Here is a 57,671-nt window from a genome sequence, read left to right on the forward strand (position 1 = left end):
AAATACTGGCTATCGCTTCCGGAAACCCTTTTAATCCGTCAACACAAGCGATTAAAATATCTTGTATACCACGGTTATGTAAGTCAGTCAGAACGCTCAGCCAATGATGTGCTCCTTCTGTTTTCAGACATATAGAGTCCTAACAATTCCTTATGCCCATCGGTGGTTAGTCCAAGTGCTGTGTAGATTGCCTTATTGATATAGTGACCATTGTAGTGGTCAACTAAAATTGGTCACCCTACCTGACTGTTCACGGAACAGTCGCTCTGATTCGTTTGGCGTTAATCCACCGTTATACCAGTGAGGGTCTTATATCGCTATAGTAGTGGGTTATGTAGCGAATAATGGCTGACTGAGCAGTACTAAAGCTTTGGTAGCCAGTCGTTGGCACCCATTCGGTCTTCAGACTACGGAAGAATCGTTCCATCGGACTATTATAGCTAGGCGACTTAATTTTGATTACAAGGTGTGTTATGAGTTATACAATTGATTTTCGACGTAAAGTAATATCTGTAAGGAAAGCCGAAGGTTTAACAATTCGAGAAACTGCGAAACAATTCCGTATAGGAAAAGCGTCTTTAGTACGTTGGCTTAAACGACCAGAGCCAAAAAATTCAACGCCACGTAAGAGGAAGCTCGATAAAAATGCTTTATCAAAAGATGTGGAACAGTATCCAGATGCTTACCAAAAGGAACGGGCAGAGCGATTCGGTGTTTGTAAAAAGACTATTTGGCAATCCCTTAAAAAGCTGGGATTAACCTATAAAAAAAACTCTATTCCATCCAAAAACCAACGAAAGCGACAGGCTGGCACATCAGCAAAAAAGACAACAGTATGAAAAAAAAGATAAATCTGTTGTTTTTATTGATGAAAGTGGTTTTTCACATGACACTCCACGAACTCACGGCTATTCCCCAAAAGGTCACCGTTGTTTTGGCCTGAAAAACTGGGGTGCTAAGGGAAGAACAAATGTTATTGGCGCTTTATTGGGAACAACCCTTTTTGCTATCGGATTATTTGATTGCAATATTAATCGTGATGTTTTTTATGTTTGGATCACAAAAATATTGCTCCCAGAACTTCCTGAAAATTCTGTTATTTTTATGGACAACGCTAGCTTTCACAAAGGTAAGAATATTGAACAGGCAATTATAAACGCAGGACACCAGATAGAATATTTGCCTGTGTATTCACCAGATTTAAATCCTATAGAACATAAATGGTCTCAAGCTAAACGTAAAAAGATGGAAACAGGATGCACTATCGATGACCTGTTTTTAATACATATGCTGCAATCAAAATTAAGTCGCCTAGCTATATCTCAACAATTCCCTCTGCGACTGATACTTTGGGTCATCTGATAACGCCACAATGCCTGCCTATACTGACGACTGGTATAATGACTTCCCTGATCACTATGGAACATCACCTGTTTGGGATGCCCACGTAGTTCCCAAGCCATTTGTAGTGCTTTGGCGGTTAATTCTGAGTCTGGTGCAAATGACATTGCCTAGCCCACCGGTTTTCGGGCAAACAAATCCAATACCACAGCCAGATAGGCCCATCGTGAGCCTGTCCAAATATAGGTTACATCGCCGCACCAAACCTGGTCAGGCTTTGTAACAGCGAACTGCCTATTGAGCAGATTTGGAATATCAATACGTTCATTTCCACCGCGGTTGTATTTATGTTTTCGCTCTTGGCAACTGACGATGATTAATTCTTTCATCAACTTACCCGCTAACCACCGCCCAAGTTTCACGTTGTGTGTATTGGTAACCATCGTGGCGATAGTCCTTGCGCCAGCAGAGCCGCCACTAACGTTCCACGCTTCGCTGACTAGGCTACGTTTTATCGTCCGCTCAATATCTGGCTCCTTAGGCCGACACCAATAGCGATATAGCTAGGCGACTTAATTTTGATTACAGCATATGTATTAAAAACAGGTCATCGATAGTGCATCCTGTTTCCATCTTTTTACGTTTAGCTTGAGACCATTTATGTTCTATAGGATTTAAATCTGGTGAATACACAGGCAAATATTCTATCTGGTGTCCTGCGTTTATAATTGCCTGTTCAATATTCTTACCTTTGTGAAAGTTAGCGTTGTCCATAAAAATAACAGAATTTTCAGGAAGTTCTGGGAGCAATATTTTTGTGATCCAAACATAAAAAACATCACGATTAATATTGCAATCAAATAATCCGATAGCAAAAAGGGTTGTTCCCAATAAAGCGCCAATAACATTTGTTCTTCCCTTAGCACCCCAGTTTTTCAGGCCAAAACAACGGTGACCTTTTGGGGAATAGCCGTGAGTTCGTGGAGTGTCATGTGAAAAACCACTTTCATCAATAAAAACAACAGATTTATCTTTTTTTTCATACTGTTGTCTTTTTTGCTGATGTGCCAGCCTGTCGCTTTCGTTGGTTTTTGGATGGAATAGAGTTTTTTTTATAGGTTAATCCCAGCTTTTTAAGGGATTGCCAAATAGTCTTTTTACAAACACCGAATCGCTCTGCCCGTTCCTTTTGGTAAGCATCTGGATACTGTTCCACATCTTTTGCTAAAGTATTTTTATCGAGCTTCCTCTTACGTGGCGTTGAATTTTTTGGCTCTGGTCGTTTAAGCCAACGTACTAAAGACGCTTTTCCAATACGGAATTGTTTCGCAGTTTCTCGAATTGTTAAACCTTCGGCTTTCCTTACAGATATTACTTTACGTCGAAAATCAATTGTATAACTCATAACACACCTTGTAATCAAAATTAAGTCGCCTAGCTATAACTGCTTCGGTGAACATTAAAAATACGACACAAAGTTTTCACCGGATAAAGCACTCTTAGCTTTTCAACTACCGAAAATTTTTCAGTGAGTCGGACATTAAGAGCGCAGTAGCCTTTTTTAAGATGTCATTCTCCATTTCCAGCCGGTGGATTTTTTTCTTCATTTCTCTGAACTCAATTTGTTCAGGTGTTAATGGCAGACCAGGCGATGTTTTCCCTTGACGTTCTAAACGAAGGGCTCTTACCCACCGGCTAATCGCTGAAAGACTGACGTTCATGCCTTTCGCGGCTTCCTGGTAGGTGTAATTTTGGTCAAGGACTAATTTGGCGGTTTCACATTTAAATTCAGCAGTAATTATTTTACTCATTTCGGCACCTATAAAAATTATGAGGTAAGCATATCACCTCAACTTAGGTGGCCAAATTTAGTATGCCACTACACATCATGTTTTATCTTGTAATGAATGGCATCGAGCCAGACAAAAGGATAGAGCGCCTCCAGAGGGTGTTGTTGCCAGGCTTTTAATTTGTATTAGTCTTAACTTAATCTGACAATTCTGATTTAAAAAAAAGAGTTACCAATTTTAGTTAACATCATTAGATAATAAAATAAAAGGTAATTCTATGTATCAAACAAATAATCCTATCATCAAACATAAAGTCGGGTTACTTAACCTTGCTGAAGAGCCTAATAACGTCTCAAAAGCCTGTAAGATTATGGGGGTATCCCGAGATACGTTTTATCGCTACCAGGAACTTGTTAACGATGGTGGGATAGACGCTTTAATTAATCAAAATCGACGGGTGCCTAACGTAAAAATAGAGTAGATGAACAGATTGAAAACGCTGTAGTTGAGTATGCGATTGAATACCCTGCACACGGTCAACACCGCAGTAGTAATGAACTAAGAAAAAAAGGCATTTTTGTTTCGGGGAGTGGCGTTCGCTCTATTTGGCTGCGCCATAATCTCGAAAATTTTACAAAACGCCTAAAAGCGCTTGAAGATAAAATCGCAACAGAAGGAATTATCCTGTCAGAATCACAAATCAGTGCTCTAGAAAAGAAAGCGCAAGATGATGAAGCCTGTGGTGAGATTGAAACAGCGCATCCAGGTTATCTGGGTTCACAAGATACTTTTTATGTCGGTCATTTAAAAGGCGTTGGTCGTGTTTATCAACAAACTTACATTGATACTTACAGTAAAGTCGTTCATTGTAAGCTTTACACAACAAAAAGCGCGATAACGGCGGCAGATTTATTAAATGACAAGGTTCTCCCTTTTTATTCCCAGCATGGGTTACCGGTGTTACGTATACTGACGGACAGAGGCAGTGAGTATTGTGGTAAAGTTGAACATCACGATTATCAACTTTATCTGGCTATCAATGATATTGATCATACAAAAACTAAAGCTCGTTCACCTCAAACTAATGGGATTTGTGAACGCTTTCATAAAACTGTATTACAAGAGTTCTATCAGGTGGCTTTTCGTAAGAAAATCTATAGGGCTTTAGATGAATTACAAGCTGATTTAGATAAATGGTTAGCGGAATATAATAACCAACGCACTCATCAAGGAAAAATGTGTTGCGGTCGAAAACGCCTATGGCAATTTTACACGAGGGAAAACAACTTTGGAGAGAGAAAGATTTAAATCAAATTTAACCTGACAGGTACTGTATAAATAACTGGTAACTGTCAGATCAAATCTGAGCTACTACATAAGTATCGGGTTATACCAGTACTAACAAGCAATGACAGGTCGTCGCCATAGGCGACCATCTTGAGCATCATCAACATACCTTCAATCATCCCTTCTTGCTTTTTGTAATTTTTTTCCAATGTGTCCATCTGAGCAATGGTGTTCATAGGCTAATTAAGTAAACCACGAGTTTCGCACCAATAAAAAACGCTCTATTTTTAAGTTTAATTCAGCATAATATATGAATAGACAAAATCTTATAAATTAAAAGCAACTTATTGTAATTTAAACAAATTTATACGTTTTAGTAACTTGCAAATTAACCATTGCTTTTAAGCCATTTCTGGAATTTTATATGCCTGTGCGAAACTAGTGTGATATTTAATCTGTTAATTCACGTTCTTTATCCCGCAGTATCACTCTTTAAATGTATATCAAAGTGGGACAAAATACAGCGAGAGCTTAAAGGCTCTCGAAGTCGAAAGCGACAATATCAGACTTCATCATTGTCTCAATTTAAATTTGGTTAGCGCTTATGGGTTCGAACCCTGCATAAGCCCACCACTATTTGTTATTCAAATTTATTCGCTTGTTATTTCTTTCATCTTTTTTCCTTGTTTCATCTCGGTAACAAGGAAGATTTTCAAATTTTCCAAATGTTTTCTCACGGATTACAGTTCAAATTGAATAAGAATATCTAATGTATTTTATTATTAATCTTCATAAATATAATTACGAGCAAATCATTATAATAAAGTATTTTGGTTAGATAAAATTTGTTGGATAAGTTGTGTTTTTTATCATTTTTTAACGGGATTTTTCCCCCATTTTTCCCCTAATAAATTTCAGGCACAAGAAAACTAATCATAACTGATTGGTTTTCTTGGTAAATCATGGTCGGCATGAGAGGATTTGAACCTCCGACCCCCGACACCCCATGACGGTACGCTACCAGACTGCGCTACATGCCGATATAGGCTCGCTATACTACCGTTTTTTTGGTTAAAATCAATAGCAAGTACTACGACTGCTTGATTTTTAAGCATTAATTAGTATTAAAACGGGTAGATTCAGCAAAAACTCTTAGCAGTTGAGTTAAATTAGGTTTTTCATCTGTTATTTTATTGCCTTTATCATCAAAGATATAAACCTCTCCATTTTGATTAAGGTAAAGCGTTTTATTAGTAAAGTTAATAATTAGTACTTGTTCATCACCTGATAAAACCCAGGGTTGGTTACGTTTAGGGGTAAAAAGATCTTCGCCTTGTTGAGAATAGTCTTCTGGTGAATTATCAACATAAAGTAAACGCTGCATTAAGGTGGTCATAATATCTTGATGACTGGTTAGCTTATTAATTTGCTGTGGTGGGGTATTAGGCCAATATACCCATAAAGGCACCTTCATTTGTTTAAAATTAAATTTACCGTTAGTGAGCCATTTTGTTGTTTCATGAGTTTCGGTATTGCTACTATGGTTTGCCGTAATGACGACAACGGTATTGTTTAACATATTTTTTTGTTTTAACGCATCAAGTATGCGTTTAATCTCATGATCTAATTGTAACTTTTTGTCACTTTCCGACTTATGATTATCAAAACCATTAAGATTAAGAAAAGAAAACCACCGAATATGGTTTTCTATGCTATCTAACCATTTTACCCATTCATTGGTAGTTTGATAATCATTACCGGCAGTATTTTCGGGTAACGAATAATCTGCCAGAATTGCATGACGGAATAATGGTGAGCTAAAACCATTCGATGAAAACAAACCAAATTGGTAGTTTTGATGTTTTAATGCTTCAATTAGGGCGGAAGGTTTTCTGCTATTAAGTATACTATCTAAATAACTAGGCGATAAACCGTAGAATAGGCTAAATAGCGCGCGTTGATTTTGGATACCTGTACTGAGATGTTGATTAAATTGCGTACTGATTGATTTAACAGTATTTAATGCTGGCATACCTTCAGTGGTATCTTGATAGTTAAGATTATTAACGACCAGCAGTAATAAATTATACTTTGGTGCTTGTTTTTGGTAGCTAAGTGGTTTAAGTGGATATTCAATAGACAGTGCTGAAGGATTGCCTTCTTGTTGTATTTTGCGTTGATATTCCACTTGATCGAGATAACCATAGCGTTCGAGAAATTTTCTCGCTGTCATTGGATGAGATAGGGGATAATTAGCTCGTTGCATAGTTATTGGGCGATAAAAATTTGCATCAGCCCAAATATACATTAAATGTGAAGCAACAAATGCTGTGATGAAGATACCTGCCAAGGGTTTAGTGAATCGTTGACGGTTTAGGCTGCGTAATTTTTGCCAACTCCAGGTAGCAAATAACATCTCAATTAAAAAAATGATTGGCACACAAATAAACATCAACTGCCATTCTCTCGCCATTTCGCCGTTTTTAGGATTTATTAATAACTCCCATAGTAGTGGTGTTAAATGGAGGTTATAGCGCGAAAAAAACGCAATATCAAAAATGAGAAAAGTCAGTATGGTTGTGGTAAGGATGGTGTATAGAAATCTTAGCAGTCGCTGTGAAACAATAATGAAAGTAATAGGAAAGATGATTAAAAGATAGCAGGCAAAAATAACAAAGCTAAAATGCCCAAGCCAGCTAACAATAGCATAAATACGGCCGAATAGCGTACCCGGCCAATCAAAAACAAACAGATATCGGCTACTTAATACTAAACTGAGTACTATATTGAATAACGTAAACCAGTGTCCCCAGCTTATCATTTGGGAGACTTTTTCACGATAGTTTCGAGAGTTGGTCACCATGTAATATTTTATCTGCTAAATTAGTGAATTTTTTCTTCATTAACAGAAGCAAGTAACGCCTGAGCGAAAGATTCTGCAATAGTTTTACGCTGAGTCAGTGTAACAGTTGTATTAATTAAGTTTGTCACCATGTTACCTAATACTATCAATGATAGATCAGTTGGGACTTTATATTTTTCTAATACCTTGACTAATTCTAGGAGTAGATGTTCAATTTGCTCATCACTATAACGGGATGATTGTGGCATAATAAAAATCCTGAATGAATAAAGCTTTATATTTTAGCGTATTATTGTGTTTTTTGCTGTAGCTGTTTTGTCTAATTTAACTGGATAATTTCATTTAGTAATATTTTAAATTAACCGGTTTCCATAAGTTACAAATCTTATTATATGCCCATAATACAAAAATGTTATATCAATAGATATCAATTTAGCCGCCGGAAAAAGTTATCGATGTTTGAATACCATTGATCTTTATGCCATAAAGAAAATAAGGAGTAAATGATGAGTCTGGATATTTGCCAGATTGCTTTACATCAGTTGATCAAACGTGATGAACAAATACTAGAGGTTGTGCTGCGTGATTCTTTATTAGGCGCGGATAATATAGTGCAAGAAGTGATGGCAGAATTGCATCGAATTTATGGAGCTAAAAGTAAAGCCTTTGCCACTTTTAATCAAGCGAGCGAATTAGCTGAAGCCTTAGTGGCTTTGAAAAAAGGACACGAGTTTCGCACAGACATATAAAATTCCAGAAATGGCTTAAAAGCAATGGTTAATTTGCAAGTTGCTAAAACGTATAAATTTTTTAAATTACAATAAGTTGCTTTTAATTTATAAGATTTTGTCTATTTATATTAATATGCTGAATTGAACTTAAAAATAGAGCGTTTTTTTATTGGTGCGAAACTGGTGTTGAAGTTTATCATCGAGAAGTTAAACAAAATTGTGGTATTGAACGCTGTCAGGCTCGCACGAAGCCGAGCGCAAAGAAATCATATTTTTCTCGCTATTTCTGCGTGGTTTGAACAAGATAAACGTCGTATATCTGAAAAAATAACCCTTTATCAACAAAATTGGGACGTAATCAAAAATGCTATTACTGAGCACATCCGTGTTTTATTAGCGTACCCAAATTAGTTTTGTGCGAAACTCGTGTTATTGTGATTCGTCTGAGTTAAACCAGGCAGCCACACAAGAATATCGCCAGCAAGTTTATCGCTATGTAATTAGCAACAACAGGCCGGAGAAGAAATTGAATTAAAGTGTTTATCAAAAGAAGTTACCCGCTTTAGGAGAGCTGAATTTACGCAACAAAATGGTTATCAATTGGCAGAAAGTTTTCCACCAGATCGTACGACTTTCAAACAATTAACCAAATATTCAGGTAGTGGTGGTGGCTTGACTATTAATTTTGATGCTTTGTTGCTTGATGAGCGTGTTTTTTGGGATCCGGCAACAGATACTTTAACAATTAAAGGTACACCACCAAACTTACGTGAGCAATTATAGCGTGGCAGGAAAAGCCGTTGATGATGGTAAAAACAAATAACGCCGTAAAAGCGGCGTTATTGATAATTGGCTTGGTAAAAAAAGCGCAATTTTGCGTAATTAAACCCGCAAGAAATCGATATGGGTTAGTTTAGGCTTAAACGGATGACGTTGAACCGTTTGTACTTTAACTTTGGTTTTTTTCCCATCAACCACCAGTGTTAATACTTCATAAAACTCTGGCTTGCTTTCTTGGTTGATCATTTCATCATGGCTGAGTTCAATAGAAACGGGTTCCTGAGCACCACCATAGACGATAGCCGGTAATTTGTTATCTTTACGCAGGCGGCGGCTCGCACCCTTACCCTGCTCTTTGCGGATTTTTGCATTAATCGTTAGCATGATTTATTCTCATAATATAAAAAGACTCTGCGACAGGCGACCCAGTGGCAGATCCGATAATAAAAACTTGTTAGTGATTGCTAATCAAGAGGGCGGCATTTTAGCGAAAAAAATGCTCTACAGCAATGAAAAAGATATCCTAATTTTAGGGCATTGATATTCATTTTAGCAAAAACAGCGATATAGTAAATACAAATGGAAATCATGTTGTTAATAGAGGTCGTCAGCCAGACGATACTTTCCTTGGTAGTTAAAAACTTTTTCTCTTAGTTTGCCAAAACTGGCTTTTTTTACGCGCGATAACAAAGTTAGGTGTATTAGTCTTAACTTAATCTGATAATTCTGATTTAAAAAAGAGAATTACCGGTTTTAATTAAAATCATTAGATAATAAAATAAAAGGTAATTCTATGTATAGCTAGGCGACTTAATTTTGATTACAAGGTGTGTTATGAGTTATACAATTGATTTTCGACGTAAAGTAATATCTGTAAGGAAAGCCGAAGGTTTAACAATTCGAGAAACTGCGAAACAATTCCGTATTGGAAAAGCGTCTTTAGTACGTTGGCTTAAACGACCAGAGCCAAAAAATTCAACGCCACGTAAGAGGAAGCTCGATAAAAATGCTTTAGCAAAAGATGTGGAACAGTATCCAGATGCTTACCAAAAGGAACGGGCAGAGCGATTCGGTGTTTGTAAAAAGACTATTTGGCAATCCCTTAAAAAGCTGGGATTAACCTATAAAAAAAACTCTATTCCATCCAAAAACCAACGAAAGCGACAGGCTGGCACATCAGCAAAAAAGACAACAGTATGAAAAAAAAAGATAAATCTGTTGTTTTTATTGATGAAAGTGGTTTTTCACATGACACTCCACGAACTCACGGCTATTCCCCAAAAGGTCACCGTTGTTTTGGCCTGAAAAACTGGGGTGCTAAGGGAAGAACAAATGTTATTGGCGCTTTATTGGGAACAACCCTTTTTGCTATCGGATTATTTGATTGCAATATTAATCGTGATGTTTTTTATGTTTGGATCACAAAAATATTGCTCCCAGAACTTCCTGAAAATTCTGTTATTTTTATGGACAACGCTAGCTTTCACAAAGGTAAGAATATTGAACAGGCAATTATAAACGCAGGACACCAGATAGAATATTTGCCTGTGTATTCACCAGATTTAAATCCTATAGAACATAAATGGTCTCAAGCTAAACGTAAAAAGATGGAAACAGGATGCACTATCGATGACCTGTTTTTAATACATATGCTGTAATCAAAATTAAGTCGCCTAGCTATATCAAACATAAAGTCGGGTTACTTAACCTTGCTGAAGAGCTTCATAACGTATCAAAAGCCTGTAAGATTATTGGTGTATCCCGAGATACTTTCTATCACTATCAAGAACTTGTTAACGATGGTGGGATCGATGCCTGAATTAATCAAAATCGACGGGTACCTAACGTAAAAAATAGAGTAGATGAACAGATTGAAAGCGCTGTAGTTGAGTATGCGATTGAATACCCTGCACACGGACAACACCGCGGTAGTAATGAACTAAGAAAAAAAGGAATTTTTGTTTCGGGAAGTGGTGTTCGTTCTATTTGGCTACGTCATCATCTTGATGTATAAGAAATTAATACCCGAAATGGTTACTCATTAACCTGCGCCATGATGAAATCCTTTTTATTTTCTTCTAAATTTTGCCAAAATTATGTTGAAGGTTGAGATAAGGAACGGAATAGATGGTTAAAAAACGATTAATTATTAATCAATTTTGAACAAAAGGATAGATCTACCCTGTCGTGAGTTTTTATCGCCACCGCAAACAAGCCAGATCATGGTGACGTGCCATAAGTTCTTTACGATTCAATCCAAAATTCATTCCTGCGAAAAGTAATTTTTTCCCACATAAGAGACAAGCAAGTGGATCGACTTTAAAGACGTGTTGATACATGTTTCGTCGGGTGACTTTTTTAGCGGGTTTTTTATCTTGCTGGGCTAAAGGATAAACAACCTCCGTTAACATTTTTCGCATCCGTGCTGATGGACTTAAAAAGCCGTAATAGCGGATCATGTGAAACCATTTTTCTGGCACATGAGACGCAAACCGTGTAATAAATTCATCGGATGTCATGACCAGGTCTTCCTGTTTTTTCGTGCGGTGGCTCTTATAGCGTAACGTGTGTTATCTTCGCCGGAATAATATTTTAAGCGACTGAGCGAGACAGGGGGTTTCTTTAGATAAAATCCGAGATAAAGAGTGACATGGGTAATATTGGAAAGAATATCAGAAAGATTAATATTCCACCCGCGCTTGTCGTGAGTGTTAATTAATTGATTTCATGATGCTTTACTTCTTCCTTCAGCTTTAAGCTCATCGGGAATGGTGAGCGTGTAATAATGTTTTCTCAATAATGCCGTTATCCGATATCGCCACATTGTCATATAGCTAGGCGACTTAATTTTGATTACAAGGTGTGTTATGAGTTATACAATTGATTTTCGACGTAAAGTAATATCTATAAGGAAAGCCGAAGGTTTAACAATTCGAGAAACTGCGAAACAATTCCGTATTGGAAAAGCGTCTTTAGTACGTTGGCTTAAACGACCAGAGCCAAAAAATTCAACGCCACGTAAGAGGAAGCTCGATAAAAATGCTTTAGCAAAAGATGTGGAACAGTATCCAGATGCTTACCAAAAGGAACGGGCAGAGCGATTCGGTGTTTGTAAAAAGACTATTTGGCAATCCCTTAAAAAGCTGGGATTAACCTATAAAAAAAACTCTATTCCATCCAAAAACCAACGAAAGCGACAGGCTGGCACATCAGCAAAAAAGACAACAGTATGAAAAAAAAGATAAATCTGTTGTTTTTATTGATGAAAGTGGTTTTTCACATGACACTCCACGAACTCACGGCTATTCCCCAAAAGGTCACCGTTGTTTTGGCCTGAAAAACTGGGGTGCTAAGGGAAGAACAAATGTTATTGGCGCTTTATTGGGAACAACCCTTTTTGCTATCGGATTATTTGATTGCAATATTAATCGTGATGTTTTTTATGTTTGGATCACAAAAATATTGCTCCCAGAACTTCCTGAAAATTCTGTTATTTTTATGGACAACGCTAGCTTTCACAAAGGTAAGAATATTGAACAGGCAATTATAAACGCAGGACACCAGATAGAATATTTGCCTGTGTATTCACCAGATTTAAATCCTATAGAACATAAATGGTCTCAAGCTAAACGTAAAAAGATGGAAACAGGATGCACTATCGATGACCTGTTTTTAATACATATGCTGTAATCAAAATTAAGTCGCCTAGCTATACAAACACCGAATCGCTCTGCCCGTTCCTTTTGGTAAGCATCTGGATACTGTTCCACATCTTTTGCTAAAGCATTTTTATCGAGCTTCCTCTTACGTGGCGTTGAATTTTTTGGCTCTGGTCGTTTAAGCCAACGTACTAAAGACGCTTTTCCAATACGGAATTGTTTCGCAGTTTCTCGAATTGTTAAACCTTCGGCTTTCCTTACAGATATTACTTTACGTCGAAAATCAATTGTATAACTCATAACACACCTTGTAATCAAAATTAAGTCGCCTAGCTATACTGACGGACAGAGGCAGTGAGTATTGTGCACGAGTTTCGCAATCTCCAAAAAAGAAGTATAAATTTAAAAACAAGAAAAAATTAGGGTGTTCATATTTTGTCCGGTTATCCATGCATTAAAAATATCTATAAAACATTCTTACAAGTAAGCAGTGTAAGATACTCTGGTTTGGCGTTATCAGAAGTAAGCCCATCGCCTTTATCTCATGACACTGTTAGTCGATGGCTAAAAAGTAGATGTTTTCGACCTAAAGACCTATGGCGATTAGTTCAACCTTCTATAGACAAAAAAAGCCCTTGCGTACTAATTGCCGATGATACATTGATTGCCAAAACACGTAGTAAAAAAATAGAGATGGTTCATTATCAATATTTAGGTAACGAACATGATGCTATTGCTGGCATAGGTTTAGTTAATTTACTTTGGCATAATCTAACAACTGTTGGATCAATTCCTATTGATTATCTTATTTATGATAAAGATTCTGATGGAAAAACAAAAAACACGCACTTTTCCGAAATGCTCGCTCTTGTTAACACGAGTTTCGCACAGGCATATAAAATTCCAGAAATGGCTTAAAAGCAATAGTTAATTTGCAAGTTACTAAAACATATAAATTTGTTTAAATTACAATAAGTTGCTTTTAATTTATGAAATTTTGTCTATTTATATATTATGCTGAATTAAACTTAAAAATAGAGCGTTTTTTTATTGGTGCGAAACTCGTGTTAACAAGAGCGAGCATTTCGGAAAAGTGCGTGTTTTTTGTTTTTCCATCAGAATCTTTATCATAAATAAGATAATCAATAGGAATTGATCCAACAGTTGTTAGATTATGCCAAAGTAAATTAACTAAACCTATGCCAGCAATAGCATCATGTTCGTTACCTAAATATTGATAATGAACCATCTCTATTTTTTTACTACGTGTTTTGGCAATCAATGTATCATCGGCAATTAGTACGCAAGGGCTTTTTTTGTCTATAGAAGGTTGAACTAATCGCCATAGGTCTTTAGGTCGAAAACATCTACTTTTTAGCCATCGACTAACAGTGTCATGAGATAAAGGCGATGGGCTTACTTCTGATAACGCCAAACCAGAGTATCTTACACTGCTTACTTGTAAGAATGTTTTATAGATATTTTTAATGCATGGATAACCGGACAAAATATGAACACCCTAATTTTTTCTTGTTTTTAAATTTATACTTCTTTTTTGGAGATTGCGAAACTCGTGTTGAATTGTCTGAATCGGAGTTGATGAAACAAAACAACCAGTGTCATCATTTCAGCCAATAAGCGTGTTGCTTAATAGTGAAATAAGGGTATTTCGGTGATTGAAGTAAATTTTAGGCTGTTCTGAGATGGAAATTCCAAAGACCGGCACTAAGGAGTAAAAAGGTATCATCAATAAAGGGTCTACGATTCCGTAAAATTTGGGTCATACAACCGAGGCGCTTGATACCCGCGATGGCGTGTTCAACCGTAATACGGATGCCCGAGATTATTTTATTTTCTTGTTTTTGTTCAGGCGATAAAGGTCTTTTTCGAGTTCCTTTTTTTGGGATTTGTGTATTAGGATGCTGTTTATCTATACCTTGAAAACCGGTATCGGCCCAGATGGTTACCTCAGGGGGAATATGGCGAATTATATCGACTTTATCGAGTAAGCGTTTATCGTGACGGCGCCCATTTTTGATCATGGGGATAAATCCAATTTTCCTCGTTTCGTCAGTCATAATAAGCCCTTTTCGAGTGGTCTGTCTTTTCTTTCCCGAATACATTTTTTTTCGCCGACGCAGATTCTTAGGCTTTTGGACAGGTCGCTCTGTCCCATCAATAAAGACGTCTTTAACTCCAGGAAAGGCGCGAAAAAATTCCTCAGCAGAGCGAATTTGACGAGCGGGCAAAACACATTCTCGCCCCAAGGTCATCTCTAAAACCGGCAATAATATTTTTACCCAGCGACATACCCGTGTTCTATCTAAACCAAAAAGAAGTCCTTGCAAATCATAGGTCGGATAACATTTTAAATACAATAAAATAAAAAGCAGTTTATCTAATGGGGTTGGGATAAATCCTTTCTGCCCTGCACCCATCTGCCGCTCGTGATCTTTTCGATTCTTTTTCCGATAAATCAAATAACAAGCTGAAAATTCAGCGGCTAAATTTTTCAATTCTTCGACTGATAATCCAATGATTGCTTTACATAAACGATTATCTCGTAACAACCGCTCTTTGTTGATCATTTCAAACCGTTATTTTCTAAGTTAAACCTCTTTTTACTTGTCTATAGCGTGACAAAAAATGCAAGTCTCTATTCAGCAACTATTTTAATGAAAGCTGAGTAGACCGTCTACGATGCCTACTACCGTTATTCAGCAAAACTTCATGCATTTTTGGCTCGAAGTCTTTACAAAAATCATCCATCAGGCAATAAAGTTCAGTAAGATTTTCCATAATTGTTTGACAATGCTCTACTCTTTAACCAGATTGTTAGAGTATTTTAACGAAATATGCGCATTCAACTATTTGAATAGCGAGACTTTCACTTTATTTCTTATCCCGAACTCAGGTTATTGTAATGGTTGGTGCGATGAGGCCGGCCACAGCATTAGGTGCTGATGGGCCGTTAAATCTCTATAACGCCGTTATTGTAGGCGGGTAAACGAGGTGTCTTATTAGCCATGGACGATAAAGTTATTAGTGGTCGTAATGTGGTTAAAATGAATACCAACTTTGTTGAAGCATTTGAAGCTGTTAATGCTGGCGCTGAAGGTTTTATCTACAATGGCAAAGTGCACTATAGCTAGGCGACTTAATTTTGATTACAAGGTGTGTTATGAGTTATACAATTGATTTTCGACGTAAAGTAATATCTGTAAGGAAAGCCGAAGGTTTAACAATTCGAGAAACTGCGAAACAATTCCGTATTGGAAAAGCGTCTTTAGTACGTTGGCTTAAACGACCAGAGCCAAAAAATTCAACGCCACGTAAGAGGAAGCTCGATAAAAATGCTTTAGCAAAAGATGTGGAACAGTATCCAGATGCTTACCAAAAGGAACGGGCAGAGCGATTCGGTGTTTGTAAAAAGACTATTTGGCAATCCCTTAAAAAGCTGGGATTAACCTATAAAAAAAACTCTATTCCATCCAAAAACCAACGAAAGCGACAGGCTGGCACATCAGCAAAAAAGACAACAGTATGAAAAAAAAGATAAATCTGTTGTTTTTATTGATGAAAGTGGTTTTTCACATGACACTCCACGAACTCACGGCTATTCCCCAAAAGGTCACCGTTGTTTTGGCCTGAAAAACTGGGGTGCTAAGGGAAGAACAAATGTTATTGGCGCTTTATTGGGAACAACCCTTTTTGCTATCGGATTATTTGATTGCAATATTAACCGTGATGTTTTTTATGTTTGGATCACAAAAATATTGCTCCCAGAACTTCCTGAAAATTCTGTTATTTTTATGGACAACGCTAGCTTTCACAAAGGTAAGAATATTGAACAGGCAATTATAAACGCAGGACACCAGATAGAATATTTGCCTGTGTATTCACCAGATTTAAATCCTATAGAACATAAATGGTCTCAAGCTAAACGTAAAAAGATGGAAACAGGATGCACTATCGATGACCTGTTTTTAATACATATGCTGTAATCAAAATTAAGTCGCCTAGCTATATTTAAACGCGGCTCAACCCAGAGCACAGAACGCAATTTTTGATATTAGTCAGTTAGATAAATTACCTAAAGTTGGCATTGTTTATAATTATTCAAATGCATCGGTACTGCCAGCCAAGTCATTTATCTATCATGGTTATCAAGGCATTGTTAGTGCTGGAGTGGGTAACGGCAATATGTATAACAAAATTTTTAATAATGTATTGGCCAATGCAGTAAAACAAGGCATAGGGGTTGTTCGCGCTAGTCGTGTACCAACAGGCTTTACAACTCGCGATGCAGAAGTGGATGATAGTAAATATGGATTTGTTGCTGCAGAACGTTTGAATCGGCAGAAGGCTCGGGTTTTACTACAGTTAGCCTTGACTCAAATCCATGACCCAATAAAAATTCAAGCGATGTTTGATAAGTATTAATTGGTTATCAGAAAAATGCTGTTTGCCGGCCAGTTGTTTTATTTACAGCTGTTCAGTGGTAATGTTAAAACCTAACCAGAGATTAAATAATAGTAAAAGCTTAATTAGGTCAATAAGGGTGGGTGATGAGTCAGGTATATAATTTTAGCGCTGGTCCGGCCATGTTACCGGTAGAAGTTTTATATCGTGCACAACAAGAACTTTGTAATTGGAACGGTATGGGTGTTTCGGTGATGGAAATAAGCCATCGCAGTGAGGCATTTATGGAGATAGTTAAAGAAGCTGAACAAAATCTACGTCAATTACTCAAAATACCCGATAATTATAAAATCCTTTTTTGTCACGGTGGTGCCAGAGGTCAATTTGCCGCCTTGCCATTAAATTTATTTCAGCCTGATGAAACAGTTGACTATATTGTTGGTGGCTATTGGGCAAAGTCTGCTGCGCAAGAGGCAGCAAAATATTGTGCTGTCAATGAGATTGATATTCGGCTGGAAGAATCAGCTTATTTAAGCCTGCAACCGATGGATAAATGGTTATTAACGACCAGTGCCAAATACCTTCATTATTGCCCAAATGAAACGATTGATGGTATAGCTATCCACACACTACCTGATTTTTCGGCCGATAAAATCGTTATTGCTGATTACTCCTCAGCTATCTTATCACGGCCACTTGATGTCAGCCGTTTTGGTGTTATTTATGCTGGTGCGCAAAAAAATATTGGGCCAGCAGGCATCACATTGGTTATCATTCGGGAAGATTTGTTAGGTCGAGCGAGAAAGGCAACCCCTTCTATCCTTGATTACACGATATTGGCTAAAAATGACTCAATGTACAATACGCCACCAACTTTTGCCTGGTATCTATCGGGTATGGTGTTTAAATGGTTAAAACAGCAGGGTGGCTTACAAGAAATAGAAAGACGCAATCAAGAAAAAGCCTGCTTACTGTATGATGTTATTGATAATAGCCAGTTTTATATTAATCGAATCGATCCCGTTAATCGTTCGGTCATGAATATTCCATTCCAAATGGTAAAACCTAACTTAGATGATGAATTTATCAAAGCGGCAGAGCGGCAAGAGCTACTTTTCCTGAAAGGGCATAAAGCGGCAGGTGGCATGCGTGCTTCAATTTATAATGCTATGCCCCTGGCTGGTGTACAGAAGCTAGTTGATTTTATGATTGATTTTGAACATCAGAATAAATAAATTAGATAATCCTTTGTGGTTAGATTGGTAGTGATATCGTCTAACCATATCAAATGAATATAAATGTGATTTAAATAATTTATCCAACTTCGTTATTGGAGAGTCTACTATTAATGCAAGCCCTGACAATACAACCCATTTCTTACGTTGAAGGTATTATCAATCTTCCTGGCTCGAAAAGTATTTCTAACAGGGTACTATTGTTAGCTGCATTAGCGCAAGGCCAAACCGTATTAACCAATCTTCTTGTTAGTGATGATATTCGTCATATGCTTAATGCTTTGACGGCATTAGGTATCGAATATCAATTATCCCAGGATCTTACCACGTGTATTGTAAAAGGTGGTGGGCATTATTTTAGTCATAAAAAAGGTTTAAAAATTTTTCTCGGTAATACCGGCACGGCTATGCGCCCATTAACTGCGGTTTTAGCATTGGCGGACAATGATATTGTCTTAACCGGCGAGCCCAGAATGAAAGAGCGACCTATCGGCCATCTCATTGATGCGCTACAGCAAGGTGGGGCAAATATTGATTATCTTGAGCAACCTGGTTATCCGCCTATAAGGATAAGAGGTGGCTTTCGCGGTGGGAATATCACAGTAGATGGACGCGTATCTAGCCAATTTTTAACAGCTCTTTTAATGGCTGCACCTTTAGCGCCCAATGATACGACTATCCAGATAAAAGGAGAGCTTGTTTCCAAACCCTATATCGACATTACTCTGGCACTGATGCGTGATTTTGGCGTTGAAGTAGACAATCAACACTATTGTCGATTTCATATTAAAGCCGGACAACACTATATTTCACCAGGCAATTATCTTGTTGAGGGCGATGCCTCTTCTGCCTCTTATTTTTTAGCTGCGGCAGCAGTTAAAGGTGGTACCGTTAGGGTAACAGGTATTGGTAAAGATAGCTTGCAAGGTGATACACAATTCGCTTCTGTACTAGAAAAAATGGGTGCCAAAATACATTGTGGTAAAGATTATATCGAATGTCAACGAGGTGAGTTAATTGGTATTGATATGGATATGAATGCGATCCCCGATGCGGCGATGACGGTTGCGACTCTGGCGCTCTTTGCTCGTGGTGAAACGATTATTCGTAATATTCATAACTGGCGGGTAAAAGAAACTGACAGATTAACTGCGATGGCGACTGAATTAACAAAAGTTGGTGCTAAAGTGGAAGAAGGACGTGATTATATGCGTATTCTACCGCCTAAATTATTACAGCGTGCTGAAATAGCAACTTATAATGATCATCGTATGGCGATGTGCTTTTCACTTGTCGCGTTGTCAGATACGCCGGTTACCATTTTGGATCCAAATTGTACCGCCAAGACTTTTCCAGACTACTTTAATCAACTAGAAAAATTAAGTTATCGATACTAGCGTATGCCGAAAAATTAGTATAATACTGAACGACGAATATTATGCCTGCAACGCTAAATTTGCTCTAAATATCTCTTTGTTTTCCTTAATAGAATGAATTGAGTATAATAGGGTGGTACTTATTAGCCTGATAGAAAGTAGTTGCTAAAATGCAATTCTATCAAAAAGGAGGAGTATAATGGTGGTTTTACCTCCCGTTATCACAGTTGATGGTCCAAGTGGCGCAGGTAAAGGTACATTATGTCAGGCATTGGCAAATAAACTGGGCTGGCAGTTACTTGATTCTGGCGCCATTTACCGTGTTCTGGCTTTAGCAGCATTACATCATCATGTTGATATTAAGTCTGAAGAAGCATTAGTTCCATTAGCGGCTAATCTTGATGTCCGTTTTGAACCAAGAGAAAACGAATTATCTGTTATGCTTGAGGGGGAGGATGTTAGTAATGCAATTCGTAGCGAAGTTGTTGCTAATACGGCATCTCTTAGCGCAACTTTTCCTCGCGTTAGAGAAGCATTATTGCGTCGGCAAAGAGCATTTCGCACTAAACCGGGTTTGATTGCTGATGGTCGTGACATGGGAACGGTGGTTTTCCCAGACGCACCGGTAAAGATTTTTCTTGATGCTACACCTGAAGAGCGTGCTTGTAGACGAATGCAACAGTTGCAGGAAAAGGGCTTTGATGTTAAATTAAGCGATCTTTTAACTGATATTAAAGAGCGTGATTATCGTGATTGCAATAGGTTAATTGCGCCATTGGTACCTGCAAAAGATGCGTTGATCCTGGATTCTACAAAGTTATCTATTGAAGGGGTCATCGAGCAAGTACTTGCTTATGTGAAAAAAAAGCAAATATTATTTATATAATATGCTCAATATTGACATATAATAAGTTAATACACCTATTTGGTGTAGCTTAGTTTGTTTGTGTTCAGTTAAGTAAAGCTTTGTAACAAGGAGTGTTGCGAGGTATGTAAAATAACCCCATTTGGCAGGATGTTGAATGGCAGTTAAAATTAAAATTTTTGAAGATCTTACTATGACAGAATCTTTTGCTCAACTCTTTGAAGAATCTTTACAGAGTATCGAAACCCGTCCAGGGGCTATTGTTCGTGGTGTTGTTGTTGCTATCGACAAAGATGTCGTGTTAGTTGATGCCGGTCTGAAATCAGAATCAGCGATCCCAGTAGAACAATTTAAAAATGTGCAAGGTGAGCTAGAAATTCAGGTTGGTGATGAAATCGATGTTGCTTTAGATGCAGTAGAAGATGGTTTCGGTGAAACTATCCTGTCTCGCGAAAAAGCGAAACGTCATGAAGCTTGGTTGATGCTAGAAAAAGCCTATGAAGATGCCGAAACAGTTATGGGCATTATCAATGGCAAAGTGAAAGGTGGTTTCACAGTAGAATTAAAAGGAATTCGTGCATTTTTACCCGGTTCATTGGTTGATGTTCGCCCAGTTCGTGACACAACTCACCTGGAAGGTAAAGAGCTTGAGTTCAAAGTTATCAAACTGGATCAGAAACGCAATAACGTTGTTGTTTCGCGTCGTGCTGTGATTGAGTCTGAAAGCAGTGCAGAACGTGATCAGTTACTGGAAAACTTGCAGGAAGGCATGGAAGTTAAGGGGATTGTTAAGAACTTAACTGACTATGGTGCATTCGTTGATCTGGGCGGTGTTGATGGCTTATTACACATTACTGACATGGCTTGGAAACGTGTTAAACACCCAAGTGAAATTGTTAATGTTGGTGATGAAATCAATGTTAAAGTATTGAAGTTTGATCGTGATCGTACACGTGTTTCTTTAGGCCTGAAACAGCTTGGAGAAGATCCATGGGTAGCTATTGCTAAGCGTTATCCAGAAGGCACTAAGTTGACAGGGCGAGTCACTAATCTTACTGATTATGGCTGCTTTGTTGAAATTGAGGAAGGTGTTGAAGGTTTAGTACACGTTTCCGAAATGGATTGGACTAATAAAAATATCCATCCATCTAAAGTTGTTAATGTGGGTGATGTTGTTGAAGTTATGGTTCTGGATATTGACGAAGAGCGTCGTCGTATCTCATTAGGTTTGAAACAGTGTAAACCAAATCCATGGCAGCAATTTGCAGAAACACACAATAAGAATGATCGGGTAGAAGGTAAAATAAAATCTATTACTGATTTTGGTATCTTCATAGGTTTAGAAGGTGGTATTGATGGTTTAGTTCATCTGTCTGATATTTCTTGGAATGTTGCAGGTGAAGAAGCGGTTCGTGAATACAAAAAAGGCGATGAAATCGCTGCAGTTGTATTGCAAGTTGACGCTGAACGTGAACGTATTTCTTTGGGTATTAAACAGTTAGCGGAAGATCCATTTAATAACTATCTGTCTGCTCATAAGAAAGGTGTTATCGTTACCGGTAAAGTAGTGGCTGTTGATGCGAAAGGAGCAACGATTGAGTTGGCTGCTGGTGTTGAAGGTCACTTACGTGCATCTGAAGCTTCACGTGATCGCGTGGAAGATATTACTCAAGTATTGAACGTTGGCGATACAGTTAAAGCTAAATATACTGGTGTTGATCGCAAAAACCGTATCATTACCTTGTCTGTTCGTGCAAAAGATGAAGCAGATGAAAAAGATGCCATTGCTTCTGTGAACAAACAGGAAGATACTAATTTTGCCAATAATGCGATGGCAGAAGCGTTCAAAGCAGCGAAAGGCGAATAATTAAGTTTAATCATAGGGCAACATTTTGTTGCCCCGTAACTGTAGTTTAGGGGAGGTACTATGACCAAGTCTGAATTAATTGAAAGACTTATTAACCAATTAGCTCATATACCAGCAAAACTTATTAAAGAAGCTGTGAAAGAAATGCTTGATTATATGGCAATAACACTTGCTAAGGGAGAGCGTATTGAGATCCGCGGATTCGGCAGTTTTTCTCTTCATTACCGTGCACCGCGCATCGGCCGTAATCCGAAAACGGGTGATAAAGTTGATTTGAAAGGAAAACATGTTCCTCACTTCAAGCCGGGTAAAAAATTACGTGATCGCGTTAATATTTATGCATAAATATTAACAAATTTAATTTATTTATTCTCTTAAGATGGTGTCTTAATTAAGGCGCCATTTTTCATTGCCGCACTCAGGTCAATTTTTCCAATATAGCTAGGCGACTTAATTTTGATTACAGCATATGTATTAAAAACAGGTCATCGATAGTGCATCCTGTTTCCATCTTTTTACGTTTAGCTTGAGACCATTTATGTTCTATAGGATTTAAATCTGGTGAATACACAGGCAAATATTCTATCTGGTGTCCTGCGTTTATAATTGCCTGTTCAATATTCTTACCTTTGTGAAAGCTAGCGTTGTCCATAAAAATAACAGAATTTTCAGGAAGTTCTGGGAGCAATATTTTTGTGATCCAAACATAAAAAACATCACGATTAATACTGCAATCAAATAATCCGATAGCAAAAAGGGTTGTTCCCAATAAAGCGCCAATAACATTTGTTCTTCCCTTAGCACCCCAGTTTTTCAGGCCAAAACAACGGTGACCTTTTGGGGAATAGCCGTGAGTTCGTGGAGTGTCATGTGAAAAACCACTTTCATCAATAAAAACAACAGATTTATCTTTTTTTTCATACTGTTGTCTTTTTTGCTGATGTGCCAGCCTGTCGCTTTCGTTGGTTTTTGGATGGAATAGAGTTTTTTTTATAGGTTAATCCCAGCTTTTTAAGGGATTGCCAAATAGTCTTTTTACAAACACCGAATCGCTCTGCCCGTTCCTTTTGGTAAGCATCTGGATACTGTTCCACATCTTTTGCTAAAGCATTTTTATCGAGCTTCCTCTTACGTGGCGTTGAATTTTTTGGCTCTGGTCGTTTAAGCCAACGTACTAAAGACGCTTTTCCAATACGGAATTGTTTCGCAGTTTCTCGAATTGTTAAACCTTCGGCTTTCCTTACAGATATTACTTTACGTCGAAAATCAATTGTATAACTCATAACACACCTTGTAATCAAAATTAAGTCGCCTAGCTATACAATTTTTTTGAATTATTAAAACCTCTTCTTAATTGTTATAAAACATTTAATTAACCTGAGTTCGGGATAAGAAATAAAGTGAAAGTCTTGTTATTCAAATAGTTGAATGCGCATATTTCGTTAAAATACTCAAACAATCTGGTTAAAGCGTAGAGTATTGTTAAACAATTATGGAAAATCTTACTGAACTTTAAAATAGTTGCTGAATAGAGACTTGCATTTTTTGTCACGCTATAGACAATAAAAAGAGGTTTAACTTAGAAAATAACGGTTTGAAAAGATCAACAAAGAGCGGTTGTTACGAGATAATCGTTTATGTAAAGCAATCATTGGATTATCAGTCGAAGAATTGAAAAATTTAGCCGCTGAATTTTCAGCTTGTTATTTGATTTATCGGAAAAAGAATCGAAAAGATCACGAGCGGCAGATGGGTGCAGGGCAGAAAGGATTTATCCCAACCCCATTAGATAAACTGCTTTTTATTTTATTGTATTTAAAATGTTATCCGACCTATGATTTGCAAGGACTTCTTTTTGGTTTAGATAGAACACGGGTATGTCGCTGGGTAAAAATATTATTGCCGGTTTTAGAGATGACCTTGGGGCGAGAATGTGTTTTGCCCGCTCGTCAAATTCGCTCTGCTGAGGAATTTTTTCGCGCCTTTCCTGGAGTTAAAGACGTCTTTATTGATGGGACAGAGCGACCTGTCCAAAAGCCTAAGAATCTGCGTCGGCGAAAAAAAATGTATTCGGGAAAGAAAAGACAGACCACTCGAAAAGGGCTTATTATGACTGACGAAACGAGGAAAATTGGATTTATCCCCATGATCAAAAATGGGCGCCGTCACGATAAACGCTTACTCGATAAAGTCGATATAATTCGCCATATTCCCCCTGAGGTAACCATCTGGGCCGATACCGGTTTTCAAGGTATAGATAATAAACAGCATCCTAATACACAAATCCCAAAAAAAGGAACTCGAAAAAGACCTTTATCGCCTGAACAAAAACAAGAAAATAAAATAATCTCGGGCATCCGTATTACGGTTGAACACGCCATCGCGGGTATCAAGCGCCTCGGTTGTATGACCCAAATTTTACGGAATCGTAGACCCTTTATTGATGATACCTTTTTACTCCTTAGTGCCGGTCTTTGGAATTTCCATCTCAGAACAGCCTAAAATTTACTTCAATCACCGAATACCCTTACTTCACTATTAAGCAACACGCTTAAAATTGGGACGTAATCAAAAATGCCATTACTGAGCACATCCGTGTTTTATTAGCGTACCCAAATTAGTTTTGTGCGAAACTCGTGTTGGATAGTTAAATTGGTTCATTTGCAATTAGGTATGCTGATTCTATTAATTCCTATTCAATTGATTTTATTTCAAGGAGTTAATATTACTAGTATTTTTGCTAATTTATGGGCTGTGCCAATTATTTCATTTATAACCATACCGTTAATTATGGTTTAATATATTTGTATTTTTTGGTACGCAGTACAAAATTTATTATTTGGTATAATCGATAAAAGTATTAGTTTAGCATTATGGCCCCTGGCTCACATTGAGCGTTACTGGCTTGATACTGGTCATCTTCCAATTATCATAACCGGGCTTAGTTGGCTTATTATTTTATGTTGGCAGTTTAGTTGGTTTGTGCAGTATAAATTACTGATAATATTGTTAATTTATTGGTCAATCACGAACTTGAAACAAAGCGATTTGGTTCTTTGGCGATTGATTATGTTAGATGTGGGGCATGGATTAGCAATTATTATTGAGCGACAGGAAAAAGTGTTAATTTATGACACCAGTATTTCATGGAAGAAAAACTGTATTGCTAATAGTACTATTTTGCCTTATTTACGATATCATCGTTTAACACCTGAAGGCGTTATACTTAGTCATAATCATATCGATCACACTGGTGGGGTAGCTAGTTTATTATTAACCTATCCTGGATTAAAGATCAGAAATCACTTTGATAAAAAAAATCATTTTCCATGCCATCGAGGTATTTATTGGCAATGGCAGAAATTACATTTTGAAGTATTGTGGCCAATAGTTGATCAAAAAAGATCACATAATAATGAATCGTGTGTAGTAAAAATTAGTGATGGTTATCATTCGGTTATTTTATCTGACGACATTGAAAAAGCAGCGGAGAAAAAACTCGTACGTCTAGCAATAGCAAATTTGCCGGCTAATTTATTACAAGTTCCTCATCATGGTAGTAATACTTCGTCAACGATGGCGTTTATTCAAGCAATTAAACCGCAATATGCACTTACTTCTGTTGCACGTTATAGCTGTTGGCGTTTACCTTCTGATAAAGTACGTCAACGATATGAGAATATAGCACGAGTTTCACACAGGCATATAAAATTCCAGAAATGGCTTAAAAGCAATGGTTAACTTGCAAGTTACTAAAACGTATAAATTTGTTTAAATTACAATAAGTTGCTTTTAATTTATAAGATTTTGTCTATTCATATATTATGCTGAATTAAACTTAAAAATAGAGCGTTTTTTTATTGGTGCGAAACTCGTGTATAGGAGCAAATTGGCTGAGTACAGCGGAATCAGGGCAAATTATAGCGTAGTTCTATTTTGATAAAATTGAAATAATGCGTTATAGACAGGAAGTTTATCCTCGCTGGTATCATCAGCAGTTTGGTATTTAGAGATTTCTCAAGTAAAATAAACGGCTTATTTTTATGGGTATTTAATAAGACAATGATAATGAATGATAAAGATCTTTCTACATGGCAAACATTTCGCCGACTATGGCCTATGATTTTGCCATTTAAACTGGGATTAAGTGTAGCTGCTGTTGCGTTAATTATTAACGCTGCCGGCGATGCATTCATGATCTCCTTATTAAAACCTTTGCTTGATGAAGGTTTTGGTAAAGCTGATAACTGCACACTAAAATGGTTACCCATTGCTATATTGGGGCTAATGCTGATAAGAGGGATATCGAGTTTTATCTCCAATTATTGTATTGCCTGGGTTTCTGGTAAAGTCGTAATGAATATGCGTAGGTGTTTGTTTGGCCATATGATGGAGATGCCGGTTTCTTTTTTTGATCAGCAGTCGGCAGGAACTTTACTTTCTCGCATAACGTATGATTCTGAACAAGTCGCTTCATCTTCCTCTAGCGCTTTAATCACTATTGTTCGAGAAAGCGCGTACATTATCGGCCTGTTTGGGCTGATGTTTTATTACAGTTGGCATCTTTCACTAATATTAATTGTTATTGCTCCTATTGTTGCGTTAACCATTCGCTCGGTTTCTAAACACTTTAGGAATATTAGTAAAAGTATGCAAACTGGCATGGGACAAGTAACTGCTAGTGCGGAACAGATGTTAAAAGGCCATAAGGAAGTTTTGATTTTTGGTGGGCAAAAAGTTGAAACTGAGCGTTTTAGCAAAGTTAGTAATCATATGCGTCGGCAAACGATGAAAATGGTGACGGCATCTTCTATCTCTGATCCTATTATCCAACTGATAGCCTCTCTAGCATTAGCATTCACGCTTTATATCGCGAGTTTTCCTGAAGTTATGCAAACATTGACAGCTGGCACTATCGGTGTTGTTTTTTCATCCATGTTTGCACTAATGCGCCCATTAAAGTCATTAACAAATGTTAATGCACAATTTCAAAGAGGTATGGCCGCATGCCAGACATTGTTTACCATTTTAGATATGGAGCAGGAAAAAGACGAGGGTAAATTAACCTTAAAAAAAGCGAAAGGTGAAATAGAGTTTAAACATGTTACCTTTAAGTATGCAACAAAAGAGCATCCTGCATTACATGATATTTGTTTTAAAATTCCGGCAGGAAAATCTATTGCCTTAGTCGGACGATCAGGTTCAGGAAAATCGACTATTGCGAATCTAATTACCCGCTTTTATGAGGTTAATGAAGGTCAAATACTGCTTGATGATCATGATTTACGTGAATACACTTTAAGCTCTCTACGTAACCAAGTCGCACTCGTTTCTCAGCATGTCTATCTTTTTAATGATACTATTGCCAATAATATTGCTTACGCAACCGATGGTCGTTTTAGTCGAAAAGCGATCGAAAAAGCCGCTAAAATGGCTTATGCGATGGACTTTATTCAAAAACTGGATAATGGACTAGATACCGTTATTGGTGAAAATGGTGTAATGCTTTCTGGTGGGCAGCGCCAACGAATTGCGATTGCGCGTGCTTTATTACATAACTCATCTATATTAATTCTTGATGAAGCTACATCTGCGCTTGATACTGAGTCAGAGAGAGCGATTCAGGCAGCATTGGACGAATTACAAAAAAATCGGACTTCGATTATTATTGCCCATCGTCTTTCGACAATAGAAAATGCAGATGAAATTTTAGTTATTCAGGATGGTAAAATTATTGAACGAGGTACTCATCAAACGCTGCTTAAGTGCGATGGGGCATATGCTCAACTTTATAGCATGCAATTTAAACAATGATTGATAAAATATGGTTAAGTGGTTCGTGGCTATATCTTTTGCTACTACCGTTGTCGATATTATATGGCATGATTATTGGATTAAGACGCCTTGGCTATCATTTGGCAATTTTCTCTAGTTGGAAAGCGCCGATACCTATTATCGTTGTGGGTAATTTGACTGCCGGCGGTAATGGTAAAACGCCGGTTGTCATATGGTTAGTTGAGCAGCTTTTATCACGAGGCTATCGTGTTGGTGTTGTATCCCGTGGATATGGCGGTAAAGCAACTTCTTATCCGCTATTAGTTAATAAAAGTATATCAATAAAAGAAACCGGCGATGAACCTGCGTTGATTTATCGGCGAACTGGTGTGCCAGTGGCAGTTGCCCCTAAACGAGTAGACGCAGTTAAGATGCTACTCAAGCAACAAAAACTGGATGTTATTATTGCTGATGATGGTCTTCAGCATTACGCACTACAAAGGGATTTTGAGATCGTTGTTATCGACGGTATCCGTCGTTTTGGCAATGGTTGGTTGCTGCCTGCTGGTCCATTACGTGAGTGTCTATATCGTTTGAATACCGTTAATGCTGTTATTACTAACGGTGGTATCGCTAAGTATGGGGAGATTGCCATGCAGTTAGCAGGCGATATTGCTATCAATATGTTGACCGGTGAAAAACGCTCAGCCTGTGAATTGGAGCAAGTTGTTGCCATTGCAGGAATTGGGCACCCAGCACGTTTTTTTTCAAGCCTTGAACAAAAAAGAGTCCCATTAATTGCAACACACGCTTTCGCTGATCACCAGTGTTATGAGTTTTCTAAACTAACAACCTTAGTGACTGAACATCAAACATTATTAATGACTGAAAAGGACGCAGTGAAATGTTTTCATTTTGCTCAATTAAATTGGTGGTATCTGCCAGTAAATGCCCAACTTGCACAGCCTGGTGCAGGAAAAACTCTTTCCGCCATTAGTGAATTGGTCAAGTCTGGTAAAAACGCTTGAAATAATAACATTATCATGTTATCTATAAGTGGAATCTAGTTAGCAATGTAGTGACTTCATTTCAATTATACCACGCCAGCTATTATTTCATTAATACAAAATCCTTTAATTTTATTTAGTATCAAATCTGATTGATAAACTCTAGTAATGAATAATTTGGCTTGTGTTATGTTGTTTGATGTTTAAACAGATCCTAAATAGCAACAGACACTACTGAGTTGGTGTTTTTTTAATATAATAATACTACTCTGACATTAAGGGTATTTGGTGAAAGAAAAAATGGGGTTTCTATCGAAAGCTTAATAAAAGAGTAGGGAGCACACTAGGAGAAAATGAAATTTTGTCACCTAGTGAACAAAAGGAGTTTTATTATGACATTACAATTACAAATGGGTCGCGTAAAATGGTTTGATGTAAAAGAAGGCTATGGATTTATCTCCCCAGTGAATGGCGGTCAAGATATCTATGTTAATCGTCGAGCTATTGCGAACACTAAAAATAAATTGCTTAAAGAAGGCCAGTGTGTTGAATTTTCAGTTACGCGTAACGCTTATGGCATTGCTGCCGCTGATGTTATCGCTTATGAATTTTAACCTAATGTTAACTGCCAATTTGTCAGATTACTGACAAATACACATTAGAGCAGATATTAAAGTTAACGGTGATGCATGCTTATGCTATTCTGGTTTCATCTTAAATTACGTTTTTGATGAGGAATATATGGATCACCGTCTACTTGATATCATTGCTTGTCCTATTTGTCATGGCAAACTAGTCTATGATAAACAAAATTTAGAGCTTATCTGTAAATTTGATCATCTTGCTTATCCTGTGCGTAATAACATACCGGTATTATTAAAAGAAGAAGCTCGTGAGTTGCCTTTAGATGAAGAAAAGTAACATGTTCACAGTCATTATTCCGGCGCGTTTTGCTTCTAATCGCTTACAGGGCAAGCCGTTAGCTGATATTCATGGCAAACCTATGGTTATTAGAGTAATGGAAAGAGCGCTAATGTCAGATGCGACTCGAGTTATTGTGGCGACTGATCATCAGGCCGTATTTGATGTGGTGCAAGCGGCCAATGGAGAAGTCTGCATGACCAACGTTGGCCACCAATCAGGCACTGAAAGATTAGCAGAACTTATTGAAAAATATAAATTTTCTGATGATGAAATTATTATCAATGTACAAGGTGATGAACCTTTAATCCCACCAGAAATAATTAATCAATTAGCTAGCAATCTGATGCTAAATAACGTCGGCATGGCAACATTAGCGGCACCGATAAACGATCCACACGAAGTATTTGATCCGGCTATTGTAAAAGTCGTGACGGATAAACAGAGCAATGCCTTATATTTTTCCAGAGCGGCTATTCCCTGGGAACGTGATCGCTTTGCCGTTAGCAAAATGGAAATTGGCCAGCATTTTTTGCGTCATATCGGTATTTATGCTTATCGGGCCGGTTTTATTCGTCGTTATATCCAATGGCCGATAAGTCCGTTAGAGACGATAGAAATGCTTGAGCAATTGCGTGTACTGTGGTACGGCGAAAAAATTCATGTTGCCCTGGCAGTTAAAACACCAGGGCCTGGAGTCGATAATCAGCAGGATCTCGATGCTGTACGGAAAGCATTTTTTCCTACTTAAAATTATTCTGATGTCACCAATTATAAAAAACTATCTATTCCACTACATTGGAACTGAGCATTAGAGGTTGGGTATTGTCAATTTTTATTGACTGCCATATTGAGCCAATAAATTCATACCAAGCGCGTTCTGAGTGGGGAAAAAAGTAAATCGATGGGAAAAATTTTTCCCAGGATTGCAATGGTGAGGTAATGGCAAGTTGGTTGGCGGGTGCTGTAATGGGATGCATATTTCTAGCTATAAAGAAACGTTCAGCGCGTGCCATATGGTTAGCTGAAGTCACCAATATAGAAAAGGTTGCTGGCCAACGATTTTTTCTACTTCGAAGGCTTCTTATTGGGTATCTCTGGGGGTGCTTAAGGTAATTATGGCTGTTTCTGGTACTCCTAAAGATAGTGCGACTTTTGCTGCCACTTAAGCATTACTAATTAAATTGTTACCGCGCCCGCCAGTAAACATTAATTTAGCCCTTGAATATTGAGAATAAAGGCGAATTCTTTCCGTCACTCTAGCCAGGCTATTATTAATAAGGTTAGCGCTTGGCGGCCAATCAGGGTTGTAAGTAAATCCCCTTCCAAGTACAACGTATATATTGGATGTTTTCTTTTTTAGGGTGCAAGAGTTCATAGCGTTTGTTAAACACACCTTCTGACGATAGTAGTAATTTATCAGCGAGAGGTTGTAGACTTAATAACAAAATAGTTAACCAACTAAAAGAGACTAAACGTTTACCGCTTTTTTGCCAGTGAGTGTAGTGGCATACTAAATTTGGCCACCTAAGTTGATGTGATATGCTTACCTCAACTTAGTGGCCAACCACTACATTTCGACCTAAAGACTTATGGCGATTAATTCAACCTTCTATAGACAAAAAAAGCCCTTGCGTACTAATTGCCGATGATACATTGATTGCCAAAACACGTAGTAAAAAAATAGAGATGGTCCATTATCAATATTCAGGTAATGAACATGATGTTATTGCTGGCATAGGTTTAGTTAATTTACGTTGGCATAATCTAACAACTGTTGAATCAATTCCTATTGATTATCGTTTATGATAAAGATTCTGATGGAAAAACAAAAAACACGCACTTTTCCGAAATGCTCGCTCTTGCTAAAAAAAGAGGGATCATACCAGAAGCGGTAGTGATGGATGCCTGGTATTCTAGCCTGGATAATCTGAAATCAATTCGCTCTCATGGTTGGGTCTGGGTAACCACGCTGAGGAAAAACAGGATTGTTAACCATAACAAACAACTGAACAAGTTAGACATCTCAGGAGAAGGAACTCCAATACACTTACGAGGCTACGGTTGGGTGACTGTTTTCAAATTTACAGCCAAAAACGGCCGTATTGATTACAGAGTAACAAACAAAGACAATCCCACCCGTGAATATGTCAAATCTATCATGGATGCCCGTTGGTCTGTTGAAGTTTATCATCGAGAAGTTAAACAAAATTGTGGTATTGAACGCTGTCAGGCTTGCACGAGCCGAGCGCAAAGAAATCATATATTTCTCGCTATTTCTGCGTGGTTTGAACAACATAAACGTTGTATATCTGAAAAAATAACTCTTTATCAACAAAATTGGCATGTAATCAAAAATGCTATTGCTGAGCACATCCGTATTTTATTAGCGTACCCAAATTAGTTTTGTGCGAAACTCGTGTATTATTTTTTTTATTAACAATATGTAGGTTGAATAGATATTTTTATCGTCAATGGCGATTAAGTTTTATAATAGTGGTTATCGGGGTATTTTTTCATGGTAGATCGCAATTTTGATGATATTGCAGATAAGTTTACAGAAAATATTTATGGTACAACCAAGGGAAAAATACGCGAAGCTGTTATTTGGCAGGATCTTAACTCTTTGCTTGATTTATTACCCAATAAGCCGCTAAAGATATTAGACGCGGGTGGGGGAGAAGGTTTTTTTGCAAGCAAGCTGGCTGCGATGGGGCATCAAGTCATTGTTTGTGACATTTCAGCAACAATGCTTGAACGCGCCAAATTATTGGCTAAAGAAAAAAAAGTAAGCCATAATATGCAATTTATTCACTCTTCCGTTCAAAATATTACGCAATATTTAACAGAAATGGGAGCAGTTGATTTAGTGTTGTTTCATGCAGTTATTGAATGTGCTTGCTTTGGAGCAGCGTTATTGTCGACAACAACCCTATATTGATCTGGGGCGCTATATTCATGTTATGGCATGCAAGTCTATGTGAAAGGGTGAATTATGGGTGAATTTTCCCAGACTGTTCCTGAATTGGTATCCTGGTCGCGGAAAAATGATTTTTCAATCTCATTACCTGCTGAGCGTCTGGCCTTTTTATTGGCTGTAGCTGTTCTTAATAGTGAGCGGCTTGATGGCGAAATGAGTGAAGGTGAATTAATTGATGCTTTTCGTGAAGTCAATAAAGGATTCGAGCAGACCGCAGAAACGGTTACTGCTAGAGCTAATAATGCCATTAATGATATGGTAAGGCAAAAATTATTTAATCGTTTTTCAAGTGAAATCATTGAAGGTAATGCAATTTACCGTTTAACGCCACTTGGTATAGGCATCAGTGATTATTATATTCGCCAGCGGGAATTTTCTTCCCTACGTTTATCTACGCAACTTTCGATAGTAGCTGGTGAATTAAGTCGAGCAGCGGATGCTGCAGAAGAAGGGGGAGATGAATTTTATTGGCATCGCCATGTCTTTGCACCATTAAAATATTCGGTGGCAGAAATTTTTGACAGTATTGATATGTCACAGCGTGTGATGGATGAACAGCAAAATAGTGTAAAGGAAGACATCTCCGCATTACTCAGTCAGGATTGGCAGGCAGCGATTGCCAATTGTGAACAACTTTTAACGGAAACTTCAGGCACATTACGTGAATTACAAGACACGCTAGAAGCGGCCGGTGATAAATTACAGACTAATTTGTTACGTATCCAAGAGGCCAATATGAATGGAGGTGGTTCAGAATTGGTTGATAAGCTAGTATTTGATCTACAAAGTAAGCTTGATCGAATTATTAGCTGGGGGCAACAATCTATCGATCTCTGGATTGGCTATGATCGCCATGTGCACAAATTTATTCGTACTGCCATCGATATGGATAAAAATAGAATATTTTCGCAACGCCTGCGTCTCTCGATGCAAAATTATTTTACCGATCCTTGGGCATTAACGGTAGCCAATGCCGAACGATTGTTTGATGTGCGTGATGAAGATCTGGTATTGAGTAATGAAGAAGTGACGGGTGAGTTGCCAGCTGAACTGGAATATGAAGAATTTAATGAGATTAATGAACAACTGATTGAGATAATGGAGCAGGCATTGGCTGGTTATAAGAAAGATCAGCATCCATTGGATATTGGTTTAATATTACGTGACTACTTGACTAAATATCCACAGAAACGACATTTTGATGTTGCGCGTATTATTGTCGATCAGGCAGTTAAGTTAGGTATAGCAGAAGCGGATTTCTCAGGTATCCATCCTGAATGGTTAGCGATTAATGATTACGGAGCCAAGGTACAGGCACATGTCATCGACAAATATTGAACAATTTATGCCAGTAAAATTGGCACAAGCTTTAGTCAGCTCCCTTTTCCCTGAATTGGATAGCCAGCTTCGAGCCGGGCGTCATATTGGCATTGATGATCTGGATAATCATGCCTTTTTGATGGATTTTGAACAGGAATTAACGGCTTTTTATGCTCGCTATAATGTTGAGCTGATCCGTGCGCCGGAAGGTTTTTTCTATTTACGGCCACGTTCGACCACATTAATTCCTCGCTCAGTTTTATCTGAATTAGATATGATGGTTGGCAAAATTCTTTGTTATCTTTATTTAAGCCCGGAAAGACTTTCGAATCAGGGTATTTTTACTGCGCAGGAACTGTTTGAAGAACTATTGTCACTAGCGGATGAAAGTAAACTACTGAAGTTTGTCAATCAGCGCTCGATAGGGACGGATTTGGATAAACAAAAATTACAAGAAAAGCTCCGCACTTCGCTTAATCGCCTACGTCGATTAGGGATGGTTCATTTTTTACAAAATGACAGTCACCGTTTTATGATCACCGAATCTGTCTTTCGTTTTGGTGCTGATGTGCGTAGCGGCGATGATCCACAGCTAGCCCAATTACGGATGATCCGTGATGGTGAAGCTATGTCGTTAAAAGATAACTTATCATTAACAGATAACGAAAATAATGATAATGACAAAGATGAAGCGGAGGATGAATAGCTATGTTAGAACGAGGCAAGTTTCGCTCACTCACGCTCATCAACTGGAACGGCTTTTTTGCCAGAACGTTTGATTTGGATGAGTTAGTAACGACGTTATCTGGTGGCAATGGTGCCGGTAAATCGACCACCATGGCGGCATTTATTACCGCTATGATCCCTGATTTAACCTTGTTGCATTTTCGTAACACCACCGAAGCGGGTGCAACCTCGGCATCGAGTGATAAAGGGCTGCATGGAAAATTACGCCCAGGGGTTTGTTATTCGATTTTGGACGTCATTAATTCTCGCCATCAGCGTATTTTAGTGGGTGTTCGCTTACAACAAATTGCGGGACGTGATAAAAAAGTTGATATAAAACCTTTCATAATCGAAAGGTTACCAACGGCAATTTTACCGACTCATATCTTGACTGAGCAAGTAGAAGAACGTCAAGCGCGGGTAATTGGTTTAAATGATTTAAAAGATCAAATGGATGCGATTGAAGGTGTACAGTTTAAACAATTTAATTCAATCACTGATTACCACGCCCAGCTATTTGAGCTGGGTATTATTCCAAAACGATTGAGATCATCGAGTGACAGGAGCAAATTTTATCGCTTAATTGAAGCTTCTTTATACGGTGGAATTTCCAGCGCCATTACGCGTTCATTACGTGATTATCTGTTGCCTGAAAATAGTGGTGTTCGAAAAGCCTTTCAGGATATGGAAGCGGCTTTGCGTGAAAATAGGTTAACTCTTGAAGCGATCCGCGTCACTCAATCTGATCGTGACTTATTTAGACGTTTAATCAATGAAGCAACAGATTACGTTTCAGCTGATTATATGCGGCATGCTAATGAACGCAGGGTTCATCTAGATAGTGCACTTGTTGTTCGAGCGGAATTATTTGACGGCCGTAAACAACTGATAGCTGCCCGGACCCGTCATGTTGAAATGGTACGTGAACTGGATAAACAAAATGGTTCTTCATTAGATTTAGAAGCTGATTTTCAGGCAGCAAGTGACCATCTGGGGTTAGTGCAAGCCGCGGTACGTCAGCAGGAAAAAATTGATCGCTATCAGACCGACATTGAAGAGATAACTTATCGTCTAGAAGAGCAGAGTGAAGTTGTTGAGCAAGCATTAGAGCAACAAAGTGAGCTTGAAGCCAAAGTTGAGGCGGCTGAATTAGAAGTTGATGAGATAAAAAGTCAACTGGCTGATTATCAGCAAGCGTTAGATGTTCAGCAAACGCGTGCAATCCAATATCAAAAAGCCCAGCAAGCGCTGGAACGGGCAAAGAAAATTTGCCAATTGCCTAGACTAACGCCAGATAATGTTGAGCAATTTTTAACTAGTTTTGAGCAAAAAGAGCAACAGAATACCGAAAAATTACTTGCTCTGGAGCAGAAAATCAGTGTTATTGATGCGGCGACTAACCAATTTGACCAAGCTTATAGCTTAGTTAAAGATATCGGCGGTGAGGTAAAACGGGATAAGGCTTATCAAAAAGCACGTGAATTATTGCGCGACTGGGCTTCACAGCAACATTTTGCCCAACGCATTAAACCGCTACAAATGCAATTAGCTGAACTGGAGCAAAAACTTAATAGTCAGCAAGATGCACAACGCATTTTAGCCGAATTTTGTCAATATTCTGGACAGCAATATCAGCCAGATGAGTTAACGACACTACTGGAAGAATTAGAAGCTCAGCAAGAGGAACTGAGTATTTCTGTTAGTGAAAGTAGTGAGCATCGCATGTTAATGCGTCAAGAGCTTGAGCAGATCAAACAAAAAATTCAAACCCTAACCAAAAAAGCACCTATTTGGCTGGCGGCACAAGATGCACTTAATCAATTAACTGTTCAGGCTAATGATAGTTTTAGCCATAGTCATGAAATTACCGAGCATCTACAGCAATTGTTGGAACAAGAACGTGAAATCACCGTTGAACGTGATGAAGTTGCCAGTCAAAAGCGTGAATTAGAGCAACAGATAGCTCATCTTAGTCAACCGAGCGGCGCTGACGATAACCGCTTACTTGGCTTAGCTGAACGGCTTGGTGGTGTTTTGTTATCTGAAATTTATGATGACATTACTATCGATGATGCGCCTTATTTTTCAGCGCTCTATGGTCCAGCAAGACATGGTATTGTTATTCCTGAGCTGGCAAAAATTCACTCACAGCTTGGTGAATTGATAGCCGAATGTCCTGATGATGTCTATTTTATTGAAGGCGATCCGCAATCTTTTGATGATAGCGTGTTTAATGCAGAAGAATTTGACCAGGCAGTATTAGTGCGATCGTCAGAGCGTCAATGGCGTTTTTCTCGTTACCCTGAAGTTCCCCTATTTGGTCGGGCGGCGCGTGAAAATCAGCTGGAGATGTTGAGCCAAGAGAGAGATACCTTAGCTGAGCTCTATGCGACTCTCTCATTTGATATGCAGAAATTACAACGCTCTCATCATGCATTTAGTGGTTTTATTGGTAAACATCTGGCGGTGGTTTTTGACGCCGATCCAGAGGCTGAAATTCGTTCTTTAAATCAACGTAAAAATGAGTTTGAGCGCCAATTAGCTCAATTTGAAGCACAAACACAACAACAAAAACAGCAACATACTGCGACCAAAGAACGTTTGTCGAGTTTAAACCGATTGTTGCCAAAAGTTAATTTGCTAATGGATGAAACGCTAGTCTCTCGGATTGAAGAAATCCGTGAAGCATTGTCAGAGGCAGAAGAAGCGGGGCACTTTTTGCATAAGCATGCAAAATCGTTAGCAAAATTAGAGCCAATAGCTAACGTCCTACAAAGTGATCCTGAACAGCATGAGCAATTACGTCATGAATATGAACAAGTCAAACAGTTACAGCAACAATCTAAACAGCAATCTTTTGCTTTAATTGAAGTTGCTCAACGTCGCGCTCATTTTAGTTATAACGACTCGACGGAGATGCTGTCAGAAAATACCGATTTAAATAAAAAACTCCGCAAGTGTCTGGAACAGGCTGAAAAAGAGCGTAGTCAGGCACGTGAACAGCTAAGGCAACAACAAACTAAAACGGCGCAATTTAATCAACTATTAGCTTCACTGCGTAGCTCTTATGAAACTAAGCAGGATATGCTAAGAGAATTAGAGGCTGAAATAAAAGCGATTGGCGTTCAAGCAGATAGTAATGCTGAAAAACGGGCACGCGAACGCCGAGACCAACTTTATGAAGCTGTAAATGCTAATCGCTCGCGCATTAACCAATTGGAAAAACAGATCGCATTTTGTGAAGCTGAAATGGACAATTGGCAGAAAAAATTACGTAAATTAGAGCGGGATTATTACCAACTCCGCGAGCAGGTTGCATCTGGTAAATCTGGTTGGTGTGCTGTAATGCATATGGTCAGAGAAAACGGTGTCGAGCGTCGTTTACATCGGCGTGAATTAGCTTATATGGATGGCGATAGTTTACGTTCGATGTCAGATAAAGCGCTAGGTGCGCTTAGACAAGCGGTAGCGGATAATGAACATTTACGGGATGTATTACGTGCCTCTGAAGATCTTAAACGACCAGAGCGTAAAGTAGCGTTCTTTATTGCGGTTTATCAACATTTACGTGAACGTATTCGACAAGACATTATTTGTACTGATGATCCGGTTGATGCCATTGAACAAATGGAAATTGAATTAGCGCGTTTGACAGAAGAACTGACGGCCCGTGAACAAAAATTGGCCATTAGTGCTAAGAGTGTGGCAAATATTATCCGTAAAACGATCCATCGTGAGCAAAATCGCATCCGCCTGCTTAACCAAGGGCTACAGTCCGTTGCTTTTGGACAGGTAAAAGGGGTTCGGCTTAATGTTAATATTCGACAAAGCCATGAATCACTACTTGATGTGTTATCAGAAGAGCACGAACATCATCAGGATCTGTTTAAAAATAAAAGTCTGACATTCTCTGAAGCGATGGCAAAGCTTTATCAACGTTTAAACCCTCAGCTAGATATTGGGCAGCGCCTGCCACAAACAATTGGTGAAGAATTACTCGATTATCGTAATTATCTAGAACTGGATGTTGAAGTTAATCGTGGTTCGGAGGGGTGGCTCAAAGCAGAAAGTGGCGCGCTTTCGACGGGAGAAGCAATTGGTACAGGCATGTCAATTTTAGTGATGGTGGTACAGAGTTGGGAAGAAGAGTCACAACGATTACGAGGTAAAGATATTTTACCTTGTAGGTTTTTATTCCTGGATGAAGCGGCTCGATTGGACGCTAAATCGATTGCAACACTATTTGAACTTTGTGAACGATTAAAAATGCAATTAATTATTGCTGCGCCTGAAAATATCAGTCCGGAAAAAGGGACGATTTATAAGCTGGTACGTAAGGTATTTGGCCAACAGGAGCATGTTCATGTCGTTGGTTTGAAAGGTTTTGGACAAGAAGATAAACAGTTAAAAATATCTTCTGCTGTCACTTAATTTCAAGTAGTAAAAAATTATTTTTATATTTTAACAACTGCTATTTCATGATAGCGGTTTTTTTATTACAGGTATGTTTTAAAAGTAAATTAAGTATTGCAATTGAAAATAAAGTGATCGAAGATTATATTTTAAATAGTAGGTTGGTAATTTAATTTTTAATAAGTATTAAATCTAAAATTTATGGGATTTTATTTTAACACGAGTTTCGCACCAATAAAAAACGCTCTATTTTTAAGTTTAATTCAGCATAATATATAAATAGACAAAATCTTATAAATTAAAAGCAACTTATTGTAATTTAAACAAATTTATACGTTTTAGTAACTTGCAAATTAACCATTGCTTTTAAACCATTTCTGGAATTTTATATGCCAGTGCGAAACTCGTGACTTATTTAGTATAGATGCATAAATATCGTTATTAGTGATAAATTATGCCTTTTGCAAAATAACTGACTAAACCCAGGCGTTAACAAAATTTTGACTGATAATGTGGTTATTTTGTGCGTGATAAGTATAAATGTTGAGCGATTTGATATGGTTATTGCAACAATAGATTATAATAATGTTATATTTAATTATAATTAACATGTATTAAATGTGATATTATATATAGTTACATTTATGTTTTTTACATAATTATGTAAAAGTAGTGGAATAAATTCGGTATAATTATTGTACATGTTGGTTGTTTTTTATTTTTATTTGAGTTAAGTGGCTATGGACAATATTGATCAAAATCGACGAAAATGGTTAGGTTATGGAGCGATAACATTGGGTTTTAGCTTATTACCTAGGCATGCCTTTGCGGCATTAACAACCCCGCGACCCAAAATTCTTCGCTTTGAAAATTTTCATACTGGTGAGTTTCTTAAGACTGAGTTTTTTGATGGTCGTCGTTATAATAATGCTGAATTGACCCGCTTGAATCACTTATTCCGTGATCATCGTAATAATAAAATTAAAATCATTGATCCGAAATTATTTGATCAGATTTATTTGTTGCAAGTACTAATGGGAACCAATAAACTTGTTCAACTAGTTTCTGGCTATCGCTCCTCAGTCGAAGCCAATAATGCACTTCGACGTAAAAGCAGTGGGGTTGCTAAAAACAGCTATCATTACCCATGGCCGAGCAATGGATTTTCATATCCAAGGGGTCGAACTTAACCATATTCGCAAAGCAGCATTAAAAATGCGAGCAGGCGGAGTAGGTTATTATCCTAATAGTAATTTTGTCCATATTGATACAGGACCGGTCAGAAAATGGTAATCTATTAGATATTAAATAAATTTTTATTTAAATAATGGACTTTACTACTATATGAAATTTGATATCATTCCTGTAACCGATTTTAAGCAGAATTGTACGCTAATTTGGGATGAAAAGAGCTTGGATGCCGTTATTGTTGATCCGGGTGGTGAAGTAGCAAAATTAATTACAGAAATTACAAAGCGTTCATTAAATTTACAGTATATCTTATTAACCCATGGTCATTTTGATCATGTTGGTGGCTGTGCTGAGCTAGTAGCGCATTTCTCGGTGCCAATTTGTGGTCCGCAAAAAGAAGATGAGTTTTTGATCAAGGGATTGGCAATTCAAAGCCAAATGTTTGGTGTGGCACAATCTTCAGACTTTACACCAGATCGCTACTTGCAAGAGGGTGATGAAATTACTTTTGCTGACATCAAACTGGCTGTTCTACATTGCCCAGGCCATACTCCTGGACATATTATCTTTGTTAATCATGCAGATAAGCTAATTTCTATGGGAGATGTACTTTTCCAGGGTGGCGTTGGCCGCACAGATTTCCCTAAAGGTGATCATGCAACATTAATCCACTCAATTAAAACAAAAATTTTGCCCCTTGGTGATGATTATCAATTTATTCCTGGCCATGGGCTAATGTCTAATTTGGGGGCTGAACGGCAATTTAATCCCTTCTTACAAGACTAGTTTTATTCAGCTACAACAATTTCGCCGTTAGGCTTTTAATAATAAAAACCGATTAGGGTATTGGCCTAATCGGTAACTATCTGAATTAACAGTGTGTTTCTTTATAATACGTCAATGATAGCTTTGCATAAAGGAACCATATTCTCTAACGTTAAGCCAGCGACGTTAATACGACCTGAACTAATTGCATAGATAGCATGTTTTTCACGTAGCTGAGTTACTTGTTCTTCATTAAGACCACTAAAAGAGAACATACCGTTTTGTTTACTAATAAAACTAAAATCTTGCTTAGCTCCTTTTTCTTGTAATGTATTCACAAATAGCTGTCGCATACGTTGGATGCGCTGCCGCATGGTTGTAAGCTCTTCGATCCACTCTTTCTTTAGTAATTCATCGGATAAAATCGTGGTAACAATGGCTGCACCGTGGGCTGGGGGATTAGAATAGTTTGCTCGGATAATCGATTTTATTTGACTAAATGCTCGCTCTGCTTGATCACTATTATTGGCAATAATTGTACAGGCACCGACTCGTTCATTATATAAGCCAAAATTTTTCGAGTAGGAACTGGCAATAATGATTTCAGGGTTTTTGTTGGTAAAAATACGTAAACCTTGCGCATCTTCGTCCAGGCCTTTAGCAAAACCTTGGTAGGCAAAATCAAAAACCGGTAATAAGTTTTTTTCAGCTGCCAGAGTAGATAGAATTTCCCATTGTTCTGGTGTTGGGTCGATACCGGTCGGGTTATGACAGCAACCATGTAACAATAATACATCACCTGGTTTTGCATCTTCTAAGCTACTTAACATGCCAGCAAAATCCAGATTATGCTTTTCAGCATCATAGTAATTGTAATGACAGCACGTCAGGCTAGCCGCTTTTAATACATTCTGGTAATTTGGCCAAGTTGGTTGGCTGATCCAGACGCGTTGGGCAGAGGTTTGTTTAGCAATAAATTCAGCAGCAATACGCAATGCACCGGTGCCGCCTGGCGTCTGTGAAGTGCGAGCACGATTTTCGGCAATTATTGGATGGTTGTTGCCAAACAGTAATGTTTGAGTAACGGTGGCGAATTCGGCTATCCCGCTAATAGCAAGATAATTTTTAGTCACTTCGTTGTCTAACAGATATTTTTCTGCTTTTTTGACGGAAGTAAGAATGGGGGTTTTCCCTGCCTCATCCTTGTAAACACCAATACCTAAATTGATTTTTTGTTTACGCGGATCAGCATTAAAACTCTCTGCTAAGCCTAAAATAGGATCCGCAGGAGCAGCAATAATATTTTCCAACATATTTATAATTCCAATAACTCAAGTGTAATTTGGTAATCGAGGGATCTCAGGTTAACGCGATGAAAATGATTTGCCAACACTCTGCGATAAAAATAAGGCAAACTTGTGATATTAATAAAAAAACAGCGCTAGAGCGCTGTTTTTTGAATTTACGTTTTCACTTTTACTGTTAAATCACCGCTAAGCGATAATTAGAACTGGTAAACTAAGCCCAAACCAGCCAGGTTGTCTCTGCCAATACCATATTTATCAGCAAAGCCATTGCTGCCATCGATTAGGTTAATTTTGTAATCAACAACTGCGGTCAGGTTTTTGTTGAAATAGTAGAAAGCGCCTAGAGAAACGTATTTCACTAAATCTTGCTTCTGCCAGTAGGCAGGATCGGTTAAATCTTTGCCTTTGGACTGTACATAAGCAATAGATGGTTTCAGACCGATTTCGTCAAACAGATACTGACCAACCAATTCAAAGTTTTCAGTTTTGTTAGCGATTTGTCTCATGTCGTTGGTATCACTGAATTTTCTACCAAACTGAGTCATATTACGGGTTTCGCCGTACATGGCTGCCAGATACAGATTGTTGGCATCATATTTGACACCCGCGTTCCAGCCTTCGGCACTATTACCATCAGCGCCGCTTGCAGTTTTTTGCGCATCAGTCATGCCACGATTAGATTTGGCATAACCGGCACCCAATGCAACGCCCCAGCCGATATCGTAGTTAGCAGCTAGACCGAAGCCATCACCGTTATTTTTCAGGTAATCTGAGCTGCCTGATTTATTACTCGAAGTATTTTTGCCTTGATACTGTAGAGCGAAGTTCAAACCATCGACCAGACCAAAGAAATCAGTACTACGGTAAGTTAACAGGTTACGGTTACGGCCAGTCAAGTAGCTGTCAGTCTGAGACATAGAGTCTGCACCATAAAGAGGCAGAACGTCAGTCCAAGCGTTGACATCATACAGAACGCCATAGTTGCGACCATAGTCGAAACTAAAGCCAGCAATTTTCAAACCGGCATAAGCCAGACGGTTTGTATTTTCGTTCTCAGCTTCACTTCTGTTGGTTTTAGCTTGCCATTCGAAACGACCAAAGCCTGTTAGCTGATCAGAGATTTGAGTATCACCTTTTATACCAAGATGAGCACGCGAATCATCGCCACCACTGCTTTTGCCAAATAAGTGACGAACGTCAACTTTACCGTATGTATCCAGCTTGTTGCCGTCTTTGTTATAGATTTCAGCTGCGTTTGCTGTACCAGCTAACAACGCAGGGATAACTATTGCAAGAATATTGCGCTTCATCATTATTATTACCCTCATTGGTGTTATTCGGACACCTGCCACTGCCAAAAATAAATTCCCAACCATTGGGAACTATCTTTAAGAGTTTAGTGTCGCCTCGTTTCTGCGTCCAGTGTTCCATTGGTAAATATTTTTATCTACCCTGAAAATGATACAAAAATACAATATTTGTAATAAAAAGAAATAGTATATTTCAAAATATAAACAAAGGGGAACTTTTTGCTATTTATCATAATTAAAAAATAAAAAGGCCAGCGATGTACTGGCCAGTTATCATTATAATATTTATTCGTTTTTTAAGATTAAATATTTAAAAGCTTGCGTTACGTGGAGTACGTGGAAATGGAATGGTTTCACGAATATTTTGTACGCCAGTGACATAAGCGACCAGGCGTTCAAATCCGAGTCCAAATCCGGCGTGGGGCACGGTACCATAACGGCGCAGATCGCGATACCAGCTGTAATCTTGTTGGTTAAGTCCCATTTCTTCCATACGGACATCCAATTTATTCAATCGCTCTTCACGCTGAGAGCCACCAATAATTTCGCCAATACCTGGCGCTAATACATCCATGGCAGCAACAGTTTTATTGTCATCATTCAGACGCATATAAAAAGCTTTGATATCTTTTGGGTAATTTTTGACCACCACGGGTGCTTTGAAGTGTTGTTCAGCTAAATAACGTTCATGCTCAGAAGAGAGATCGATACCCCAAGCCACTGGATTTTCGAAGGATTGACCCGACTGCTCCAGCACTTTAATAGCATTGCTATAGTCAATTTGAGCAAAATCCGAAGCAACAAATTTTTCCAACCGGTTGATAACGTCTTTATCGATACGCTCGGCAAAGAAGGTTAAGTCATCATGGCGTTCTTGCAAAACCGCTTTGAAGACATATTTTAACATTTTCTCGGCCAGGCTGGCGATATCGTCCAAGTTGGCAAAAGCGACTTCAGGTTCAACCATCCAGAATTCAGCCAAATGGCGGCTGGTGTTAGAGTTTTCTGCGCGAAACGTTGGGCCAAAGGTATAAATTTTGCTTAATGCACAGGCATAAGCTTCGCCATTTAGCTGACCGGATACGGTTAGAAATGCTTCACGACCAAAAAAGTCTTTATCAAAATTAATATCCCCTTTTTCTGTACGCGGAATATTTTGTAAATCTAATGTTGAGACGCGGAACATTTCACCGGCACCTTCGGTATCGGAGGCGGTGATAATGGGGGTTGAGACCCAAAGATAGCTTTCTTCATGAAAGAAACGATGAATAGCTTGGGCTAGCATATTGCGAACACGGGCAACGGCGCCGATAAGATTGGTGCGTGGACGCAGATGTGCCACTTCACGTAAATATTCGACACTATGACGCTTGGCAGCCATTGGATAACTATCAGGATTTTCCACCATACCGACAACAACAACCTGAGTGGCAGATAATTCAAAATTTTGCCCTTGACCTTTTGATGACTTCACGATCCCTGTTACTTCAACCGAGCAACCGGTGGTCAGATGTAAAACTTCGGTTTCATAATTATCTAGTTCATTATTTACAATAGCCTGTAATGGATTAAAGCAAGAACCGTCATAGACGGCGAGGAACGAGAAACCGGCTTTTGAATCTCTCCTTGTACGTACCCAGCCACGAACGGTTACTTCTTCGCCTACCGCCACACGGCCTTGTAGTACTTCGACTACAGGCGCTATGTTCATAAAATACTCTCTTTTGATATTTAGTTGTTTAAAGTTGGTCCCGATTGGGGAAGGCCTTATGTTACACGAGTTTCGCACCAATAAAAAAACGCTCTATTTTTAAGTTTAATTCAGCATAATATATAAATAGAAAAAATCTTATAAATCAAAAGCAACTTATTGTAATTTAAACAAATTTATACGTTTTAGTAACTTGCAAATTAGCCATTGCTTTTAAGCCATTTCTGGAATTTTATATGCCTGTGCGAAACTCGTGTGTTACTTATCCTCGCGTAAGAAACAAGTAAAAATAGCAAGTTTAAAATGGGAATAACCAGATGAAAAGGTCTTTGTAAGAAGAATTTAATTTATCCTGGTGCAACAATCAATAAAATAACTTGCCATCAATAGTCAGTTAGGTTTGTTATCAATTCGCTCCGTTGTACTTGGGATATCAAAGGCTTCCTTTAAGCGAACGATAAATTCATCATCATCACAGATGGTTTTTCCTGGGCTATCGGACAACTTAGCGACGGATTTACCATTACATTCAACTAATTTAATCACAATATTAAGCGGTTTAACCTTAGGAATATTGCAGGTCAAACGGGTTCCAATACCAAAAATAAGATTGATACGTTTATAAAAATGTTTATAAAGGATCAATGCTTTTTGTAGGTCAAGGTTATCTGAAAAAACCAGCGTTTTACTCATCGGATCGATAGCCAGTTTTTTATAATGACTAATCGCTTTTTCACCCCATTCTAACGGATCACCCGAGTCATGCCGTAATCCTTGATAACGATAGGCAAAGGTGATATCGAAGTCGCGCAGGAAAGCATCCATCGTAATACAGTCTGTTAGTGCAATGCCTAATTGATTGGGATACTCATCCAGCCAACTTTGCAGCGCCACGCGCTGGCTATTAGCGAGATCAGCACTAATTTGCTGGTGAGCTTGAAACCACTCATGGGCTTGGGTGCCAACAGGTTTAAGCTGGAGTTGTTGGGCCAATTTATAATTACTTGTACCAGTAAAATAAGGGAAATGGTTTTTGAGTTCATTGATAATAGCGTATTGCACCGCATGAGAAAAACGTCGGCGAGTACCAAAATCCATTAATTTGAAATTAGCTAAATCAATATTTTGTGTTTTTGCGTCTTGATAAAAATGCTTAATCAATTTATGTAACTGTTCAATGGCATCTTCGGTTGTTACATTGGGAGAGCGATCGCAGTGAACCAGTTCGCTGATTAAGGCTAATAGAGGTACTTCCCAAAGAATAACTTCACGCCATGGACCACTAATTCTTAGCGCTAACTGATTTTCTTGCGTGGTATAAACATTAACCTGCGTGGGATTGAAGCGAAAATTCTTTAACCAATCGAGATAATCAGCTTTAAAAAAAGGCAGTCCACGCAGATAGCGGTATTCAGTTGGCGTTAATGCAATATTTGCCATTAAATTTATTTGTTGGCGTACAGCCTGAGCATAGTTACCAAGTCGTTCATCACTACGGCAACGAAATTCTGCCACAACCGATACTTGGTTATAGTGATGAAAGACGGCATGTTGCATATGCAGTTTATAAGCATCAGTATCTAGCAGTGATGTAATGATAGGTGGTGCATCTAAATTCATAATGCGTTAGCTATCCTCGCGGAAGCATTACTCTCGACTTAAAGATAAAATATGCCAGAGTATACCTGTTGATGCTAGTAAGAGTGAAGGTCGTTCCATATATATTTCTGGCATAGTTATAAAAAATTCTAATCATCTATTTGATATTATCAAATTATTTTTATATCGGCAGAGTTTTTTGCAGCAATAAATAACATGTTAATAAAAGACCAAACGAATTGAATATTAATCATAGGTATGATTTATGATCAAAAGAAAGAGGTTTATAAGATATCATTATTGCCAAATAATTGACCACATTGAAACATAACAATAATTGATACAGGTAAAAATTTACTATGACGCAACAGCGACAAGAGAAATATCGTCAGGATTACCAGGCGCCTGATTACACCATTACCGATATTGAATTGGATTTTATGCTTGATCCTGCAACCACCATTGTTACTGCCATTAGCCGAGTAAAACGATTAAATTCACAGGCTAATGTGTTGATACTCGATGGTGAGAACCTGATTTTGCACACTATTCATATTGATAATAAATCGTGGACAGACTATCGTGAAGAGGCAGGAAAACTAATTATTGATTCAGTGCCAGATACTTTTGTTCTTAAGGTAGTTAATGAAATAAATCCGCTAAAAAATACTGCATTAGAAGGGCTTTATGTGTCAGCTGATGTTCTTTGCACTCAGTGTGAGGCAGAAGGTTTCCGTCATATTACCTATTATTTAGATAGGCCAGATGTATTAGCACGTTTTACAACTTGTATTACCGCCGATAAATCGCGCTATCCTTATTTGCTATCCAATGGTAATCAGATTGACAAAGGAGAAACAAACGATGGCCGTCATTGGGTAAAATGGCAAGATCCTTTCCCTAAGCCAAGTTATCTTTTCGCCCTGGTAGCAGGTGATTTTGATGCTCTTTATGATAATTATGTTAGCCAAAGTGGCCGTAATGTAACGTTAGCACTTTTTGTCGATAAGGGTAACCTTGATCGGGCTGACTGGGCAATGGTCTCTTTGAAAAATGCCATGCGTTGGGATGAGACACGTTTTGGTTACGAATATGATTTAGATATCTATATGATAGTGGCCGTTGATTTCTTTAATATGGGGGCGATGGAAAATAAAGGACTCAATATTTTCAATGCCAAATATGTGTTGGCCAAAACAGAAACGGCAACGGATAAGGATTATCTGAATATTGAAGCGGTGATTGGCCATGAATATTTTCATAATTGGACGGGTAATCGTATTACTTGCCGTGATTGGTTTCAATTAAGCCTGAAGGAAGGATTAACCGTTTTTCGCGATCAAGAGTTTAGTTCTGATTTGGGTTCTCGTTCGGTAAATCGGATTGAAAATGTCAGGCTGATGCGTGCGCATCAATTTGCAGAAGATGCCAGTCCGATGGCGCATCCTATTCGTCCGGAAAAAGTGATAGAAATTAATAACTTCTACACTTTGACCGTTTATGAAAAAGGAGCGGAAGTTATTCGGATGTTGCACACGCTATTAGGCGAAGAACAGTTTCAGGCGGGTATGAAACTCTATACCGCCCGCCATGATGGTAGTGCCGCAACCTGTGATGATTTCGTGCAAGCTATGCAAGATGCCTCTGATATTGATTTGACTCTCTTTCGTCGTTGGTATAGCCAATCGGGTACACCTTTAATGACGGTCAGAGATGAATATTTAGCGGAAAAACAGCAATATTTATTGCATATTAGTCAAATCACAGCACCAACGGCAGATCAAGCAGAAAAATTACCATTACATATACCGCTAGATATTGAGCTGTATGATACGCAAGGTAATGTAATTCCATTACAGCATAATGGTCGTGCTGTGCATTCCGTGCTTAATGTGGTTAAGGCCGAGCAAACTTTTGTTTTTGATCAGGTTAATTCGTTGCCAATACCTTCATTATTGCGTGAGTTTTCCGCGCCGGTGAAATTGGATTATTCATACACTGATGAGCAATTAGCATTAATGATGCAATATGCCAGTAATTATTTTGCTCGTTGGGATGCTGCGCAATCACTATTATCAATTTATATTAAAGAGAATGTAGTACGCCAACAGCAGCGGGAAGATTTAATATTACCGCAGCATATTATTGACGCATTCAAATCTGTTTTACTTGATGAAGCCTGTGATCCGGCTTTAAAAGCGCAACTATTTACTTTGCCTTCAGAAAATGAAGTTGCTGAGTGGTTTGCTATTATCGATCCGATAGCTATCCATAATGTTATTAACTTTATTATCCGAAAATTTGCCACTGAAATGGCGGCTGAATTTGTTGCCGTTTATCATGCCAATAAAATGACCGAGTATCGAATCGATCATGGGGATATTGCCAAACGTTCTTTGCGAAATAAATGCTTATTTTATCTGGCTTTTAGCCATGATAAGCAACAAGCGGATAAGTATGTAACCGAGCAATATTATCGGGCTAATAATATGACTGACACGATGGCGGCCTTGAGTGCTGCGGTGGCGGCCCAATTACCGAGTTGTCAACAGCTGATGGCAGAGTTTGAACTGCGTTGGCGTCATGATGGTTTGATAATAGATAAATGGTTTATGCTGCAAGCTACCAGTCCAGCTAAAAATGTTTTGCCAACAGTACGTACTTTATTTACTCATCCGACATTTAGTATGGAGAATCCTAATCGAGTACTTGCCCTGATTGGAACTTTTGTTGCACAGAATCCGATAGCGTTTCATGCTGAGGATGGTACTGGCTATCAGTTTTTAGTGGAAATGTTAATTATTTTAAATAGCAGCAATCCGCAGGTTGCTTCTCGTTTGATCGAGCCATTGATTCGTCTAAGACGCTATGATGAAACACGTCAAAATCTGATGTATCAGGCGTTAACACAGTTAAAACAGTTAGATAATCTTTCCGCTGATCTATTTGAAAAAATTACTAAGGCGTTGAAAAACCAATAGCATTTTATTTTTCACTAGGTTACCAGCGTTTTCCTTCATAAAAACGATTACTTAAATAAGATATCCCTTCTTTTATAAGATTATCTGGGGGGATATCTATCAGTCACGAGTTTCGCACAGGCATATAAAATTCCAGAAATGGCTTAAAAGCAATGGTTAATTTGCAAGTTACTAAAACGTATAAATTTGTATAAATTACAATAAGTTGCTTTTAATTTATAAGATTTTGTCTATTTATATATTATGCTGAATTAAACTTAAAAATAGAGCGTTTTTTTATTGGTGCGAAACTCGTGTCAGTTTGCTTTTACCTATTATTTAAAACTTAAATGATAAAAAGCAGTGTCATATTAGGCATATTTAAATTATCATGATCATCTGTACATACCATTGAGATTTGCTGATAAATTTAGCAATAGACTGTTTTTATAGAATAAAAAACGGCAAATGGTTTCTACGACTAAATAATTTACATTATCTATCAAAAAAAGGTACAGCTAATGTTTTATCCCCTTATCCGAAAGGCGCTATTTCGTTTAAATCCAGAGCAAGCTCATGAAATTACCTTCCGGCAGCTTAAATATATCATGCATTCGCCGCTTAGGTTTTTGATCCGGCAGTCGGTCAATTTTAAGCCAACGACTTGTATGGGATTGACATTTAATAATCCATTGGGATTAGCGGCCGGTCTTGATAGAGATGGTGAATGTATTGATGCTTTTGGCGCGATGGGATTTGGTTTCGTAGAAATAGGGACGGTCACACCTCTCCCACAACCTGGTAATGAAAAACCTCGGCTGTTTCGCCTGGTTGAAGCTGAAGGGCTTATTAACCGCATGGGATTTAATAATTTAGGTGTTGATAACTTGGTTGAGAATGTTAAAAAAGCGCAGTACGACGGTATTATTGGTATTAACATTGGCAAAAATAAAGATACACCGATTGAACAGGGTAAAGACGATTATTTAATTTGCATGGAAAAAATTTATTCATATGCAGGTTATATTACTGTCAATATTTCTTCACCTAATACGCCAGATTTAAGATTGTTACAATATGGTGAAGCATTGGATGATTTATTACAGTCAATTAAAAATAAACAACACTTATTAGCACAACAATACCAAAAGTATGTTCCTGTGGTGGTAAAAATTGCGCCTGATTTAACTGAAAAAGAGATTATCCAAATTAGCGATAGCTTAATTCGCCACCAGATTGATGGAGTTGTGGCCACAAATACAACTTTGGATCGGAATTTAGTGAAAGGATTAAGGTATTCAGAAGAAGCTGGTGGATTGAGCGGCCGACCTGTGCAATTGAAAAGCACTGAAATTGTCCAGTTATTGACCAAAGAATTAAAAGGACAGTTGCCAATCATTGCTGCTGGTGGAATTGATTCTTTGGTTGCAGCAAGAGAAAAATTGGCAGCAGGGGCATCATTGTTACAAGTTTATTCTGGATTTATTTATCACGGCCCTAAATTAATTAAAAATATTGTTAATTATATTTAATCTTAATTTAGGATCATAAAAAATTGACTGCTTTTTTATATCATTAATATTTATTTTGTAATCTGATAATTTATTAAATTCAGGATTTTCTTTGAATGTCTTTACGTAAAAACTCGAAATTTTTTCTATTATTTATTTTATAGAAGTACTTTTTATCTTAATTTTAATTTAGTATGGATTTTAAGCTTGTAAATAGTGTGATCAGATTGAGGGGTGATAAATGAAAATAAAACCCAATAATCAGTGGCGCTGGTATTACGATGATGAACATGAAAGGATGATGTTAGATTTTGCTAATGGAATGTTATTTCGTTCATGTTTTCCAGCAAAAATGTTGGTGGCATCTGCTTATGGAGAAATGACTTTTAATATTGATGATGCGGGGTTATACCATTGTATTGAAGAACAGCTGCAAAAATTATCACTTTCTGATGAGCATAGTGCGGAATTAATTTTAAATGCATTAGTTGCTTTTCGTTTTTTAAAGCCGCAGATGCCTAGAAGCTGGTATTTTTTGCCAGTAAATTGCCATGATGATTTGGTGTTGGGGGATGTTGTTCAGGTTCATATTGAAGATAGTGGACAGAAAGCATTGTTTTTAGTGGCAGAAGCAGGAAAATATGCCAGCTTATGTTTATTAATTGAGCCTAGATTAGTTTTGAAAGATCGGGTAATGAGATTTTGTGACCCGATTAAGATTATGAATAATCGCTTAATGATTTATCAACCACCAGCCAGTAGTTTAATATATGAAAGAGCTGTTTCATAAAAAATAACCTGAATTAATCAATATTCAAAGTTTATATAATAACTAAATTGTGAAGCATCTTTAAACCAACAGTAATATCCATCATTCATTGATGACGAATGATGGATAAGAATTAGCTTAATAGTAATTTAATATTTGTTTTGGGAATGCAACTACAACTCAGGATCACGCTATCTTCTTTGATTGCTGTTTTTGTCAATGGGATCACTTCACCTGCTATTAGTTTCATTTTACAACAACCACAAATGCCCGCTCGGCAAGAATAGGGAATTTTTAAGTCATGCTTTTCCAATTGTTCCAAGATAACAATTTTGTTATTGGCTAAATATTCTGTGCCATTAACATTGATTAATAATGCGGTTTCTTTTTCTGGATTAATTATCTGAGGCTTAGTTGTTTTTACCGTTTTATATTGCTTAGGTTGTTTTTTAGTTAAAATTTTCACTGTATCGCCAACGCGGATCAGACCGCTATTTTTGGCGATGGCATTTTGGCCAAAATCAATTTCTCCACGCTCATCAGTGCGGAAACTTTGTAGTGTTGTTAACGGTTCTCTAGTCGGGTGCTGTGAGCCATCATCAATATTTACTGTTGTCAAAATGCAGCGGCTACAAGGTTTAACAAGCTCGAAAACAACCTCACCGATTTGTATTGTATGCCAGCTATCTTCAGCAAAAGCCTCGGCACCGGTTATGATCAAATTGCCTCTAAATTGTTCTAACTTGATATCAGATGGGCATTGTTTTTGAAGCGCTTTAAATGATGCCTGATTAATAAGAAGATAAGAATAGCCATCAGCAAATGAGAGAGGGATGGTTGGGAATTTTTTTATTCGGCGGCTGGGTATTTTACCTAACCACCTTAATTGAACGGCAGAATTAAAATATTGTGACAACCATCGATTAATCTTTGCTGGTGCGGCAAATGCGGTAAAATGATTTCCCCACACTTCAGTTGGTAAGGGATGGTTAATAAAGTCTTTATATAAAATAGTTGCTGTTTGATTATCAGGTGCCTGTATTTGAATACCATTTTCAAGCATTATTGGCTTAAATAACAGCATTTGTGGATATTGCCGCGCAGTAATAAACCCACCTTGATTATCGGTAACCATAAAATAGCGATCGAAAACCAGGCCACTATTTTCTGCATAAGCTTGTGACAAACGAATGCCTTTCATTGATTTAACTGGATGGATATAAAGACGAGATAACCGGATCATTCTTAACTCCTATTTAAGCGCGATAATTTTGCTAGTAACTTTATGATATGTGCGCAGGGTTAGCTATAATGTGCAGCAATTTTTTATTCAGGTGACCAGCTATATGAGAGCTCTGTTTGCTACTACGGCATTTGGACTGGAAGAATTACTTAAAAGTGAACTAGAAACATTAGGAGCAAAGTATTGTCATATTGCTCAAGGTGGCGTGCATTTTCAAGTTGACGAACGTGGCATGTATTTGAGTCTGTTATGGAGTCGTTTAGCATCGAGGATTTTATTACCCTTGGCTAGCTGCCAGGTTTTTAATGATATGGATCTCTACCTTGCAGCACAGACAATTGATTGGCCGGATTTGTTTACCGTTAATGATACTTTTGCCGTTTATTTTAATGGAACTAACCAAGTTATCCGCAATAGCCAGTATGGGGCTTTACGGGTGAAAGACGCTATTGTGGATAGCTTTACGCGTAAAATGTATAAACGGCCCAACATTGCCAAACAGCAACCCGATATACGGGTTAATGTCCATTTATATAAAGATAACGCCACGATATCGTTGGATTTAAGCGGTGATCCGCTCCATATCCGTGGATATCGTAGTTTAGCAGGGCAAGCGCCTATCAAGGAGAATTTAGCGGCTGCTATTGTTTTACGCTCAGGTTGGCAGCCTGGTTTGCCAATGGTCGATCCTATGTGTGGTTCCGGTACATTATTAATTGAAGCAGCAATGATGGCTTGTGATCGTGCACCTGGTTTAGCGCGTCAATTTTGGGGATTTCAATGCTGGTCGGGTTATAATCCAACGCTTTGGGCTGCTGTAATTGCTGAAGCGGAAAAACGGTTTCAGACGGGGATCGAGCAAGCGACTGTGCTTTTCTATGGCTTAGATATTGATCGCCACATTTTGGAAATAGCCAAAAAGAATGCTAAACAAGCCAGTGTTCACTTTTTAATAAATTTCCAACATGGTGATGCGGCTAAATTGGAGAATCCATTTACCTTTGCTCAACAGGGATTTATCACCAGCAATCCACCCTATGGTGAGCGTTTGGAAAGTGAACCTGCTTTAATCGCGCTTTACAGCCTCTTAGGCCGAGTATTAGAAAATCAGTTTCCTGGCTGGCGTTTGTCGCTATTTAGTGGTTCACCAGAACTATTAGCCTGCTTAGGGCTGCGAGCTGAACGTGAGTTTAAAGCCAAAAATGGACCGTTAAATTGCATTCAGAAAAATTATCTGTTATCCGCTAAAACGGTTGGCATCCATAGCATGGTTGGCGAAGATTTTGCTAACAGGCTGAAAAAAAATGAGAAAAAACTTAATAAATGGGCCAAACAACAGGGGATTGATTGTTATCGCATTTATGATGCTGACTTACCTGTATATAATGTTGCAGTTGATCGTTATGGCGAAGATATTGTTATTCAAGAGTATGCGCCGCCCAAGAGTATAGATAGCCATAAAGCTAAACAACGTCTGTTTGATGTGATCAGTGCAACCATGCAGGTATTGGCATTAACTTCCAGCCAATTGGTGTTAAAAACACGCCAGCGCCAAGCCGGTAAGCAACAATATGAGAAATTATCCCAGCAGGGTAAGTTTTTATTAGTACATGAGTATAATGCCCAATTATGGGTAAATTTGACCGATTATTTGGATACAGGGTTGTTTTTAGATCATCGGTTGGTGCGTAAAATGTTAGCGAATATGAGTAAAGGAAAAAATTTCTTGAATCTGTTTGCTTACACGGCGTCGGCGTCGGTACATGCGGGTCTTGGTGGTGCTCGTTCAACCACCAGTGTTGATATGTCGCGTACCTATTTAGAATGGGCAGAAAAAAATTTACAGACCAATAAATTAACCGGTCAGCAGCATCGGCTTATTCAGGCTGATTGTTTAGCTTGGCTAGCGCAGACGACAGAAAAATTTGATTTGGTTTTCATTGATCCACCCACTTTCTCTAATTCAAAACGAATGAATGCCACCTTTGATGTGCAACGTGATCATATCAACTTGATAATGCAGATTAAGCGCTTGCTGCGTCCCGGCGGTACAGTGGTATTTTCTAATAATAAGCGTGGTTTTAAAATGGATATGTTAGGCATTACTCAATTAGGATTAACTGCCAAGGAAATCACTCAGCAAACCATTTCACTTGATTTTACACGTAATCGCCAGATCCATAACTGCTGGTTGATTGGTCATGCAGATAAGGAAAAGTAATTTATGTCATTAATTAATATGTCAGCTGCCTATTTGGCTTTTAGTGATGCGCCGTTATTAGATAATACAGAGTTGCATATTGAAGATAATGAAAGGGTTTGTTTGGTTGGCCGTAATGGTGCCGGCAAATCAACCCTAATGCGCGTATTGACCAAAGAACAACCGCTTGATGATGGTCAGGTCGTTTATCAGCAGGATCTCCAGGTTGCTCGTTTACAGCAAGATCCACCGCGTGATATCGGTGGTACTGTTTTTGATTTTGTCGCTGAAGGTGCTAAAGAGCAGGCAAATTATATTAAATCTTTTCATAAAATAGCAAAAATGGTCGAACAAGATCCCAGTGAAAAGAATCTTAATAAGTTAGCTGAATTGCAGGAGGTATTAGATCGCGATAATTTGTGGTTACTCGATACACAAATTAATGATGTGATTAAGCAATTGCAGCTGCCAGCTGACAGTCCGTCATCTGCATTGTCCGGCGGTTGGTTACGCAAGGCTGCATTGGCGCGTGCTTTAGTCTGTGGGCCATGGGTTCTTTTTCTTGATGAACCGACCAACCATTTAGATATTGATACCATCTTATGGTTAGAAAATTTTCTAAAAGATTTTCAGGGTAGTATCGTGTTTGTCTCCCATGATCGCTCTTTTATTCGCCATATGGCAACTCGAATCATTGATCTTGATCGGGGTAAATTAACTTCCTGGCCGGGTGATTATGACGATTATCTGATAAATAAAGAAGAAGCATTACAGGTAGAAGAGCAGCAGAATGCTGAGTTTGATCGTAAATTGGCACAGGAAGAAGTTTGGATCCGCCAGGGAATAAAAGCCCGGCGTACTTGTAATGAAGGCAGAGTGAGAGCATTAAAATCCTTGCGGGTAGCACGTTCTGAGCGACGCGAGGTAATGGGGGCGGCGAAGATGCAGGTTTCCGATGCAAGTCGTTCAGGCAAGCTAGTGTTTGAGCTTGAAAATGTTAATTATCGCATTGGCAATAAAGTATTAATTGATAATTTTAGTGTCCAAGTGCAACGTGGCGATAAAATAGCCTTAATCGGGCCTAATGGCTGCGGCAAGACAACATTGCTCAAGTTGATGTTAGGACAACTTGAGGCGGATAGCGGTAATATTTACCGTGGTACCAAACTTGAAATTGCTTATTTTGATCAACATAGAATGACGCTAGATCCGGATAAAACGGTGATGGATAATGTAGCTGAAGGTAAACAGGAAGTAATGGTTAACGGACAGCAGCGTCATGTGCTTGGTTATTTACAAGATTTCTTGTTTCATCCTAAACGGGCCATGACACCGGTGCGAGCCCTTTCAGGTGGAGAGAAAAATCGATTATTATTGGCACGTTTGTTTTTAAAACCCAGTAATTTGTTGATCCTTGATGAACCGACTAATGATTTAGATATTGAAACACTTGAACTATTGGAAGAGCTCGTTGATAGTTATAAAGGGACAGTATTATTGGTTAGCCATGATCGTCAATTTGTTGATAATACCGTAACTGAGTGCTGGATGTTTGAAGATCATGGTAAAGTTGAGCGGTATGTGGGTGGTTTTTATGACGCCTCTTCGCAGCGTAGACAAAAAATTTCTTTATCGCATGCTACTGTTAGTAAAGCCAATATTGTGGCAGTGGAAACAGCTAAAGAGCAGCCAAAACGAAAAAGTAATAAAATTAGTTATCATTTATTAAGAGAACTAGAACAATTAC

45 protein-coding genes, 1 tRNA gene and 19 pseudogenes (1 of these 65 running past the window's edge) are annotated in these 57,671 nt (G+C 38.2%); 41 read left to right on the forward strand and 24 right to left on the reverse strand.

Features of this window, described 5'->3' with window-relative positions:
* Together AYJ55_RS25315 and AYJ55_RS25320 are read right to left on the reverse strand one after the other, a co-directional pair.
* Positions 1–212: pseudogene (locus AYJ55_RS25315) on the reverse strand (transposase); the annotation flags it as partial.
* 7 nt (positions 213–219) lie between these two features.
* Positions 220–436 (reverse strand): annotated as a pseudogene (locus tag AYJ55_RS25320) (integrase core domain-containing protein); the annotation flags it as partial.
* Positions 437–473: 37 nt separating this feature from the next.
* Between AYJ55_RS25320 and AYJ55_RS07470 the strand changes: the two are divergent.
* Both AYJ55_RS07470 and AYJ55_RS07475 read left to right on the forward strand, forming a co-directional pair.
* Positions 474–839, forward strand: coding sequence for an IS630 transposase-related protein (locus AYJ55_RS07470; RefSeq protein ID WP_063655295.1), 366 nt, complete (start codon positions 474–476; stop codon positions 837–839).
* Positions 808–1,362 (forward strand): IS630 family transposase, encoded by a 555-nt coding sequence (locus tag AYJ55_RS07475; RefSeq protein ID WP_063655296.1) that lies wholly within the window; start codon positions 808–810, stop codon positions 1,360–1,362. Before AYJ55_RS07470 ends, AYJ55_RS07475 begins: the two co-directional genes overlap by 32 nt.
* Here AYJ55_RS07475 and AYJ55_RS07480 read toward each other — a convergent pair.
* The 4 genes and pseudogenes from AYJ55_RS07480 to AYJ55_RS07495 form a co-directional block, all read right to left on the reverse strand.
* Positions 1,326–1,901 (reverse strand): annotated as a pseudogene (locus tag AYJ55_RS07480) (IS3 family transposase); the annotation flags it as partial. The gene AYJ55_RS07475 and the pseudogene AYJ55_RS07480 overlap by 37 nt on opposite strands.
* Positions 1,902–1,923: 22 nt before the next feature.
* Entirely contained in the window at positions 1,924–2,457 is a 534-nt protein-coding gene (locus tag AYJ55_RS07485; protein WP_342668151.1) for an IS630 family transposase, read from the reverse strand.
* Entirely contained in the window at positions 2,381–2,746 is a 366-nt protein-coding gene (locus tag AYJ55_RS07490; RefSeq protein WP_063654726.1) for an IS630 transposase-related protein, read from the reverse strand. Before AYJ55_RS07490 ends, AYJ55_RS07485 begins: the two co-directional genes overlap by 77 nt.
* Positions 2,747–2,781: 35 nt before the next feature.
* Positions 2,782–3,152: pseudogene (locus AYJ55_RS07495) on the reverse strand (transposase); the annotation flags it as partial.
* 256 nt (positions 3,153–3,408) lie between these two features.
* On the opposite strand from AYJ55_RS07495, the pseudogene AYJ55_RS07500 reads away from it, so the two are divergent.
* A pseudogene (locus AYJ55_RS07500) lies at positions 3,409–4,450 on the forward strand (IS481 family transposase).
* Between the two features lie 33 nt (positions 4,451–4,483).
* On the opposite strand, the pseudogene AYJ55_RS35110 reads toward AYJ55_RS07500, so the two are convergent.
* From AYJ55_RS35110 to AYJ55_RS07515, 4 genes and pseudogenes are all read right to left on the reverse strand, one after another.
* Positions 4,484–4,661, reverse strand: a pseudogene (locus AYJ55_RS35110) (antiterminator Q family protein); the annotation flags it as partial.
* A gap of 720 nt (positions 4,662–5,381) precedes the next feature.
* Positions 5,382–5,458, reverse strand: a tRNA-Pro gene (locus tag AYJ55_RS07505).
* A 74-nt stretch (positions 5,459–5,532) separates the two neighbouring features.
* Entirely contained in the window at positions 5,533–7,281 is a 1,749-nt protein-coding gene (gene yejM, locus AYJ55_RS07510; protein ID WP_063655301.1) for an LPS biosynthesis-modulating metalloenzyme YejM, read from the reverse strand.
* A 20-nt stretch (positions 7,282–7,301) separates the two neighbouring features.
* On the reverse strand, positions 7,302–7,529 hold the full coding sequence (locus AYJ55_RS07515) for a DUF1414 domain-containing protein (RefSeq protein WP_063655303.1): 228 nt from the start codon (positions 7,527–7,529) through the stop codon (positions 7,302–7,304).
* Positions 7,530–7,787: 258 nt separating this feature from the next.
* Between AYJ55_RS07515 and AYJ55_RS07520 the strand changes: the two are divergent.
* The 3 pseudogenes from AYJ55_RS07520 to AYJ55_RS25325 form a co-directional block, all read left to right on the forward strand.
* Positions 7,788–8,012 (forward strand): annotated as a pseudogene (locus AYJ55_RS07520) (nucleoid-associated protein); the annotation flags it as partial.
* Positions 8,013–8,197: 185 nt separating this feature from the next.
* Positions 8,198–8,423, forward strand: a pseudogene (locus tag AYJ55_RS07525) (IS701 family transposase); the annotation flags it as partial.
* Between the two features lie 31 nt (positions 8,424–8,454).
* Positions 8,455–8,795: pseudogene (locus tag AYJ55_RS25325) on the forward strand (nucleoid-associated protein); the annotation flags it as partial.
* Positions 8,796–8,894: 99 nt separating this feature from the next.
* On the opposite strand, the gene rplY reads toward AYJ55_RS25325, so the two are convergent.
* Positions 8,895–9,176: a 50S ribosomal protein L25 gene (gene rplY / locus AYJ55_RS07535; RefSeq protein WP_063655306.1), complete on the reverse strand. Its 282-nt coding sequence runs from the start codon at positions 9,174–9,176 to the stop codon at positions 8,895–8,897.
* Positions 9,177–9,626: 450 nt separating this feature from the next.
* Between rplY and AYJ55_RS07540 the strand changes: the two genes are divergently transcribed.
* The 3 genes and pseudogenes from AYJ55_RS07540 to AYJ55_RS25330 all read left to right on the forward strand — a co-directional run.
* A complete protein-coding gene (locus AYJ55_RS07540; protein WP_063653415.1) occupies positions 9,627–9,992 on the forward strand; it encodes an IS630 transposase-related protein in 366 nt (121 codons plus the stop codon).
* A complete protein-coding gene (locus AYJ55_RS07545; RefSeq protein ID WP_063654041.1) occupies positions 9,989–10,450 on the forward strand; it encodes an IS630 family transposase in 462 nt (153 codons plus the stop codon). The genes AYJ55_RS07540 and AYJ55_RS07545 overlap by 4 nt, the downstream gene beginning before the upstream one ends.
* Positions 10,450–10,800: pseudogene (locus tag AYJ55_RS25330) on the forward strand (helix-turn-helix domain-containing protein); the annotation flags it as partial. The gene AYJ55_RS07545 and the pseudogene AYJ55_RS25330, both read left to right, overlap by 1 nt.
* Before the next feature lie 187 nt (positions 10,801–10,987).
* Here AYJ55_RS25330 and AYJ55_RS25335 read toward each other — a convergent pair.
* Positions 10,988–11,508, reverse strand: a pseudogene (locus AYJ55_RS25335) (transposase).
* 151 nt (positions 11,509–11,659) lie between these two features.
* Here AYJ55_RS25335 and AYJ55_RS07555 point away from each other — a divergent pair.
* Positions 11,660–12,025 (forward strand): IS630 transposase-related protein, encoded by a 366-nt coding sequence (locus tag AYJ55_RS07555; RefSeq protein WP_063653755.1) that lies wholly within the window; start codon positions 11,660–11,662, stop codon positions 12,023–12,025.
* A complete protein-coding gene (locus tag AYJ55_RS07560; protein WP_063653499.1) occupies positions 11,994–12,482 on the forward strand; it encodes an IS630 family transposase in 489 nt (162 codons plus the stop codon). Before AYJ55_RS07555 ends, AYJ55_RS07560 begins: the two co-directional genes overlap by 32 nt.
* Here AYJ55_RS07560 and AYJ55_RS25345 read toward each other — a convergent pair.
* On the reverse strand, positions 12,413–12,751 hold the full coding sequence (locus tag AYJ55_RS25345) for an IS630 transposase-related protein (protein WP_074167973.1): 339 nt from the start codon (positions 12,749–12,751) through the stop codon (positions 12,413–12,415). The genes AYJ55_RS07560 and AYJ55_RS25345 overlap by 70 nt on opposite strands.
* A 135-nt stretch (positions 12,752–12,886) precedes the next feature.
* Between AYJ55_RS25345 and AYJ55_RS07565 the strand changes: the two are divergent.
* A pseudogene (locus AYJ55_RS07565) lies at positions 12,887–13,321 on the forward strand (IS701 family transposase); the annotation flags it as partial.
* A gap of 163 nt (positions 13,322–13,484) precedes the next feature.
* Here AYJ55_RS07565 and AYJ55_RS07570 read toward each other — a convergent pair.
* The 3 genes and pseudogenes from AYJ55_RS07570 to AYJ55_RS34470 form a co-directional block, all read right to left on the reverse strand.
* A pseudogene (locus AYJ55_RS07570) lies at positions 13,485–13,958 on the reverse strand (IS701 family transposase); the annotation flags it as partial.
* 181 nt (positions 13,959–14,139) lie between these two features.
* The gene (locus AYJ55_RS07575) at positions 14,140–15,039 is read right to left on the reverse strand and encodes a transposase family protein (protein ID WP_063653812.1); all 900 of its coding nucleotides are present in this window, start codon (positions 15,037–15,039) and stop codon (positions 14,140–14,142) included.
* Positions 15,040–15,124: 85 nt separating this feature from the next.
* A pseudogene (locus AYJ55_RS34470) lies at positions 15,125–15,250 on the reverse strand (IS982 family transposase); the annotation flags it as partial.
* 94 nt (positions 15,251–15,344) lie between these two features.
* On the opposite strand from AYJ55_RS34470, the pseudogene AYJ55_RS28320 reads away from it, so the two are divergent.
* From AYJ55_RS28320 to ihfB, 9 genes and pseudogenes are all read left to right on the forward strand, one after another.
* A pseudogene (locus tag AYJ55_RS28320) lies at positions 15,345–15,597 on the forward strand (asparaginase domain-containing protein); the annotation flags it as partial.
* A gap of 35 nt (positions 15,598–15,632) precedes the next feature.
* On the forward strand, positions 15,633–15,998 hold the full coding sequence (locus tag AYJ55_RS07580; RefSeq protein ID WP_063653415.1) for an IS630 transposase-related protein: 366 nt from the start codon (positions 15,633–15,635) through the stop codon (positions 15,996–15,998).
* Positions 15,967–16,455, forward strand: a complete 489-nt coding sequence (locus AYJ55_RS07585; protein WP_063653499.1) for an IS630 family transposase — start codon at positions 15,967–15,969, stop codon at positions 16,453–16,455. Before AYJ55_RS07580 ends, AYJ55_RS07585 begins: the two co-directional genes overlap by 32 nt.
* 22 nt (positions 16,456–16,477) lie before the next feature.
* Positions 16,478–16,894, forward strand: a pseudogene (locus AYJ55_RS07590) (L-asparaginase family protein); the annotation flags it as partial.
* A gap of 125 nt (positions 16,895–17,019) precedes the next feature.
* Positions 17,020–18,108, forward strand: coding sequence for a 3-phosphoserine/phosphohydroxythreonine transaminase (gene serC, locus AYJ55_RS07595; protein WP_063655310.1), 1,089 nt, complete (start codon positions 17,020–17,022; stop codon positions 18,106–18,108).
* Positions 18,109–18,221: 113 nt separating this feature from the next.
* Positions 18,222–19,505 carry a 3-phosphoshikimate 1-carboxyvinyltransferase gene (gene aroA / locus AYJ55_RS07600; protein WP_063655312.1) on the forward strand — a complete coding sequence of 428 codons (1,284 nt, stop codon included), beginning with the start codon at positions 18,222–18,224 and terminating at the stop codon, positions 19,503–19,505.
* A 178-nt stretch (positions 19,506–19,683) separates the two neighbouring features.
* On the forward strand, positions 19,684–20,370 hold the full coding sequence (gene cmk, locus AYJ55_RS07605; RefSeq protein WP_063655313.1) for a (d)CMP kinase: 687 nt from the start codon (positions 19,684–19,686) through the stop codon (positions 20,368–20,370).
* A gap of 172 nt (positions 20,371–20,542) precedes the next feature.
* The gene (gene rpsA, locus AYJ55_RS07610) at positions 20,543–22,216 is read left to right on the forward strand and encodes a 30S ribosomal protein S1 (RefSeq protein WP_063655474.1); all 1,674 of its coding nucleotides are present in this window, start codon (positions 20,543–20,545) and stop codon (positions 22,214–22,216) included.
* Positions 22,217–22,276: 60 nt separating this feature from the next.
* The gene (gene ihfB / locus AYJ55_RS07615) at positions 22,277–22,561 is read left to right on the forward strand and encodes an integration host factor subunit beta (protein WP_063655315.1); all 285 of its coding nucleotides are present in this window, start codon (positions 22,277–22,279) and stop codon (positions 22,559–22,561) included.
* A gap of 115 nt (positions 22,562–22,676) precedes the next feature.
* Here ihfB and AYJ55_RS07620 read toward each other — a convergent pair whose 3' ends face one another.
* Together AYJ55_RS07620 and AYJ55_RS07625 are read right to left on the reverse strand one after the other, a co-directional pair.
* On the reverse strand, positions 22,677–23,210 hold the full coding sequence (locus tag AYJ55_RS07620) for an IS630 family transposase (protein ID WP_342668152.1): 534 nt from the start codon (positions 23,208–23,210) through the stop codon (positions 22,677–22,679).
* Positions 23,134–23,499 (reverse strand): IS630 transposase-related protein, encoded by a 366-nt coding sequence (locus tag AYJ55_RS07625; RefSeq protein ID WP_063653415.1) that lies wholly within the window; start codon positions 23,497–23,499, stop codon positions 23,134–23,136. The genes AYJ55_RS07620 and AYJ55_RS07625 overlap by 77 nt, the downstream gene beginning before the upstream one ends.
* Positions 23,500–23,833: 334 nt before the next feature.
* On the opposite strand from AYJ55_RS07625, the gene AYJ55_RS07630 reads away from it, so the two are divergent.
* The 8 genes from AYJ55_RS07630 (at position 23,834) to kdsB (ending at position 30,670) form a co-directional block, all read left to right on the forward strand.
* Positions 23,834–24,718: a transposase family protein gene (locus tag AYJ55_RS07630; RefSeq protein WP_063655319.1), complete on the forward strand. Its 885-nt coding sequence runs from the start codon at positions 23,834–23,836 to the stop codon at positions 24,716–24,718.
* 123 nt (positions 24,719–24,841) lie between these two features.
* Positions 24,842–25,015: a ComEC/Rec2 family competence protein gene (locus AYJ55_RS35690; RefSeq protein ID WP_187153201.1), complete on the forward strand. Its 174-nt coding sequence runs from the start codon at positions 24,842–24,844 to the stop codon at positions 25,013–25,015.
* Between the two features lie 60 nt (positions 25,016–25,075).
* Positions 25,076–25,957, forward strand: a complete 882-nt coding sequence (locus tag AYJ55_RS07635; protein ID WP_281181109.1) for a DNA internalization-related competence protein ComEC/Rec2 — start codon at positions 25,076–25,078, stop codon at positions 25,955–25,957.
* A gap of 324 nt (positions 25,958–26,281) precedes the next feature.
* Complete coding sequence (gene msbA / locus AYJ55_RS07640) at positions 26,282–28,030, forward strand: lipid A ABC transporter ATP-binding protein/permease MsbA (protein ID WP_187153205.1); 1,749 nt, start codon at positions 26,282–26,284, stop codon at positions 28,028–28,030.
* A complete protein-coding gene (gene lpxK / locus AYJ55_RS07645; protein ID WP_063655325.1) occupies positions 28,027–29,019 on the forward strand; it encodes a tetraacyldisaccharide 4'-kinase in 993 nt (330 codons plus the stop codon). Before msbA ends, lpxK begins: the two co-directional genes overlap by 4 nt.
* 371 nt (positions 29,020–29,390) lie before the next feature.
* Positions 29,391–29,612 carry a cold-shock protein gene (locus AYJ55_RS07650; protein WP_063655327.1) on the forward strand — a complete coding sequence of 74 codons (222 nt, stop codon included), beginning with the start codon at positions 29,391–29,393 and terminating at the stop codon, positions 29,610–29,612.
* Positions 29,613–29,739: 127 nt separating this feature from the next.
* Positions 29,740–29,919: a Trm112 family protein gene (locus tag AYJ55_RS07655; RefSeq protein ID WP_032116333.1), complete on the forward strand. Its 180-nt coding sequence runs from the start codon at positions 29,740–29,742 to the stop codon at positions 29,917–29,919.
* A gap of 1 nt (position 29,920) precedes the next feature.
* Positions 29,921–30,670, forward strand: coding sequence for a 3-deoxy-manno-octulosonate cytidylyltransferase (kdsB, locus tag AYJ55_RS07660; protein ID WP_063655476.1), 750 nt, complete (start codon positions 29,921–29,923; stop codon positions 30,668–30,670).
* A 34-nt stretch (positions 30,671–30,704) separates the two neighbouring features.
* Here the strand turns inward: kdsB and AYJ55_RS36640 are convergent, their stop codons facing one another.
* Positions 30,705–31,064 carry a hypothetical protein gene (locus AYJ55_RS36640; protein WP_483771131.1) on the reverse strand — a complete coding sequence of 120 codons (360 nt, stop codon included), beginning with the start codon at positions 31,062–31,064 and terminating at the stop codon, positions 30,705–30,707.
* Positions 31,065–31,494: 430 nt separating this feature from the next.
* On the opposite strand from AYJ55_RS36640, the pseudogene AYJ55_RS07665 reads away from it, so the two are divergent.
* From AYJ55_RS07665 to AYJ55_RS07695, 7 genes and pseudogenes are all read left to right on the forward strand, one after another.
* Positions 31,495–32,323: pseudogene (locus AYJ55_RS07665) on the forward strand (IS701 family transposase); the annotation flags it as partial.
* 114 nt (positions 32,324–32,437) lie between these two features.
* A pseudogene (locus AYJ55_RS07670) lies at positions 32,438–32,812 on the forward strand (methyltransferase domain-containing protein); the annotation flags it as partial.
* Positions 32,813–32,914: 102 nt separating this feature from the next.
* Positions 32,915–34,237 carry a chromosome partition protein MukF gene (gene mukF, locus AYJ55_RS07675; RefSeq protein ID WP_063655329.1) on the forward strand — a complete coding sequence of 441 codons (1,323 nt, stop codon included), beginning with the start codon at positions 32,915–32,917 and terminating at the stop codon, positions 34,235–34,237.
* Positions 34,218–34,925 carry a chromosome partition protein MukE gene (gene mukE, locus AYJ55_RS07680; RefSeq protein WP_063655332.1) on the forward strand — a complete coding sequence of 236 codons (708 nt, stop codon included), beginning with the start codon at positions 34,218–34,220 and terminating at the stop codon, positions 34,923–34,925. Before mukF ends, mukE begins: the two co-directional genes overlap by 20 nt.
* 2 nt (positions 34,926–34,927) lie before the next feature.
* Entirely contained in the window at positions 34,928–39,376 is a 4,449-nt protein-coding gene (mukB, locus tag AYJ55_RS07685; RefSeq protein ID WP_063655334.1) for a chromosome partition protein MukB, read from the forward strand.
* Positions 39,377–40,098: 722 nt separating this feature from the next.
* A pseudogene (gene mepK, locus AYJ55_RS07690) lies at positions 40,099–40,651 on the forward strand (peptidoglycan L,D-endopeptidase MepK).
* Between the two features lie 51 nt (positions 40,652–40,702).
* Positions 40,703–41,335, forward strand: coding sequence for an MBL fold metallo-hydrolase (locus AYJ55_RS07695; RefSeq protein WP_063655336.1), 633 nt, complete (start codon positions 40,703–40,705; stop codon positions 41,333–41,335).
* A gap of 101 nt (positions 41,336–41,436) precedes the next feature.
* On the opposite strand, the gene AYJ55_RS07700 is transcribed toward AYJ55_RS07695, so the two are convergent.
* The 4 genes from AYJ55_RS07700 to pncB form a co-directional block, all read right to left on the reverse strand.
* Complete coding sequence (locus AYJ55_RS07700; RefSeq protein ID WP_063655338.1) at positions 41,437–42,627, reverse strand: amino acid aminotransferase; 1,191 nt, start codon at positions 42,625–42,627, stop codon at positions 41,437–41,439.
* Between the two features lie 191 nt (positions 42,628–42,818).
* Positions 42,819–43,931: a porin gene (locus AYJ55_RS07705; RefSeq protein WP_162505403.1), complete on the reverse strand. Its 1,113-nt coding sequence runs from the start codon at positions 43,929–43,931 to the stop codon at positions 42,819–42,821.
* A gap of 310 nt (positions 43,932–44,241) precedes the next feature.
* A complete protein-coding gene (asnS, locus tag AYJ55_RS07710; RefSeq protein ID WP_063655345.1) occupies positions 44,242–45,642 on the reverse strand; it encodes an asparagine--tRNA ligase in 1,401 nt (466 codons plus the stop codon).
* Between the two features lie 390 nt (positions 45,643–46,032).
* On the reverse strand, positions 46,033–47,262 hold the full coding sequence (gene pncB / locus AYJ55_RS07715; RefSeq protein ID WP_063655354.1) for a nicotinate phosphoribosyltransferase: 1,230 nt from the start codon (positions 47,260–47,262) through the stop codon (positions 46,033–46,035).
* A 338-nt stretch (positions 47,263–47,600) separates the two neighbouring features.
* Between pncB and pepN the strand changes: the two genes are divergently transcribed.
* From pepN to AYJ55_RS07730, 3 genes are all read left to right on the forward strand, one after another.
* A complete protein-coding gene (gene pepN / locus AYJ55_RS07720; protein ID WP_063655357.1) occupies positions 47,601–50,222 on the forward strand; it encodes an aminopeptidase N in 2,622 nt (873 codons plus the stop codon).
* Between the two features lie 500 nt (positions 50,223–50,722).
* Positions 50,723–51,733 carry a quinone-dependent dihydroorotate dehydrogenase gene (pyrD, locus tag AYJ55_RS07725; protein WP_063655360.1) on the forward strand — a complete coding sequence of 337 codons (1,011 nt, stop codon included), beginning with the start codon at positions 50,723–50,725 and terminating at the stop codon, positions 51,731–51,733.
* 220 nt (positions 51,734–51,953) lie between these two features.
* A complete protein-coding gene (locus AYJ55_RS07730) occupies positions 51,954–52,502 on the forward strand; it encodes a cell division protein ZapC (protein ID WP_063655362.1) in 549 nt (182 codons plus the stop codon).
* A 112-nt stretch (positions 52,503–52,614) separates the two neighbouring features.
* Here AYJ55_RS07730 and AYJ55_RS07735 read toward each other — a convergent pair whose 3' ends face one another.
* Positions 52,615–53,724 carry a YcbX family protein gene (locus tag AYJ55_RS07735; RefSeq protein ID WP_063655364.1) on the reverse strand — a complete coding sequence of 370 codons (1,110 nt, stop codon included), beginning with the start codon at positions 53,722–53,724 and terminating at the stop codon, positions 52,615–52,617.
* 103 nt (positions 53,725–53,827) lie between these two features.
* Here AYJ55_RS07735 and rlmKL point away from each other — a divergent pair, with 103 nt between their 5' ends.
* Positions 53,828–55,945 carry a bifunctional 23S rRNA (guanine(2069)-N(7))-methyltransferase RlmK/23S rRNA (guanine(2445)-N(2))-methyltransferase RlmL gene (gene rlmKL, locus AYJ55_RS07740; protein WP_063655480.1) on the forward strand — a complete coding sequence of 706 codons (2,118 nt, stop codon included), beginning with the start codon at positions 53,828–53,830 and terminating at the stop codon, positions 55,943–55,945.
* Positions 55,946–55,948: 3 nt separating this feature from the next.
* On the forward strand, positions 55,949–57,671 hold the 5' portion of the coding sequence (locus AYJ55_RS07745; protein WP_063655366.1) for an ABC transporter ATP-binding protein. The gene runs 188 nt beyond the window's last position; 1,723 of the gene's 1,911 nt are visible here — the first part of the coding sequence; it begins with the start codon at positions 55,949–55,951; the stop codon falls past the right edge of the window.

The sequence above is a fragment of the Candidatus Arsenophonus triatominarum genome (assembly GCF_001640365.1).
Classification (GTDB): domain Bacteria; phylum Pseudomonadota; class Gammaproteobacteria; order Enterobacterales; family Enterobacteriaceae; genus Arsenophonus; species Arsenophonus triatominarum.

Coding starts and splice junctions, on each gene's coding strand:
- mukF (WP_063655329.1), top strand. CDS start 32,915: ATGGGTGAATTTTCCCAGACTGTTCCTGAATTGGTATCCTGGTCGCGG.
- AYJ55_RS07490 (WP_063654726.1), bottom strand. CDS start 2,746: ATGAGTTATACAATTGATTTTCGACGTAAAGTAATATCTGTAAGGAAA.
- lpxK (WP_063655325.1), top strand. CDS start 28,027: ATGATTGATAAAATATGGTTAAGTGGTTCGTGGCTATATCTTTTGCTA.
- mukB (WP_063655334.1), top strand. CDS start 34,928: ATGTTAGAACGAGGCAAGTTTCGCTCACTCACGCTCATCAACTGGAAC.
- rpsA (WP_063655474.1), top strand. CDS start 20,543: ATGACAGAATCTTTTGCTCAACTCTTTGAAGAATCTTTACAGAGTATC.
- AYJ55_RS07515 (WP_063655303.1), bottom strand. CDS start 7,529: ATGCCACAATCATCCCGTTATAGTGATGAGCAAATTGAACATCTACTC.
- cmk (WP_063655313.1), top strand. CDS start 19,684: ATGGTGGTTTTACCTCCCGTTATCACAGTTGATGGTCCAAGTGGCGCA.
- serC (WP_063655310.1), top strand. CDS start 17,020: ATGAGTCAGGTATATAATTTTAGCGCTGGTCCGGCCATGTTACCGGTA.
- AYJ55_RS07735 (WP_063655364.1), bottom strand. CDS start 53,724: ATGATCCGGTTATCTCGTCTTTATATCCATCCAGTTAAATCAATGAAA.
- AYJ55_RS07700 (WP_063655338.1), bottom strand. CDS start 42,627: ATGTTGGAAAATATTATTGCTGCTCCTGCGGATCCTATTTTAGGCTTA.
- ihfB (WP_063655315.1), top strand. CDS start 22,277: ATGACCAAGTCTGAATTAATTGAAAGACTTATTAACCAATTAGCTCAT.
- AYJ55_RS07705 (WP_162505403.1), bottom strand. CDS start 43,931: ATGAAGCGCAATATTCTTGCAATAGTTATCCCTGCGTTGTTAGCTGGT.
- AYJ55_RS07650 (WP_063655327.1), top strand. CDS start 29,391: ATGACATTACAATTACAAATGGGTCGCGTAAAATGGTTTGATGTAAAA.
- pyrD (WP_063655360.1), top strand. CDS start 50,723: ATGTTTTATCCCCTTATCCGAAAGGCGCTATTTCGTTTAAATCCAGAG.
- AYJ55_RS07730 (WP_063655362.1), top strand. CDS start 51,954: ATGAAAATAAAACCCAATAATCAGTGGCGCTGGTATTACGATGATGAA.
- aroA (WP_063655312.1), top strand. CDS start 18,222: ATGCAAGCCCTGACAATACAACCCATTTCTTACGTTGAAGGTATTATC.
- AYJ55_RS07545 (WP_063654041.1), top strand. CDS start 9,989: ATGAAAAAAAAAGATAAATCTGTTGTTTTTATTGATGAAAGTGGTTTT.
- yejM (WP_063655301.1), bottom strand. CDS start 7,281: ATGGTGACCAACTCTCGAAACTATCGTGAAAAAGTCTCCCAAATGATA.
- pepN (WP_063655357.1), top strand. CDS start 47,601: ATGACGCAACAGCGACAAGAGAAATATCGTCAGGATTACCAGGCGCCT.
- mukE (WP_063655332.1), top strand. CDS start 34,218: ATGTCATCGACAAATATTGAACAATTTATGCCAGTAAAATTGGCACAA.
- AYJ55_RS07625 (WP_063653415.1), bottom strand. CDS start 23,499: ATGAGTTATACAATTGATTTTCGACGTAAAGTAATATCTGTAAGGAAA.
- kdsB (WP_063655476.1), top strand. CDS start 29,921: ATGTTCACAGTCATTATTCCGGCGCGTTTTGCTTCTAATCGCTTACAG.
- AYJ55_RS07555 (WP_063653755.1), top strand. CDS start 11,660: ATGAGTTATACAATTGATTTTCGACGTAAAGTAATATCTATAAGGAAA.
- AYJ55_RS07470 (WP_063655295.1), top strand. CDS start 474: ATGAGTTATACAATTGATTTTCGACGTAAAGTAATATCTGTAAGGAAA.
- rlmKL (WP_063655480.1), top strand. CDS start 53,828: ATGAGAGCTCTGTTTGCTACTACGGCATTTGGACTGGAAGAATTACTT.
- asnS (WP_063655345.1), bottom strand. CDS start 45,642: ATGAACATAGCGCCTGTAGTCGAAGTACTACAAGGCCGTGTGGCGGTA.
- AYJ55_RS07540 (WP_063653415.1), top strand. CDS start 9,627: ATGAGTTATACAATTGATTTTCGACGTAAAGTAATATCTGTAAGGAAA.
- AYJ55_RS07695 (WP_063655336.1), top strand. CDS start 40,703: ATGAAATTTGATATCATTCCTGTAACCGATTTTAAGCAGAATTGTACG.
- pncB (WP_063655354.1), bottom strand. CDS start 47,262: ATGAATTTAGATGCACCACCTATCATTACATCACTGCTAGATACTGAT.
- AYJ55_RS07580 (WP_063653415.1), top strand. CDS start 15,633: ATGAGTTATACAATTGATTTTCGACGTAAAGTAATATCTGTAAGGAAA.
- rplY (WP_063655306.1), bottom strand. CDS start 9,176: ATGCTAACGATTAATGCAAAAATCCGCAAAGAGCAGGGTAAGGGTGCG.
- AYJ55_RS07575 (WP_063653812.1), bottom strand. CDS start 15,039: ATGATCAACAAAGAGCGGTTGTTACGAGATAATCGTTTATGTAAAGCA.
- AYJ55_RS25345 (WP_074167973.1), bottom strand. CDS start 12,751: ATGAGTTATACAATTGATTTTCGACGTAAAGTAATATCTGTAAGGAAA.
- AYJ55_RS07655 (WP_032116333.1), top strand. CDS start 29,740: ATGGATCACCGTCTACTTGATATCATTGCTTGTCCTATTTGTCATGGC.